Source organism: Pseudomonas sp. GM48 (assembly GCF_000282335.1).
In the GTDB taxonomy this organism is placed as follows: Bacteria; Pseudomonadota; Gammaproteobacteria; order Pseudomonadales; family Pseudomonadaceae; genus Aquipseudomonas.
Window position 1 is genome coordinate 1 of the sequence record NZ_AKJM01000035.1, and the last position, 55961, is coordinate 55961.

Genomic DNA, 55961 nt, shown 5'->3' on the forward strand with positions numbered 1-55961 from the left:
GCCGAACGCAGCCTCGCGGGCTCGGCAGCTGCTACAAAGGGTGGCGCGGCTGAAATTGCTTAACTGACTGGCATTAACCCATGCAGTCGCCTTTTTCATTGACGAATCAGTGCCTTGGAGAGCCCCGCGATTTCGCGGGAAGGCCCAACAACGCTTGAGCGAAATCCGTTGGGCGTTAACAATATGTAACTTCGTTTTGCAAATTGAGATTCATTCATGATTGCCCCCGCCCGTTTCCTGGCCTGGCTGTTGCTGCCGCTGTTCGCGGCGTGCAGCTTTCAACTGCTGGCCGCCTCCGCCGAAGGTGCGCCGCAGGCGCTGCACTTGCTCGATTACATCAGCGCGGATTACCCGGACACGGTGCAGGCGGGCAGCATCACGGACCAGGCCGGATTTCGTACGCAGCAAGAATCGGTCGAAACGCTGGGAAGTCTGATGGCGGCCATGCCAGCCAAACCGGAAACAGCCGCGCTGGAGCAAAGCCTGACCGCGCTGGAAGGTTCCATCAGCGCCCGTCAGGACGGTGTCGAAGTCACTCGCCAAGCCCGGCAACTGGGTGCGAAGCTGGCCGTGGCCTATGAAGTCAGTCAGGCCCCGGTCATTACGCCGGACCCGTCGCGTGGGGCGCCGCTGTACGCCCAGCATTGCTCGGTCTGCCATGGCGACACGGGGGCCGGCGATGGCCCGGCGGGTGTCGGTATGACGCCAGCGCCGTCCAACCTGCGCGATACCACGCGGCTGGATCGCCTGAGCCTCTACGCGATCTACAGCACTTTGGGCCTGGGCATTGAAGGGACTGACATGCCGGCCTTTGCCGACCAACTGGATGATCGCCAGCGCTGGGACCTGGCCACCTATATCGCCAGCTTCAGTGTCGACCTGGCGACGGCCAATGCAGACAAAACCTACAACATCGCCGACCTGGCCCGTCAGACCCCGGCCGAAGTACAGACCGCCGAAGGCCCACAAGCCGCTGCGACGTTCCGTGCCCAGCGGGCGCAACCGCCGCAGGTCAAGCGTGGCCCGGCACAACTGCTCGACTACACCGCGGCCACTCTGGACAAGAGCATCGCGGCGTATCGTGCCGGTGAGCATGATCAGGCTTATGACTTATCGGTAGCGGCGTATCTGGAAGGCTTCGAGCTGGTTGAAAGCTCGCTGGATAACATTGACGCCAACGTGCGTAAAGACACTGAAAAATCCCTGATGGCTTACCGTCAGTCGCTGCAGGACGGCCTGTCGGTGAGTGACGTCGAACAGCGCCTGGATGCGGCCAAGGCCCGGTTGAAAACCTCGGCCGGTCTGCTGGGCAACGACGGTTTGAGTTGGTCGCTGAGTTACATTTCCGGCCTGCTGATTCTGCTGCGCGAAGGTCTGGAAGCGATTCTGGTGCTGGCGGCGATCCTGGCTTTCCTGCGTAACACGGGTCAACAGACGGCGGTGCGCAGCGTCAACGTCGGTTGGGGCCTGGCGTTTGTAGCGGGGCTGGGTACCTGGGCGCTGGCAGCCTATGTCATTGATGTCAGCGGTTCACAGCGTGAATTGCTGGAAGGCGCGACGGCGTTGTTTGCCAGCGTCATGGTGTTGTGGCTGGGCGTGTGGATGCACGACCGTCGTCACGCGGCGGCCTGGCAGGATTACATCAAGACCAGCCTGGTGGGCGGCGGCGGGCGTTTCGGCTTTGCGACCCTGGCGTTTTTCTCGGTGTATCGCGAACTGTTCGAGGTGATTCTGTTCTACGAAACCCTGTGGTTGCAGGCGGGTCCCGCGGGACACAACGCAGTGCTGGCCGGCGGGGCCACGGCGCTGGTGTTGCTGGTCGGCCTGGCCTGGGTGATTTTGCGCGGTTCGGCGAAGCTGCCGCTGGCGCTGTTCTTCAGCATCAACGCGGGTCTACTGTGCGCCTTGTCGGTGGTGTTTGCCGGGCATGGCGTGAAAGCGCTGCAAGAAGCCGGGATCTTCGGCACGCGACCGGTACCGTTCTTTGACTTTGAATGGTTGGGAATCCATGCCGATGCGTATTCGCTGAGCGCTCAGGTTGTGGCGATCATTGCGATTGTCGTGTTGTACGGTCGTAGCCGGGTGGTCGAGAGGCAGCGGGTGCAGGTTTCTTAAACGGCATTCGCTTCGCTTACTTTCGCGGGCAAGCCATGCTCCCACAGGTTTAGCGTTAACCTGTGGGAGCGTGGCTTGCCCGTGATGCTTTTCAACAGAGGAAAAACCAATGCGTGTGTGGATCGATGCCGACGCCTGTCCGCGGGCAGCCAAGGACCTGGTGGTGAAGTTCGCCCTCAAGCGCCAGTTCGAAGTGGTGCTGGTGGCCGGACAGCCGCAGACCAAGCCGGAGCTGGCGCTGGTCAAGTTGATCGTGGTGCCGAGCGGCCCGGATGCGGCCGATGATTACCTGGTGGAACACGCGGTCCCCGGTGAACTGGTGATCTGCAGCGATGTGCCATTGGCCGACCGACTGGTGAAGAAGGGCGTGGCAGCGCTCGATCCACGGGGCAAGGAGTTTGATGCGCAGAACATGGGCGAGCGATTGGCCGTGCGCAACCTGTTCACCGATTTGCGCGAACAGGGGCAAATGGGTGGGGGGCCAGCGCCGTTCGGCGACCGTGAAAAGCAGGCGTTTGCCAATGCGCTGGACCGGATCCTCACCCGGCTGGCCCGCAAAACTTGAATGAGCCCGATCCTTGTGGCGAGGGAGCTTGCTCCCGTTGGGTTGCGAAGCAGCCCCAAAACCATTCACTTCGGTTTCAAGAGGCCCGGTCAGCCGGTACTACGGCTGCTGCGCAGCCGAACGGGAGCAAGCTCCCTCGCCACAAAAAACAGTCAACATTCAGGCGTCGTTTTCGTGGGTCAGTTCGAGCACGCGGTCGACCAGTTTGTTAATGCCGGAAGCCACCTCGCTGATGCTCTGCGCCAGCATATAAGCCGGGGTGCTCACCAGTTTGCGCGCCTTGTCCTCGACGATGTCGCCGACGGCGCAATCGGTATGAGTGGCACCCATCTTGTTCATCGCAGCAGCGGTGTCGGTGTCGTTGCCAATGGTGCAGGTCACGCCAGGGCCGTAGATCTTTGCCGCCAGGGCAGGGGAGATACACATCAACCCCACCGGTTTGCCGGCCTCGGCAAAAGCCTCCGTCAGTGCCAGGACATCCGGTTGAACGGTGCAGCCGGCGCCTTCGATGGCAAAGTTGGACAGGTTCTTGGCCGAGCCGAAGCCGCCGGGCACGATCAGCGCATCGAAGTCATCGACGTTCGCGTCACGGATATCCTTGATGTTGCCCCGGGCAATCCGCGCCGATTCCACCAGCACGTTGCGCGACTCGGGCATTTCTTTGCCCGTCAGGTGGTTGATCACATGCAACTGCGCGATGTTCGGTGCGAAACACTGCACCTGGGCGCCGCGCTGGTCCAGACGCAGCAGGGTGATGACGCTCTCGTGGAGCTCGGCGCCGTCGTACACGCCACAACCGGAAAGGATCACTGCAACTTTTTTGCTCATGGGCTTTTCTCCAGATTCATGGCGTTAAATGTCCACTAATTTGTCACTCGTTGCCATAGGGTTAATTCACGGCTACACATAGCATCTGTCCTCAAGATTCCGATCAGGGCGCGTCATGGACTTCATTCTGTATGCGGTGCCGTTTTTCTTTGTGCTGATCGCCGTCGAACTGCTGACCGACCGTTGGCGCGGGGTGAGCAACTATCGGGTGGCGGACGCGATCAACAGCATCAGCACCGGTGTGCTGTCGACCACCACGGGCCTTTTGACCAAGGGTGTGGGTCTGGTGACCTACGCTTTTGCCCTCCAGCATCTGGCGCTGTTTGAACTGTCGGCCGACAGCCTCTGGACCTGGGTGTTTGCCTTTGTCTTCTACGATTTCTGCTACTACTGGCTGCACCGCATGGGCCACGAGCGCAACATCCTCTGGGCCGCCCATTCGGTGCATCACCAGAGCGAGGACTACAACCTTTCCACGGCCTTGCGCCAGACCAGTACCGGTTTCTTGCTGAGCTGGATCTTCTATCTGCCGATGGCGGTGTTCGGCGTGCCGCTGCTGGTGTTCGTCAGCGTCGCGGCGCTGAACCTGCTGTACCAGTTCTGGGTGCACACCCGGCACATTCCCAAGCTTGGCTGGTTCGAATGGTTCTTCGTCACGCCGTCCAATCATCGGGCTCACCACGCACAGAACGCTCTCTACATGGATCGCAACTACGGCGGCGTGTTCATTATTTGGGACCGTCTGTTCGGCTCGTTCCAGGAAGAAGACGACAACGAGCCGGTGATCTTCGGCGTGACCACGCCGCTGGCGAGCTGGAATCCGGTATGGGCGAACGTGCAGTTCTACGCGCAGTTGTGGGCCGATGCCCGGCGTGCCGAAAACACCTGGGACAAGCTGCGGATCTGGTTCATGCGCACCGGCTGGCGCCCGGCGGACGTGGCGGCCAAGTACCCGATGAACAAGCCGGACCTGACCCGGTTCCGCAAGTTCGAGGTGCCGCTGGACGGGCGTCAGCAGCTCTACGTGCTGTTGCAGTTCTGCGTCTACATCGCGCTCGGCAGTTACTTGATGAATCTGGAGTCGCGCTTGCCGGCCGCCGCCCTGGTGTTGGGCTGGGGAGCGGTGGCGTTCGGTCTGTTTGTGCTGGGCGTGGCCCTGGAGAATCGCCCGTGGGCATTGAAGCTGGAGCTGGTGCGGCTGGCGTCGAATTTGCCATTGGTATGGCTGGCCCCGGTGCTGGGGCTGTGGCCGGCCAGTACGGTGGGCTGGGTCGGCCTGCTCAGTTACAGCCTGGTGAGCGGCATCGGTCTCTACTGTTGCAGAAACCGCATCACTCGGTTGGCGTCGTAGGGCCTTCGGTATTGGTCCGCGCAGTTTTCAGGGCTTGTTCGTCGGCGTAGACCTGCTTGGCCAGGCGGGCATTCTTGAAGCGCCGGCGCAGCCACAGTACGAAGCCCAGGACCAGCAGCGCACCGAGCACCCAGAGTTCGTACTTCTTCACACTGCCGAGCATGCCTTCGAGCACTGCGCCGAAATGGTACGCGGCCGCTGCCAGTGCGGCGGCCCAGATCGCCGCGCCAATGCCGTTGAGCAGCAGGTAACGACCCGGCGGATAGCCCGACAGCCCGATGGCCACCGGCATGACCGTACGTAAACCGTAAACGAAGCGGAAGCTCAGTACCCAGATGTCCGGATGCTTGCGAATGTGTTCCAGCGCCCGGTCACCCATCATTTGCCAGCGGGGTTTGCGCGCCAGCAGTTTGCGGCCGTGTTTGCGCCCCAGGAAATACCACAGCTGGTCGCCGGCATAACTGCCGAAGAAGGCCACGACCACCACCAGGTTGATGTCCATGTATCCACGGAACGCAAGGAAGCCCGCGAGTACCAGAATGGTTTCGCCTTCGAAGAACGTGCCTAGAAAGAGGGCAAAGTAGCCGAAGTCATGCAGAAATTGTTGGAGCATTGTCTGGGTGCTGGCGAAATGAACGCGCAGCCTAACCCTTCGGGCACATTCAGGAAAGTGTCCAAATGTGTCTCGACGTGAACATTTCCTACAAGGACAATGGAATGCGGCTACCTGTCGCAGCGCGCACATAACTGTCATGCGTTCGTCATAATGGCCGCTTATAACTGTCACGCTCGCCCGTAAGCGCGGGCTCAGGAGTCTGCCGTGAGCTTTACCCCCGCCAACCGTTTGTTCCCCGCAACCCGCCTGCGCCGCAACCGTCGTGACGACTTCTCGCGTCGTCTGGTCCGTGAAAATGTCCTGACCGTCGATGATCTGATCCTGCCGGTATTCGTGCTGGACGGTGAAAACCGTCGCGAAGCGGTGGCCTCGATGCCGGGCGTCGAACGCCTGACCATCGATCTGTTGCTGGAAGAGGCGGCCAAATGGGTTGAACTGGGGATTCCGGCGCTGGCGCTGTTCCCGGTGACGCCTGCGGAACTCAAGTCGCTGGACGCCGCCGAAGCGTGGAACCCGCAAGGTATCGCCCAACGCGCCACCCGCGCCCTGCGTGCGCAATTCCCTGAGCTGGGCGTGATCACCGACGTCGCCCTGGATCCGTTCACCACCCACGGCCAGGACGGCATTCTTGATGAAGAAGGCTACGTGCAGAACGACATCACTGTCGATGCACTGGTCAGGCAAGCCCTGTCCCACGCCGAAGCCGGCGCTCAGGTCGTGGCGCCATCGGACATGATGGACGGTCGCATCCAGGCGATCCGCGAAGCCCTCGAAGTGGCAGGTCACGTCAATGTACGGATCATGGCTTACTCGGCGAAATACGCCAGCGCCTATTACGGCCCGTTCCGCGATGCGGTCGGTTCGGCGCTGAACCTGGGCAAGGCCAACAAGGCCTCCTATCAGATGGACCCGGCCAACAGCAATGAAGCCCTGCACGAAGTGGCGGCGGACTTGTCAGAAGGTGCAGACATGGTCATGGTCAAGCCAGGCATGCCGTACCTGGACATCCTGTGTCGGGTAAAAGAAGAGTTCAAAGTGCCGACTTTTGTTTATCAAGTCAGCGGCGAATACGCCATGCACATGGCGGCGATCCAGAATGGCTGGTTGAGCGAAGGGGTTATCCTCGAATCCCTGACCGCTTTCAAACGTGCAGGCGCCGATGGCATCCTGACGTACTTTGCCGTTCGTGCCGCTCAATTGTTACGAGAGCAAAAATAGCCCTCCCAGGAACATTCGATGAATACCGAAGTACTCACTGAAGTTGCCGTAAAAGACGCTCAACCAGTGGTGGAGCAAGTCCACGAGACCCCGCCGGAGCTGGAGCCAGCTCCGCCCGCGGCGGTTGTCGAAACCGCTGCGCCAGTGCCGGCGGTGGCCATTCCCGGCCTGGATGACAGCAGCCTGTACATCCACCGCGAGCTCTCGCAACTGCAGTTCAACATCCGCGTGCTGGAGCAGGCGCTGGACGAGTCCTATCCGTTGCTGGAGCGGCTGAAGTTTCTGCTGATCTTCTCCAGCAACCTGGACGAGTTCTTCGAGATTCGCGTCGCCGGCCTCAAGAAGCAGATCACTTTCGCCCGTGAACAGGCCGGCGCCGATGGTCTGCAACCGCATCAGGCCCTGGCCCGCATCAGCGAACTGGTCCACGGTCACGTCGATCGCCAGTACGCGATCCTCAACGACATTCTGTTGCCGGAACTGGAAAAACATCAGGTCCGCTTCATCCGTCGCCGCTACTGGACGACCAAGCTGAAAACCTGGGTCCGCCGTTATTTCCGTGACGAGATCGCGCCGATCATCACCCCGATCGGCCTCGACCCGACGCACCCGTTCCCGTTGCTGGTGAACAAGAGCCTGAACTTCATCGTCGAACTCGAAGGCATCGATGCTTTCGGTCGCGACTCCGGTCTGGCGATCATTCCGGCACCGCGCCTGCTGCCGCGGGTGATCAAGGTTCCGGAAGAGGTCGGTGGCCCAGGTGACAACTACGTGTTCCTGTCGTCGATGATCCACGCCCACGCCGATGACTTGTTCCAGGGCATGAAGGTCAAGGGCTGCTACCAATTCCGCCTGACCCGTAACGCCGACCTGGCGCTGGACTCCGAGGACGTCGAAGACCTGGCCCGCGCCCTGCGCGGCGAACTGTTCTCCCGTCGCTACGGTGACGCGGTACGTCTTGAAGTCGCCGATACGTGCCCGAAACACCTGTCCGACTACCTGCTCAAGCAGTTCAACCTGAGCGAGAGCGAGTTGTATCAGGTCAACGGTCCGGTGAACCTGACGCGGCTGTTCAGCATCACTGGCCTGGACAGCCAGCGCGAGCTGCAATACCTGCCGTTCACCCCGCAGATTCCGAAACTGCTGCAGAACAGCGAGAACATTTTCAGCGTGATCAGCAAGCAGGACATCCTGCTGCTGCACCCGTTCGAGTCGTTCACCCCGGTGGTCGACCTGCTGCGCCAGGCTGCCAAGGATCCACACGTGCTGGCGGTGCGCCAGACCCTGTACCGTTCCGGCGCCAACTCGGAAATCGTCGATGCGCTGGTGGATGCAGCGCGTAACGGCAAGGAAGTCACGGCGGTGATCGAACTGCGTGCGCGGTTCGACGAAGAATCCAACCTGCAACTGGCCAGCCGCCTGCAAGCGGCCGGTGCGGTGGTGATTTACGGTGTGGTCGGCTTCAAGACCCACGCCAAGATGATGCTGATCCTGCGTCGCGAGGCTGGTGAAATCGTGCGTTACGCGCACCTCGGTACGGGTAACTACCACGCCGGCAACGCCCGCCTGTACACCGACTACAGCCTGCTGACCTCCGACGACGCCTTGTGCGAAGACGTTGGCAAACTGTTCAGTCAGTTGATCGGCATGGGTAAGACGTTGCGCATGAAGAAGTTACTGCACGCACCGTTTACCCTGAAAAAGGGCATGCTCGACATGATTGCCCGCGAAACCCAGTTCGCCCTCGACGGCAAACCGGCGCACATCATCGCCAAGTTCAACTCGCTGACCGATCCAAAGATCATCCGCGCGCTGTACAAGGCCAGCCAGTCGGGCGTGCGCATCGATCTGGTGGTGCGTGGCATGTGCTGCCTGCGGCCTGGCATTGCCGGGGTCTCGCATAACATCCACGTGCGTTCGATCATCGGCCGCTTCCTGGAACACACCCGGGTCTTCTACTTCCTCAACGGTGGCGACGAGCAGATGTTCCTCTCCAGTGCCGACTGGATGGAGCGCAACCTCGACAAGCGCGTCGAGACTTGCTTCCCGGTGGAAGGCAAGAAGCTGATCATGCGGGTCAAGAAAGAGCTGGAGTTGTATCTCACCGACAACACCCACAGCTGGAGCCTGCAGTCGGACGGCCGTTACATCCGTAACACGCCGACCGGTAACCAGAACCCGCGCAGCGCCCAGGCGACATTGCTGGAGCGTTTGGGCAGCCCGATCCTGGCAGTTCGTTAACACGGAACCTGTGGGAGCGGGCTTGCTCGCGAAGAGGCCATCACATCCAACATCAATGTTGGCTGTTCGGCCGCCTTCGCGAGCAAGCCCGCTCCCACATGGGTTGTGAACAAAAAAAGGCCTTCCGAAGAAGGCCTTTTTCAATTTCAGCGCACGCTCAGCACAATGTCGACCCGGGTCAGCCATTGCGCTTCAATTTCAAAGTCGGCCTGGGTCAGCTGGTTTTCGTCCAGCCAGTTTTCCGGGAATACCACTTCCAGGCTGTTGCCACTGGCGTTCAGTTCCACCTGAGGCATTTGCTGGGTGCCACGGATGTGGTGGAACAGGATCGCAAAGCGCAGCAGCACGCACAGGCGAATCAGCTTGGTGCCGTCGTCACCGAATTCGGCGAACTTGTCCTTGGGAATGTTGCGTCGGTGGCCGCGTACCAGCAGCGCGAGCATCAACTGATCTTCGCGGGAGAACCCGGCGAGGTCCGAGTGCTCGATCAGGTAGGCGCCGTGCTTGTGGTACTGGTAGTGAGCGATGTCCAGGCCCACTTCATGGACCTTGGCCGCCCAGCCGAGCAGTTCGCGCCAGACGCCGTCTTCCAGATCCCAGTCCTCGGCCACCTGATCGAACGCATGCAACGCCTTGCGCTCGACCCGTGCCGCCTGTTCCTGATCGACGTGGTAGCGCCCCATCAGCGAAGTGAGGGTGCGTTCGCGCACGTCTTCGTGATGATGGCGGCCCAGCAGGTCATAGAGCACGCCTTCGCGCAGGGCGCCTTCGCAGTGATCCATGCGTTGCAGTTCGAGGGAGTCGAATATCGCTTCGAGAATCGCCAGGCCGGCCGGGAAAATTGCCCGGCGATCCGGCTTGATACCTTCGAAATCGATTTTCTCGACGTCGCCCAGCTTGATCAGTTTGCGTTTGAGCCAGGCCAGGCCTTCGGCGTTGACCTCGCCGGTGCCGTGGCCGCCAGCCTTCAGTGCCAGGCCGATGGCGCGGATGGTGCCCGAGGAGCCGATGGCTTCATCCCAGGTCAGGCGGTGCAGGGCGTGCTCGATGCTCATGATCTCCAGACGCGCCGCGGTGTACGCCTGGGCGTAACGGGCCGGGGTGATCTTGCCGTCCTTGAAATAACGCTGGGTATAGCTGACGCAACCCATCTGCAGGCTTTCGCGCAGCAGCGGTTCGAAGCGCTGGCCAATGATGAATTCGGTACTGCCGCCGCCGATGTCCGTCACCAGGCGCTTGCCCGGGGTGTCGGCGAGGGTGTGGGACACGCCGAGGTAGATCAGGCGCGCTTCTTCACGGCCGGAAATGACTTCCACCGGGTGGCCGAGAATTTCTTCGGCACGATGGATGAATTCGGCGCGGTTGCGGGCTTCACGCAAGGCGTTGGTGCCAACGATGCGCACGGCGCCGGTCGGCATACCGCTGATCAGTTGGGCGAAGCGCTTGAGGCAATCGAGCCCGCGCTGCATGGATTCTTCGCTGAGGTGGCGTTCTTCGTCGATGCCGGCGGCCAGCTGAACCTTCTCCCCGAGACGCTCGAGTATACGGATTTCATCGTTCTGGGCCTTGGCCACGACCATGTGAAAGCTGTTGGAGCCCAGGTCGATTGCGGCGATCAGGGACAGATTCTTGGCTTGGGATTGCGGCATGGTCGGGGGTCTCGGTCGATAACCTCGACATCGTGCCACGATCAAAGGCTGCCGCCAACGCATAGGAGCTGCCGAAGGCTGCGATCTTCTGCCGCGGAAAGTTTTGTGGTGCTACGGATGGCCTCTTCGCGAGCAAGCCCGCTCCCACATTAACCAGTAACAACACGGTCAACTGTGGGAGCGGGCTTGCTCGCGAAGAGGGCCTTCCAGTCAACAAAAATCTATCAGCCCGCCGCCTCAACCGTCCCAATGAAATTCGCCAGCTCCGCCGTCTGCGGGTTGGCGAACAATACTTTCGGATCCCCCACCTCATGCACCTTGCCCTGGTGCATGAATACCAACTTGTCCCCAACTTCCCGGGCGAAGCGCATTTCGTGGGTGACCATGATCAGTGTCATGCCTTCCCTGGCCAGTTGCCGGACCACGCTCAACACCTCATTGACCAGTTCCGGGTCCAGGGCCGAGGTGATTTCGTCGCACAGCAACACTTTCGGCGACATCGCCAGTGCCCGGGCAATCGCCACCCGCTGTTGCTGCCCGCCGGACAGTCGATCAGGGAAGGCATCAAACTTTTCGCCCAGCCCGACCCGTTCCAGCATTTGCCGCGCCAGTTCGGCAGCCTTGGCTTTCGGAGCTTTTTGCACCACTTGCGGCGCAAGCATGACGTTCTCTCCCACGGTCAGGTGCGGGAACAGGTTGAATTGCTGGAACACCATGCCGACTTTCTGCCGCAGGCTGCGCAGATCAGCGCGCGCGGCATCGAGGTACTCGCCGTCGACTTCGATGACGCCGTCGTTGATCGATTCCAGACCGTTGAGGGTGCGCAGCAGGGTGGATTTACCCGAGCCGCTGCGACCGATGATCGCCACCACCTGGCCTTCCTCGATGCTCAGGTCGATGCCTTTGAGCACATGGTGATCGCCATAGTATTTATGCAGGGCGGAAATTCTAAGCAGAGGCATGCAGTCTCCTTTCCAGGTAGCGCGCACTGAGGGACAAGGGGTAGCAGAGCAGGAAATAACCGAGGGCCACGAGGCCGTAGACCATGAACGGTTCGAAGGTGGCGTTGGCAAGCATGCCACCGGTCTTGGTCAGCTCGGTGAAGCCGATGATCGAGGTGACGGCGGTGCCTTTGACAACTTGCACCGAGAAGCCCACGGTCGGCGCCACGGCTATACGCAGGGCTTGCGGTAAGATCACGTAGCGCAACTGCTCCAACGGGTTCAGCGCCAGGCTCGACGAAGCCTCCCATTGGCCGTTGGGAATCGAATCGACGCAGCCACGCCAGATCTCCGCCAGGTAAGCACTGGTGAACAGCGTCAATGCAATCGCAGCCGCCGCCCACGGCGAAATTTCCACGCCGGCCAGTGCCACGCCGAAGAACACCAGAAACAGCTGCATCAATAGTGGCGTGCCCTGGAACAGTTCGATGTAGGTGCGGGCGAAGCTGCGCGGCAGGGATTTGTCCGAGATGCGCATGACCATGATCAACAGGCCAATCAGCCCGCCGCCAATGAACGCCACCAGCGACAGCGCCAGCGTCCATTGCAGGCCGGTGAGCAGGTTGCGCACGATGTCCCAGAAGGTGAAATCGCTCATCGGCTGCTCCTTGCGATGAACCGTTGGCCGATCCAGTTCAGCAACTGACGGATCAGTAGTGCCATGCACAGGTACAGCAGCGTGGTCAGGGCGTAGGTTTCAAAGGCGCGGAAGTTACGCGATTGAATGAAATTGGCGGCGAAGCTCAGCTCCTCGGTGGCGATCTGCGAGCAGACTGCCGAACCGAGCATGACGATGATGATCTGGCTGCTAAGGGCCGGCCAGACTTTGCCCAGTGCCGGCAGCAGCACCACATGGCGGAATGCTTCGAGGCGCGTCATCGCCAGTGCCGCCGCGGCTTCCAGCTGACCCCGGGGGATCGCCTGGATGCCGGCGCGGATGATTTCGGTTGAATAGGCGCCGAGGTTGATGACCATCGCCAGCACCGCCGCCTGCCATTCGGAAATCTGCACGCCCAGAGACGGCAGGCCGAAGAAGATGAAAAACAACTGCACCAGAAATGGCGTGTTGCGGATCAACTCGACATAAACCGCGAAGATCCCCGCGAAAGGCCGGATGTTCCACGCCCGTACCAGCGCCCCGACAATGCCGAGGCCTACTCCCAATACTGCGCCGATGGCCGTCAGCTCAAGAGTGAACAGTGCACCGCGCAGCAACATGTCGGTGTTCTGCACCACCGGCAAGAAATCGAACTGATAAGCCATAAAGCGTCTCCTGCGCGCCGGATCAGAGGTCGGCCGGCAGCGGCTCTTTCAGCCAGGCCAGGGCGTTCTTTTCCAGTGCGCCGTCGCTCTTGGCGGTCACGAGGATCTGGTTGACCTTGTCCAGCAGCGCCGGCTCGTTCTTGTTCACGCCGACGTAGACCGGAGAATCCTTGAGCTTCACTTTCAGTGCGGGCACGCGTTTTGGGCTCTTCTCGCTGATGGCAACCATCACCACGTTGCCGCTGGCGATCAGGTCGACTTGCCCGGCCAGGTACGCGGCGATGGTCGAGTTGTTGTCTTCGAAACGCTTGATGGTCACGCCTTCGGGGGCGACCTTGGTCAGCTCGATGTCTTCGATGGCGCCACGGGTGACGCTGATGGTTTTGCCCTTGAGATCGTCCAGGCTTTTGATATCTGCGTCTGGCGGACCGAACACGGCGAGGTAGAACGGCGCATAAGCGCGGGAGAAGTCGATGACCTTCTCGCGCTCCGGGTTCTTGCCGAGGCTGGAGATCACCAGGTCGACCTTGCCGGTGGTGAGGAACGGGATGCGGTTGGTGCTGTTGACCGGCGTCAGTTCGAGTTTGACCTTGAGCTGGTCGGCCAGCAGTTTCGCGGTGTCGATATCGAGGCCGCGGGGTTTCATGTCCGGGCCAACCGAGCCGAACGGCGGGAAGTCCTGGGGCACGGCGACCTTGAGGACGCCGCGCTTGACCACATCCTCCAGGCCGTCGGCGTGGGCGGGCGCCTGGCTCAGCATCAGGCTGGCGAACAAGGCTGCGAGGAGGGCGCTGGAACGTTTCGTCATGGCAAATCTCCGGATCGGCAAGAGGTGATTTCTGCTGATCGACAGAGCACGGGCCATGCCAACATAGGGTTTGGGGGCCGCCAGAGCGCGGTTTTGCTGGCCTTTCACGGTCTTACTGGTCTGAACAGTCAGGTTGTTTTTCGCACCCCGATAGCGCATCCGTGAAAACCACCGAACTCCCTTGGGGCACGACTTGCCGAGCATCGCGAATAGCTTTACAACTGGGCGCACATTGGCCTGGTTCGTCTGGAAAACCATGAATTCGATCTCCCGCGCGGTACCTGAAGTGGCGCTGCAAGCCATCCGCAAACTGATTACCGAGCAGGGCTTCGGGCCGGGAGATGCGTTGCCCTCGCAACGGGACCTGGCGGTGCAGTTGGGGGTCAGTCGGGCGTCGTTGCGCGAGGCGTTGTCATCGCTGAGTGCGCTGGGGGTCATCAGCATCCAGCCGGGCAAAGGCGTGTTCGTGCAATCGCCGGTGGACCTGCCGCAAAGCGATGCGCCGCCGAGCTGGCCGTTCGCAGCGCAGGCTTCGCCGCTGGACATCTTCCAGTTGCGCTATGCACTGGAGGGTTTTGCGGCGGGGCTGGCGGCGGTGAATCTGGGCAGCGCCGACCTTGATGCGCTGGAGGAAAACGTCGCAGCCATGCGTGAGCATTTGCGTGCCGGCGAATTCGACGCAGCGTCGCGGCTGGATTTTGAGTTTCATCGGCGCATCCTGCTTGCCAGTGGCAATCAGGCGATGTTGAGCATCCTCACCGCCAGCGCCGATATCTTTCTTGAGAGTCAGAAACTACCGTTCATCCGGGCCGAACGGGCCATGGAAACCTGGCAGGAGCACCGCAAAATCCTTCGGGCACTGGCACGGGGGGCTGCTGGTGCGGCGCAAAAGGCCATGCATGAGCACGTACGCAATGCGGCGTTACGTACCGGAATCGCGTTCATCGCTCCCGCCACTTCATGACCTGAGCTATACCCAAATTCATGAATCACCATAGCGAGACTCAATCATCTGCACCTTCCTGAACGAGGGAAGGGCGGCTATGATGGGCCACGTTTTTTTGCTTACAACCTGGAGAATTCCATGAGCAGCGATCTTATCAAACACGTTAGCGACGCTAGCTTCGAGGCCGACGTACTCAAGGCCGAAGGCGCTGTACTGGTCGACTACTGGGCTGAATGGTGCGGCCCTTGCAAAATGATCGCTCCGGTTCTGGATGAAATTGCCGAGACTTACAAAGGCAAGCTGACCGTTGCCAAGCTGAACATCGACGAAAACCAGGAAACCCCGGCCAAGCACGGCGTGCGCGGTATCCCGACCCTGATGCTGTTCAAGAACGGCAACGTTGAAGCGACCAAGGTCGGCGCGCTGTCGAAGTCGCAACTGGCTGCTTTCCTCGACGCCAACATCTAAGCGTCGCTGCAAAGTGTCTTGAAAAAGCCCCGCAAATAGCGGGGCTTTTTGCGTATTCAGGGCTAGACGCTCCTAAACTCAGGTGGTACATTCGGCCCCGCACTGGTTTCTCCATTGCCCCCTGCTAGCCGTCGCCGACGCACTCCTTTTCGAATAAGTACGCGATCCTGTCGCCTTCTCTGCGGCGCGGCCTCATTAAGCCAAAAGCTTAATTTCCCCCCTCCATAAATGATTACGTCATTCCTATATGAATCTGACTGAACTCAAGCAAAAGCCGATTACCGAACTGCTCGAATTGGCCGAACAGATGGGCATAGAAAATATGGCCCGTTCGCGCAAGCAGGACGTGATTTTCTCCCTGCTCAAGAAGCACGCGAAAAGCGGTGAGGAAATCTCCGGTGATGGCGTGCTGGAGATTCTCCAGGACGGCTTCGGCTTCCTGCGCTCCGCTGACGCTTCCTATCTTGCCGGTCCAGACGATATCTACGTCTCGCCGAGCCAGATCCGTCGTTTCAACTTGCGCACCGGTGACACCATCGTTGGCAAGATCCGCCCTCCAAAGGAAGGCGAGCGTTATTTCGCGCTGCTCAAGGTCGACACCATCAACTTCGACCGTCCGGAAAACGCGAAAAACAAGATTCTCTTCGAGAACCTGACCCCACTGTTCCCGACCGTGCGCATGAAAATGGAAGCCGGTAACGGTTCCACCGAAGACCTGACCGGTCGTGTCATCGACCTGTGCGCCCCGATCGGCAAAGGCCAGCGCGGTCTGATCGTTGCTCCGCCGAAAGCGGGCAAGACGATCATGCTGCAGAACATTGCCGCGAACATCGCGCGTAACAACCCTGAAGTTCATCTGATCGTGCTGCTGATCGACGAACGTCCGGAAGAAGTAACCGAAATGCAGCGTACCGTGCGCGGCGAAGTGGTTGCCTCGACGTTCGACGAGCCGCCAACCCGCCACGTGCAGGTTGCCGAAATGGTGATCGAGAAGGCCAAGCGCCTGGTCGAACACAAGAAGGACGTGGTGATCCTGCTCGACTCCATCACCCGTCTGGCCCGTGCCTACAACACCGTGATCCCGAGCTCCGGCAAGGTATTGACCGGTGGTGTCGATGCCCACGCCCTGGAGAAACCGAAGCGTTTCTTCGGCGCCGCGCGAAACATCGAAGAAGGCGGCTCGCTGACCATCATCGCCACCGCGCTGGTTGAAACCGGCTCGAAGATGGACGAAGTGATCTACGAGGAATTCAAAGGCACCGGCAACATGGAACTGCCGCTGGATCGTCGTATCGCTGAAAAGCGTGTCTTCCCGGCCATCAACATCAACCGTTCCGGCACCCGCCGCGAAGAGTTGCTGACCGCCGACGACGAGTTGCAGCGCATGTGGATTCTGCGCAAGCTGCTGCACCCGATGGACGAAGTGGCTGCCATCGAGTTCCTGGTCGACAAGCTGAAAACGACCAAGACCAACGATGAGTTCTTCCTGTCGATGAAGCGCAAGTAAGTCGAACGTGCAAAGAGAGCCGGGGAAACCCGGCTTTTTGCTATCTGATTTTTGATCAAACGCCAGTTCGTGGTTCTGAACGGAGGGCTTCGGCGCTAAACTGCCAGCCCCCGAACGCCACGGCCAAAACGAGGCTCACGCATGCAGTATCGCGACTTGCGCGACTTTATCAGCGGCCTGGAACAGCGCGGTGAACTCAAGCGCATCCAGGTTCCGGTGTCCCCAGTGCTGGAAATGACCGAGGTTTGCGATCGCACCTTGCGCGCCAAAGGCCCGGCCCTGCTTTTCGAAAAGCCCACGGGTTATGACATTCCGGTGCTCGGCAACCTGTTCGGTACGCCTGAGCGCGTAGCACTGGGCATGGGCGCGGAAGCGGTCAGCGAACTGCGCGAGATTGGCAAATTGCTGGCGTTCCTCAAGGAACCCGAGCCGCCGAAGGGCCTGAAAGATGCCTGGTCCAAGCTGCCGATCTTCCGCAAGATCATTTCGATGGCGCCCAAGGTCGTCAAGGATGCCGTGTGCCAGGAAGTGGTCATCGAAGGCGACGACGTCGACCTGGCCATGCTGCCGGTACAGACCTGCTGGCCTGGCGACGTCGGTCCGCTGATCACCTGGGGTCTGACCGTCACCAAGGGCCCGAACAAGGATCGCCAGAACCTCGGTATCTATCGTCAGCAAGTGATCGGCCGCAACAAGGTCATCATGCGCTGGCTGAGCCATCGCGGCGGCGCGCTGGATTTTCGCGAGTGGTGCGAAAAACATCCCGGCCAACCGTTCCCGGTATCGGTCGCGCTGGGCGCTGACCCGGCGACCATCCTCGGTGCCGTGACGCCGGTGCCCGACAGCCTTTCCGAATACGCTTTCGCCGGTCTGCTGCGCGGTAACCGCACCGAACTGGTGAAATGCCGCGGCAACGACCTGCAAGTGCCGGCCACCGCCGAAATCATTCTCGAAGGCGTGATCCACCCGGGCGAGATGGCCGATGAAGGCCCGTACGGTGACCACACCGGTTACTACAACGAAGTCGACAGCTTCCCGGTATTCACCGTCGAGCGCATCACCCACCGGATCAAACCGATCTACCACAGCACCTACACCGGCCGTCCACCGGATGAGCCGGCGATCCTCGGCGTGGCGTTGAACGAAGTGTTCGTGCCGATCCTGCAGAAGCAGTTCCCTGAGATCACCGATTTCTACCTGCCGCCCGAAGGTTGCTCGTACCGCATGGCCATCGTGACCATGAAAAAATCGTACCCGGGCCACGCCAAGCGGGTAATGCTGGGTGTCTGGTCGTTTTTGCGACAGTTCATGTACACCAAGTTCGTTATTGTCACCGACGACGATATCAACGCCCGGGACTGGAACGACGTGATCTGGGCCATCACCACGCGCATGGACCCCAAGCGCGACACGGTGATGATCGACAACACGCCGATCGACTACCTGGACTTCGCTTCGCCGGTGTCCGGCCTGGGTTCGAAAATGGGCCTCGATGCCACGCATAAATGGCCGGGCGAAACCACCCGTGAGTGGGGGCGGGTCATCGTCAAGGACGATGCCGTGACCCAGCGGATCGATGCCATCTGGAATCAGTTAGGAATAGATTGATGCGTGTAACCTTGCAGCCCTCCGGAGCAGTGCTTGAGATATTGCCCGGCGAGCGGATTCTCGATGGCGCACGGCGTTTGGGCTACGAATGCCCGCAAAGCTGCCGCAATGGTAATTGCCACGTGTGCGCGGCGCTGCTGGTGGAAGGCCGGGTCGAGCAGGCCGGCAATGTGCGTGACCATGGCGAGTTCTACACTTGCATAGCGGAGCCGCTGGAAGACTGCATCGTGCTGTGGGATGGCGTGCTCGCCTTGGGAGAACTGCCGGTGCGCAGCGTGTCGTGTCAGGTCATTGAGTGCAAGGACGTGGGCGGCGATACCTGGCGCGTGCGTCTGCGGGCTCCGGCGGGCAAACCGCCGCGCTATCACGCCGGCCAGTACCTGATGATCGAACGCGAGAACGGCGAAAAGTCCGCCTTCTCCCTCGCCTCGGCACCGCATGCGGGGCGCGACCTGGAAATCCACATACTGGCGCGCGAATCCAGTGCGCTGAGCCTGATCGAGCAGCTCCAGCGCAACAGCATGGTGCGGGTCGAGTTGCCATTTGGCGATACCCACCTGGAGGAGTTGCCGGACGGTCCTCTCGTGCTGATCGCCGCCGGCACCGGCATGGGCCAGATTCACGGCCTGATCGAACATTGCCGGGCCACGGGTTTCAAGCATCCGGTGCATTTGTATTGGGGCGTGCGTCGTCCAGAAGACTTTTATCAAGTCGAACATTGGAACGAATGGCTGAAATTGCCCAACCTGTTCCTGCACAAGGTCGTCAGCGATCAGTGTGGCTGGGAGGGGCGTTGCGGCATGTTGCATGAAGCGGTCTGTGAAGATTTCCCTGATCTCAAGCCGCTGCACGTTTATGCCAGTGGTTCTCCGGCCATGGTCTACGGCACGCTGGATGCGCTGGTAGAGGCGGGAATGGACGCCCATCAGATGCGCGCCGACGTATTTGCCTACGCCCCCAGATCCTGATGCTGCCCCCCTCTGTAGGAGCGAGCTTGCTCGCGATGGAGGTCAACGATAACGCGTGCAGTCTGAATGAGCGCGATAGCCTTGACACCATCGCGAGCAAGCTCGCTCCTACAGGTATATAACTCTCTATATAGCCTATCGGTATTTATAAAAACATATAGATGCCGGTAGGTTATATTCCATTCAGGCAATTAATTAAGAACAGTGCCATGGCATTCAAATTGCCTTAAAACTTATGTGCCTTATTGTTACAGCGGTGCGTTCTATTAAGTAATTCTTCACCCGCGGGGAGCTGAACGCTATTCGCCATGAGCGCCATCGAATCTGCTTTTTTGAACCTGGCTTACCCTCCGCGGCTCGATCTGGGGCCGCAGCTCACACACGAACAATTGCTCAGCTCGATGCAATCGACCATGGCGCGCCACAAAGGTGGGCCGGTGTGGCTGTTCGCCTACGGCTCGCTGATCTGGCGGCCTGAATGCACGGCGGTCGAGCGGGTTCGCGGCCGGGTGCATGGCTACCATCGCGGGTTGTACCTGTGGTCCCACGAACATCGCGGCACCCCGGAAATGCCCGGCCTGGTATTCGGCCTGGATCGCGGCGGCTCTTGCAGCGGTTTCGCCTATCGCTTGCCCGAAGAGCAACTCGAAGCGTCGCTGTACGCACTTTGGCAACGCGAGATGCCATTTCCTTCCTACCGCCCGCACTGGCTTAACTGCCGACTCGAAGATGGCAGCCAGGTTCAGGCCTTGGGTTTTGTGCTGGAGCGACATCTGCCAAGCTATGCCGGCAACCTGCCGGACCACGTGCTGAGCCATGTGTTCGAAAACGCTTGCGGGCGTTACGGCACCACTCGCGATTATGTCGAGCAGACCGCGCACGCCCTGCGTAGCCACGCCATGCCAGACCGGAATCTGGAGGCGCGGCTCAAGCGCTGCAAATCAAAGGCCGACCAGGCAACTGCTTCACGGCCCTGACAGGCGACTTGGTTTGTGCCGCAGTGTTATTCGTCCGAGCTGAAATCTCTCTCGGCTCAGCGAACCTGCACCACCACTTTCCCGACCGCTTTACGCTGGCCAAGATCATTGATGGCCTGCGCCGCATTGCTCAATGGATACACCTGCGACACTAGCGGCTTCAGCTTGCCTTCAGCGAACCAGCCAAACAATTGCTGGAAGTTCGCGGCGTTGTCCTGCGGCTGGCGCTGGGCAAACGAGCCCCAGAACACGCCGAGTACTGCGGCGCCCTTGAGCAGCGCGAGGTTCACCGGCAGTTCGGGGATGCGGCCGCTGGCGAAGCCGACCACCAGCAGGCGGCCATTCCAGGCAATGGCGCGGATGGCCTGGTCGAACAGGTCGCCGCCGACCGGGTCGTAGATTACGTCGGCGCCCTGGCCGTCGGTCAGGCGTTTGATTTCGTCCTTGAGGCTGGTTTCGCTGTAGTTGATCAGTTCATCGGCACCGGCGGCCTTGGCCACGGCGAGTTTCTCCGCGCTGCTGGCCGCGGCGATGACCCGGGCACCCATGGCCTTGCCGATTTCCACCGCGGCCAGGCCGACACCGCCGGAGGCGCCGAGGACCAGCAGGGTTTCACCCGGTTGCAGGTTGCCGCGCTGCTTGAGGGCGTGCATCGAGGTGCCGTAGGTCATGCTGAAGGCGGCGGCGGTGTTGAAGTCCATGGACGGCGGGATCGGCAACACGTTGTAGCCCGGCACGGCGACCTGTTCGGCAAAACTGCCCCAGCCGGTCAGGGCCATGACCCGGTCACCGACTTTCAAGTGGCCGACCTTCTCGCCCACGGCGCTGACCACGCCGGCCGCTTCACCGCCCGGCGAAAACGGGAAGGGCGGCTTGAACTGGTATTTGCCCTCGATGATCAGCGTGTCGGGGAAATTCACCCCGGCGGCGTGCACCTCCAGCAGGATTTCATTTTTCTTCGCGACAGGACTGGCGACGTCTTCCAGCACCAGCGATTCGGCAGGGCCGAAGGCTTTGCACAGCACGGCTTTCATCAGGGCTATTCCTTTGGGAGTGATGGCCGATAAGTGTAGGTGTGTGGGTCGATGGGTCAACGAGCATGCCCGGCCCTGATAGCCAGCCATAAGCTTGTGCTTGCATGGCGGGTCGTTATGCTAGGCCGCAAACCGGATAAGGAGTGAATTGTGAAAGCGTGGATCATGTTGTTGCTGGCCCTGTCTCTGCCTGTGGCAGCAGTGGCCGAAGAAGCCAAAGAAGATGCAGCACCGAAGGTCAGCTACATCACCCTGAGCCCGCCGTTCGTGGGTAACTACGGGCTGGACGGCACGCCGAAACTCAAAGTCTACAAGGCTGATGTGGCATTGCGGGTGACCGGTGACGAAGCTGCCAAGGCAGTGAAGGCCAATGAGCCGTTGATTCGCAATCAACTGGTCGCGCTGTTCGCCCAGCAGACCACCGAGACGATGAACAACGTCGAGGCCAAGGAAAAGCTGCGTCAGGAAGCCCTGAAACAGACCCAGCAGGTGATGAACGATGAAACCGGCAAGCCGGTGATTGAGGATCTGTTGTTCAACAACCTGATTATTCAGTAAGTCTTCTAGCGCCTGTACCGGCCTCTTCGCGAGCAAGCCCGCTCCCACATTTGAAATGCATTCCAATGTGGGAGCGGGCTTGCTCGCGAAGAGGCCAGTCCAGGCGATAAATCACTCAAGTCTTTAAGGCGATCACCGTCGCCCACTGCTCCGGCGTCACCGGCATCACCGAAAGCCGCGAGCCTTTCTGCACCAGTGGCATCTCGGCCAGTGCAGTCTGCTGCTTCAGGTAATCCAGTTTCAGCACCCGGGCAAACGTTTCGACATGCGCGACATCGATCGCACTCCAGGCGTTTTTGTCCGGGGTGGCCTTCGGGTCAAAATAATGGCTCTGCGGCTCCAGTGCCGTCGGGTCCGGATACGCGGCTTCGACAATCCTGCCGACTCCGGCGATGCCCGGCTCAGGGCAGCTGGAATGATAGAAAAAGAACTCATCCCCCACTGCCATGGCCCGCAGGAAATTGCGTGCCTGATAGTTGCGAACCCCGTCCCAGCGCGCTTTGCCGAGCTTCTCCAGCCCCTTGATCGAGAGCTCGTCGGGCTCGGATTTCATCAGCCAATAGGCCATGTCTTTTGCTCCTTGCGTGGTGATTGAGCAGCTTATCGGCAATTTTATGACAAACCGACAGTCGGTTGACGTCAGCATTTGCGCAGCGGTTCACGTTGTCGCAAAATGCCGGCCTTTAAAGCTTGACGCTGCTGCACGGCCAACAAACGGAAACCGCTGCTGTCATCGTGTTGATATGCCTTTGGGGGGCAATCGATGAAACGCAAACCGGATTTACTATGGATTCTGGTCATTTTATTTGGCCTTGGCGTCGTGACCACTGGCTATGCCCAAAGCCTGTGGGCCAACAAGACCGATGCGCCGGTCGAGCTCGCGCAATTGCAGCAACAGTCGACAGCCTTCAAGCGCTGATCCTGTTGTTTCGGCGCCGCTGATCGAAGTGGCGCCTAGCCTGCGTAATACCAGGCCTTGTCCGTCACCGTTCCTTGCAGCGGCACATCCCAGCTCGCCTGAGCCAATCGCCCCACTTTCTGACATTCATGGGCCAGCCCCAATAGCGTCGGCTTGCGCCAGCCGTTTCGTCGCGCCAGGTAGGCCAGGCTCCGATCGTAGAAGCCACCCCCCATCCCCAGGCGTCCGCCAACATCGTCAAAACCCACCAATGGCAACAGCACCAGATCCAGCGCCCAAATCTTGCGCTGCCGTGCGATGTTTGCCCGTGGTTCAAGAATACGGAAGCGGTTGGGTTTGAGTTTCTCTCCGGGCCGGATGCGCTGGAACACCATTTTGGTTCGCGGCCAGGCACTCAGCACCGGTAGATAGGTGGCCTTGCCCCGGCGTTGCGCGGCACGCAGCAACAGGCGCGGATCGATTTCACCGTCGGTCGGCAGGTAGAGCGAGATGTGTCTGGCGCGGCGGAACAGCGGTTGCTGGGCCAATTGCTTGTACAGCCCGCGAGCAGCCCGGCGCTGCTGACTGGGTGTCAGTGCGCGGCGGGCCTTGCGCAGCATGCGTCGAAGTTGCGGGCGGGGAAGCAGCGCAGGTTCGGTCATGGATTCGGGCTTCGGCAGGGCAGGTACATAAATCGTACCCGTAAAAACGCCGATGCCGGTATTTAAACCGGCATCGGACTGGAATCAGGCTCCCCGAATGTGTCGCTGTCGACTTAGCCCTTGAACCCGAAAGTTCAAGGTGGAAGATGCAGTAAGCTTTAAGGCTTTCCGTCTAGCGGACATGCACACCAGCCCAACGTGCAACTTCCAGGGTATAGCAAATCGGCTCAGGGACATCGCCAACTGGCAAGCACCCCAGGGAGTGAAGGCAGTATACCGCAAGCGGCGACGTGAATCAGCCTTTGGTGACGTCCGGATCGGTGGCGAGCGCCAGATCGACGCGATCGAGCAGGTCGCGCACCTGTTCGCGGGTCGAGCCGCTGGCCTGGATATCCGGGCGCTCTTCCTTGTGCAGCAGGTCATGGGTGATGTTCAGCGCAGCCATCACGGCGATGCGGTCGGCGCCAATGACTTTGCCGCTGCTGCGGATCTCGCGCATCTTGCCGTCCAGATAACGGGCGGCGCTGACCAGATTGCTGCGCTCTTCCTGAGGACAGATGATCGAATACTCTTTGTCGAGGATCTGCACGGTGACGCTATTGCTTGAACTCATGAGTCTTGCTCCAGGGCCTTGAGGCGCGAAATCATCGATTCGACCTTACGCCGGGCGATTTCGTTTTTTTCAATGAGGTGCGCGCGTTCCTCGCGCCAGGTCTTTTCCTGAGCTAGTAAGAGTCCATTTTGACTCTTAAGTTGCTCGACTCGGGTAATCAGTAGTTCGAGTCTGGCCATCAGCGCTTGCAGATCGGTGTCTTCCATTGTGTTCACTGTCTGATGGGGGGCGGACTGTAGGAGCGAGCTTGCTCGCGATGAACCCGAGAACGCCGCGGAGTGTCAGGTACCCAGCGTTATCGTTGGCGACCATCGCGAGCAAGCTCGCTCCTACAGGGGTAGTCGATGTAGGATACAAGGCCTTCATTCTAGACATAGCGCCGTCTGGCGCCTAGCTGCCCATGACCATTCAGAATTCCCCGTACCAAGCCTTCGCCACCCTGCTGACTTCCAGTGGTCACAATGTCTCGCCTGCCGAACTGCACGGCCTGCTGCTCGGCCGCAGCTGCGCCGGCGCCGGTTTCGATGCCGAAGGCTGGCTGATCGACGCCGCCGAACTACTCGAAAGCGAGCCACAGGACAATGTTCGCAGCGCCCTGATCGGCCTGCAAGAGATGGTAAAAGGCGAGCTCACCGGCGATGACGTGACCGTCGTGCTGTTGCTGCCGACCGACGACGCGCCGCTGACTGATCGCGCCGCTGCGCTGGGCCAATGGTGCCAGGGTTTCCTCAGCGGTTTCGGCCTGAACTGCCGTGACAGCAGCGCCCTGAGCACCGAGGCCACCGAAGTGCTGCAGGACCTGGCGGCCATTTCCCAGGTGCAAGACGCGCTGGAAGAGTCCGACGACGGTGAAAACGACTACATGGAAGTCATGGAGTACCTGCGCGTCGCACCGCTGTTGCTGTTCTCCGAGACCAAAAAAGACGTGCCGGCCGCCGCCAAACCGTCGCTGCACTAATCGTTTGCCAGGGAACGCCATCTGCCCATGATCCATATCCCGAAATCGGAATACAGCCGTCGCCGCAAGGCCCTGATGGCGCAGATGGAACCCAACAGCATTGCCATCCTGCCCGCCGCCGCGGTGGCCATTCGTAACCGCGACGTCGAGCACGTTTACCGTCAGGACAGCGACTTCCAGTACCTCAGTGGTTTTCCCGAGCCCCAGGCTGTACTGGTGTTGATACCGGGCCGGGTGCATGGGGAATACATTCTGTTCTGCCGCGAGCGCAATGCCGAGCGCGAGCTGTGGGATGGCCTGCGTGCCGGGCAAGAAGGCGCGATCCGCGACTTCGGTGCTGACGACGCCTTTCCAATCACCGATATCGACGACATCCTGCCGGGTTTGATCGAAGGCCGTGACCGGGTGTATTCGGCCATGGGCAGCAACCCCGAATTCGACCGCCACCTGATGGAGTGGATCAACGTGATCCGCTCCAAGGCCAACCTCGGTGCCCAGCCGCCGAACGAATTCGTTGCCCTGGATCATCTGCTTCACGACATGCGCCTGTATAAATCGGCGGCAGAAGTGAAGGTGATGCGCGAGGCAGCACGGATTTCCGCCCGGGCGCATGTGCGGGCGATGCAAGCCTGTCGCGCCGGGTTGCACGAGTTCAGCCTGGAAGCCGAGCTCGATTACGAGTTCCGCAAGGGTGGGGCGAAGATGCCGGCCTACGGGTCGATCGTCGCGGCGGGGCGCAACAGCTGCATCCTGCATTACCAACAGAATGACGCGACGCTCAAGGACGGTGACCTGGTGCTGATCGACGCCGGTTGCGAGATCGACTGCTACGCCAGCGACATCACCCGGACCTTTCCGGTCAGCGGCAAGTATTCAGCGGAACAGAAAGCGATTTACGAATTGGTGCTGGCTTCCCAGGAGGCCGCCTTTGCCGAAATCGCCCCGAACAAAAACTGGAACCAGGCGCATGAAGCGACGGTCCGGGTCATAACGGCCGGGCTGGTCAAGCTCGGGCTGCTCCAGGGCGACGTTGACGAACTGATCGCCAGCGAAGCCTACAAAGCGTTTTACATGCACCGCGCCGGTCACTGGCTGGGCATGGATGTGCATGACGTCGGCGAGTACAAGGTCGGCGGCGAGTGGCGCGTGCTGGAAGTCGGCATGGCGCTGACCGTGGAGCCGGGGATCTACATCGCCCCGGACAACCAGAATGTGGCGAAGAAATGGCGCGGCATTGGCGTGCGCATCGAGGACGACGTAGTGGTCACCAAAACCGGCTGTGAAATATTGACGGGCGGCGTGCCGAAAACCGTCGCCGAGATCGAGGCCCTGATGGCCGCCGCGCGGACACAAGCGGCATGAGTCGAGTCAATCTGGCAATCATCGGTGGCGGCCTCGTTGGTGCGAGCCTGGCGCTGGCCTTGCAGGCCGGCGCCAAGGCCCGAGGCTGGAAGATCGTGCTGATCGAGCCGTTCGCCCCTGGCGATACGTATCAACCAAGTTACGATGCCCGCTCTTCGGCGTTGTCCTTTGGCTCGCGGCAGATTTATCAACGGCTAGGCGTCTGGCAGGAAGTCTCCCGTCGCGCCGAGCCGATCAAGCAGATTCATGTTTCCGACCGTGGGCGCTTCTCCACCGCCCGATTGTCGGCGATGGAAGAGGGTGTTCCAGCGCTGGGTTATGTCGTTGAAAACGCCTGGCTCGGCCAATGCCTGTGGCAAGGCCTGGACAAGGACGTGATCAGTTGGCGCTGTCCGGCGGAAGTCACCCGCATGGAGCCGCTGACCGATGGCTATCGCCTGACCCTAAACGATGAAACCACCCTGGAGTGCGATCTTGCGGTACTCGCCGATGGCGGTCGTTCCGGCCTGCGTGAGCAACTGGGGATCGGCATCCGCAAGCGTCCGTACAACCAGAGCGCACTGATCGCCAACATCACCCCAAGTGAGTCTCACAACGGCATGGCCTTCGAGCGTTTCACCGACGAAGGCCCGATGGCGTTGCTGCCGCTGCCGGAAAACCGCTGCGCGCTGGTCTGGACCCGCCTGGGCATGGACGCGCAACGCCTGGCGGCCCTCGATGAGCGCAACTTCCTCAGCGAGTTGCAGGGTGTGTTCGGCTATCGTCTCGGCACGTTGAAACAGGTCGGTGCGCGGCATCTGTATCCGCTGACGCTGGTCGAGGCCGAGGAGCAGGTACGTCCGCATCTGGCGGTCCTCGGCAACGCGGCACACAGCCTGCATCCGATCGCAGGCCAAGGGTTCAATCTGTCCCTGCGCGATGCCCAGGCCCTGGCCGATGCCTTGCTCGCCAGCGAAAAGCCCTTGGGCGACTTCGCCACGTTGCAAGCCTATCGCGAACGCCAGCGTCTCGATCAGAACCTCACCGTAGGCTTCTCCGATCGGGTCACGCGCCTGTTCGGCAGTACCCAGCCGCTGGTGTCCCTGGGGCGTAACATCGGCTTGCTCGGGCTCGATCTGTTGCCACCGGCCAAACGCTGGTTTGCCCGGCAGGCGATGGGCCTGGGTACCCGTCCAGATGCGTAACTGGTTGATCCTCCGGTTCGGCAAGGCGCGATTGATAAAAATACCTGCCGCAATTGCAGGTCGACATTCATGACGGCGCCGGCCACCCTGGCGCGGGTCGGGAAAACCCTTTACGTGCGGCTCAAGCCGCAAGAGAGACAGGCTTAAAGCATGGAAATGCGTGCAGATCTGCTGATTGTCGGAGCCGGAATGGTCGGCAGCGCCCTGGCGCTGGCGTTGCAGAACAGCGGGCTGGAAGTCCTGCTGCTGGACGGCAGCCCCATGAGTGTCAAACCCTTCAACGCTCAGGCCGCGTTTGAGCCTCGCGTGAGCGCCTTGTCGGCTGCCAGCCAGCGGATTCTCGAACGCCTTGGCGTCTGGGACGGCATCGCCGGGCGGCGCAGCAGCCCCTACACCGACATGCAGGTCTGGGATGGCAGCGGCACCGGGCAAATCCACTTCTCGGCGGCCAGCGTGCACGCCGAGGTGCTGGGGCATATCGTCGAAAACCGAGTGGTCCAGGATGCCTTGCTTGACCGCTTGCACGACTGTGACCTGGGGTTGCTGGCCAATGCACGGCTGGAACAGATGCGCCGCTCCGGCGATGACTGGCTGCTGACCCTGGCCGATGGCCGCACCCTGCGCGCACCGCTGGTGATCGCGGCGGATGGCGCCAACTCGGCAGTGCGGCGCCTGGCCGGGGTCGCGACCCGCGAATGGGATTATCTGCACCATGCCATCGTCACCAGCGTGCGTTGTGCCAAACCGCATCAGATGACAGCCTGGCAGCGCTTTACCGACAATGGTCCGTTGGCGTTTCTGCCACTTGAGCGCGACGGACAACAGGATTGGTGTTCGATCGTCTGGTCGACCACGCCCGGCGAAGCCGAACGTCTGATGGCGATGGATGAGCAAGGCTTCTGCAAGGAGCTGGAGCGGGCCTTCGAAGGTCGGCTCGGCGAAGTGCTGAGCGCCGACCCGCGCCTGTGTGTGCCCCTGCGCCAGCGGCATGCCAAGCGATATGTGGCTGAAGGCCTGGCATTGATCGGCGACGCCGCCCACACCATTCACCCGTTGGCCGGGCAGGGTGTGAATCTCGGATTCCTCGATGCCGCCGTACTGGCCGACGTGTTGCTGCAAGCGGCAACCCGTGGCGAACGCCTGGCGGATGTGAAAGTCCTCAGCCGTTACGAGCGTCGGCGCATGCCCCACAACCTGGCGCTGATGGCGGCGATGGAAGGCTTCGAGCGGTTGTTCCAGGCGGATCCGTTGCCGGTGCGCTGGTTGCGTAACACCGGGTTGAAAATGGTTGAGAAAATGCCCGAAGCCAAGGCGTTGTTCGTGCGTGAAGCGCTGGGGTTGACCGGGGATTTGCCGGCACTCGCCAAGCCCTGATTTCTGCGTTGAGGTTGCTGGCCTCTTCGCGGGCAAGCCCGCTCCCACAGGTTTTTTGGTGTACACAAAATTGATGTTTCACACCGGCCACTGTGGGAGCGGGCTTGCTCGCGAAGGCGTCAGCACGAGCACCGAAAATTCCAGGCGGCGCAACATCTGGTAACTCCTCCGCGAACGGGTTCGATTGAGAAGCTAAATGTGAGTCCTTATCATTTGCCCTCATTTTTCAATCGAGAGACCGCTCCCATGTTGGCACCGAAGCGTCTACTGACTGCACTGGCCCTGACCCTGATCGGCAGTACCGCCGCCCAGGCTGCTGACGAGGTGGTGGTCTACTCCTCGCGTATCGACGAACTGATCAAGCCAGTGTTCGATGCCTACACCGCCAAGACCGGCGTGAAGGTGAAGTTCATCACCGACAAGGAAGCGCCACTGATGCAGCGGCTCAAGGCCGAGGGCGCGAATACGCCGGCCGACCTGCTGCTCACCGTCGATGCCGGCAACCTCTGGCAAGCCGAGCAGATGGGCATCCTCCAGCCGTTCACCTCGAAAACCATCGACGCCAACATTCCGCTGCAATACCGGGCAGCCTCTCATGCCTGGACCGGCCTGAGCCTGCGGGCCCGGACCATCGCTTACTCCACTGATCGGGTGAAGCCAGGTGAGTTGACCACCTACGAAGCGCTGGCCGACAAGCAGTGGGAAGGCCGCCTGTGTCTGCGCACGGCGAAAAAGGTCTATAACCAGTCCCTGACCGCGACCATGATCGAAGTGCACGGCGCCGACAAAACCGAGGAAATCCTCAAGGGCTGGGTCAAGAACCTGTCCACTGACGTGTTCTCCGACGACACCGCCGTGCTGGAAGCGATCAATGCCGGCCAGTGCGACGTCGGTATCGTCAACACCTACTACTACGGCCGCCTGCACAAGCAGAAGCCAGACCTGCCGGTGAAGTTGTTCTGGCCGAACCAGGCTGACCGTGGCGTACACGTCAACCTGTCGGGTATCGGCCTGACCCAACACGCGCCACACCCGGAAGCGGCCAAGGCCCTGGTGGAGTGGATGACCACCCCTGAAGCGCAGAAAATCTTTGCCGACGTGAACCAGGAGTTCCCGGCCAACCCGGCGGTGGCGCCTTCCGAGGAAGTGGCGGCCTGGGGCAAATTCATTGCCGATACCTTGCCGGTGGAAATTGCCGGCAAGCGTCAGGCTGAGGCGATTCGCATGATGGATCGGGCGGGCTGGAACTGAGTCGATTTACTGTTGCTGGTAAGTCAGGGTTGAACACGATCCCTGTGGCGAGGGAGCTTGCTCCCGCTTGAGTGCACGGCACTCACAAAAATCTGCGCGGCTTGTCCGCGTTTTGGGGCTGCTACGCAGCCCAGCGGGAGCAAGCTCCCTCACCACAAACAGGGTGCGAACTGAATTTCTAGAGAACTCCCTTGGCCCATCCCGCCCAACGCCGTTGGTATCCAGTCGTCTTCGCCATCGCTGCGCTGGTCCTGTTGCCCCTGAGCGTCCTGCTGCTTTCCTGGCAAACCATCGACGCTCAAATCTGGTCCCACCTGTGGGGCACGCAAATGCCGCGTCTGCTGGGCAACACGTTGACGCTGGTACTCGGTGTCGGTGCGGGTGTCACCCTTTTGGGTGTCAGCCTCGCCTGGCTGACCAGTCTCTGTGAATTCCCCGGCAGGCGCTGGCTGGACTGGGCATTGATGCTGCCTTTCGCGATTCCGGCTTATGTGCTGGCGTTCGTGTTTGTCGGCCTGCTGGATTTCGCCGGGCCCGTGCAAACCCTGCTGCGCGAGTGGTTCGGTAGTGGTCTGCGGCTGCCGCGCGTGCGCTCCACGGGCGGGGTGATTCTGGTGCTGGTGCTGGTTTTCTATCCCTATGTGTACTTGTTGGCCCGTACGGCCTTCCTGGCCCAGGGCAAAGGCCTGATGGAAGCGGCGCGGGTCCTTGGTCAATCGCCCTGGCAAGCGTTCTGGCGGGTAGCTCTGCCCATGGCGCGGCCAGCCATTGGAGCGGGCGTGGCATTGGCGCTGATGGAAACCCTGGCGGATTTCGGCGCAGTGTCGGTGTTCAACTTCGATACCTTCACCACGGCCATCTACAAGACCTGGTACGGTTTTTTCAGCCTGTCCTCCGCTGCGCAACTGGCCAGCCTGTTACTGCTGGTGGTGATGCTTGTGCTGTACGGCGAGCGGCGTGCTCGCGGGGCCAACCGGGCGGGCAACGAGCGACCACGGGTCAAGGCGCTGTATCACCTGCGAGGCGTCAAGGCGCTGGCAGCCATGACATGGTGCGGGCTGGTGTTTGCCTGCGCCTTTGTCATTCCTATGCTGCAACTGATGGTGTGGTTCTGGCAGCGTGGGCGCTTCGATCTCGACGAACGTTACGCCGGGCTGATCGCCCATACCTTGTACCTGGGGGCGATGGCGGCGTTGATCACTGTAAGCGTTGCCTTGTTGCTGGCGTTTGCCCGACGACTGGCGCCCACCCGCGTCATTCGTTCCGGGGTCAGTCTGGCCAACCTCGGTTACGCCTTGCCGGGCTCGGTGCTGGCAGTGTCGATCATGCTGGCGTTCAGTTACCTGGATCGTGAACTGGTCATCCCGCTCTCGAGCTGGCTCGGGGGCACGGGCAAACCGCTACTGCTCGGTAGTCTGGCGGCGTTGCTGCTGGCGTATCTGGTGCGCTTCATTGCGGTGGCCTACGGGCCACTGGAAAACAGCCTGGCGCGTATACGGCCATCTTTGCCCGAAGCGGCACGTAGCCTGGGCGTCAGTGGGCCACGACTGTTTTTCAAAGTGTATCTACCATTGTTGTTGCCCGGCACGTTGAGCGCTGCGCTGCTGGTGTTCGTCGACGTGCTCAAGGAAATGCCCGCGACCCTGCTGATGCGCCCGTTTGGCTGGGACACGCTGGCGGTGCGGATCTTTGAAATGACCAGCGAAGGCGAATGGGCGAGGGCGTCTTTACCGGCATTGACCCTGGTGCTGGTCGGGCTGTTGCCGGTCATCGGATTGATCCGGCGCTCGGCACATCGAAACAGCTAGGTGTCAGTCCTACACCTTGCGGCTACAATGCGCGGCATTCGGTGCGGTCCGTCTGACAGACCAGGTAGCTGAAATCGGCTAAAGGCCCTTTGTTTCAAGGCCTTCAGTTCGTGCAGCGCTTGTCCGCACCTTCGCCACGCCCGGAAGGAGAAACCCATGGGACAGCGTACGCCTCTGTATGACCTTCATCTCGCACTCGGCGCGAAGATGGTCGATTTTGGCGGTTGGGACATGCCTCTGCATTATGGATCGCAGGTCGAGGAACACCACCAGGTGCGCCGCGATTGCGGTGTCTTTGATGTGTCCCACATGACCGTAATCGATGTCTGTGGCTCCCAGGCCAAAGCCTGGCTTCAGCATTTGCTGGCCAATGACGTCGAACGCCTGCACAGCCCTGGCCGTGCGTTGTACAGCGCCATGCTCAACGAGCAGGGCGGGATCGTCGACGACATGATCGTCTACCGCCTCGATGAGGGTTATCGCCTGGTGGTCAATGCCTCCACCCGCGATCAGGACATGGCCTGGATGCAAGCCCGTCTCGACGGTTTCGACGTGCAAATCAGCGAACGTTCCGAGTTGGCGATGCTGGCCATCCAGGGCCCTCAGGCCCGGCAAAAAATTGCCGAACTGGTAACCCAGTCCCGCAGCAACCTGATCCAGCTCCTCAAGCCCTTCGAAGGCCTGCCCGACGGTGACTGGTTCATCGCACGCACCGGTTATACCGGCGAAGACGGCCTGGAAATCATTCTGCCGGCCGATCAGGCGCCAGGCTTTTTCAACGATCTGGTCGGTGCCGGGATTTCTCCCATCGGCCTTGGCGCGCGGGATACCTTGCGGGTCGAAGCCGGCATGAACCTTTACGGCCAGGACATCCAGCAGGATGTTTCACCGTTGGCCTCCAACATGGCCTGGAGCATTGCCTGGGAACCTGCCACCCGGCAGTTCATCGGGCGCAAGGCGCTGGAAACCGAGCAGGCTGCCGGCGTACAGCACAAACTGGTCGGTCTGGTCCTTGAGGAGCGCGGGGTTTTGCGCGCTCATCAGGTGGTCCGCATCGCCGATGTTGGCGAAGGGGAGATCACCAGTGGTAGTTTCTCTCCTACGCTAAGCAAGTCGATTGCACTGGCGCGCGTGCCGATGGCAACTGCCGACCGCGCTGAAGTGGAAATCCGTGGCAAGTGGTACCCGGTTCGGGTGGTCAAACCGACCTTCGTACGCCACGGCAAAACCTTGATCTAATCTTTTCTGGCGGGAATGCCCGCCGACTATTTTCCTGAGGACACAGAACATGAGCGATATCCCTGCCGACCTGCGTTTTGCCGAAAGTCACGAATGGGCACGTCTGGAAGCCGATGGCACCGTCACCGTGGGCATCAGCGATCACGCGCAGGAAGCGCTGGGTGATGTGGTGTTCGTCGAATTGACTGAAGTCGGCAACGTGTTTGCCGCTGAAGATCAGGCCGGTGTCGTTGAATCGGTCAAAGCCGCTTCCGACATCTACTCCCCGATTGCCGGTGAAGTGATCGCGGTCAACGAAGACCTGAGCGCTTCGCCGGAACTGCTCAACAGCGACCCGTACGGCGCGTGGATCTTCAAGCTCAAGCCAAGCAACACCGCCGATCTGGAAAAACTGCTGGATGCCGCCGGCTACAAGGCTGCCATCGGCGAATAAGCCTGACGCAACATCCCAAAGCCCCGATCCGTCGGGTAATGCTGTTCACTTAAGGACGAACACTGAATCTGTGGCGAGGGAGCTTGCTCCCGCTGGGGCGCGAAGCGGCCCCTCCTTTTCTCTAAAGAGCAGGGGACTGCTGCGCAGTCCAGCGGGAGCAAGCTCCCTCGCCACAGGTTGTTTATTGTTCGCTCTATCTCTTAAGTGAGCAGCATTACCATCCGTCGGGGCTTTTTCATTGCAGGCTCAGGCGTCGCGCAAAACCGCTTTCACGGCAGCCACCGAACGCTCGACATCCGCTTTGCTCATCGCCGTGAACATCGGCAGCGAGACAATCAGCCGGCCGACCCGCTCGGCGATCGGGAACATGCCCTCCTTGAAACCGCGTTCGCGGTAAAGGCTCAACAGGTGAATCGGCGGGTAGTGATAGCCGATCCCGACACCCAGCGCCTGCATCTGCTCCATGAACGTCGCCCGTGCCGGTTTGCCATCTTTGCGTTCCGGTAGTACCAGCTGGAACAAATGCCAGTTGCTTTGGGTGAAATCCGCCGGAGGCAATTGCGCCCCGTACTGCGTTTCGAAATCCTCGCCAAAGCAGGCGAAGTAATGCCGTGCGAGGTCACGGCGATGAGCGGTGATGGCTTCGATATGAGCAAATTGCCCAAGGCCAATGGCCGCCGCGACGTCGGTCATGTTGAATTTGCCACCCAGCACGTCGACGTCCAGGCCATCGAAGCCGTTGCGGGTCACGCCCTGCAGCCGGTATTTCTCCGCCAGTCGTACCTCTTCGGCCGTATTCAACACCAGGCAACCGCCCTCGGATGAGGTGACGTTTTTGTTCGCCTGGAAACTGAAGGAGACGAAATCCCCCGTCGAGCCAATGCGCTGGCCGTTCCAGCTGGAACCCAATGCCTGGGCCGCATCTTCGACAATCCGCAGGCCGTGCTTTTTCGCCAGGGCGTACAAACGCGTCATGTCCACGGGCAGCCCGGCGAGGTACACCGGGATGATGGCTTTGGTGCGGGGGGTAATCGCCGCTTCCAGTTGATCCAGATCGATATTGCGCGTCACCGGGTCGATGTCGGCAAACACCGGGGTGGCGCCGACTTCCAGGATGACGTTGGCGGTGGCCACCCAGGAAATCGGCGTGGTGATCACTTCATCGCCCGGCCCGACCCCGGCAATACGCAAGGCGATTTCCATGGTGCAGGTGCCGGAATTGAAGGTACGCACCGGGCGCCCGCCAAAATACTCCGAGAGTTGCGCTTCGAAGGCCTGGACTTTTGGGCCGCTGGTAATCCAGCCCGAGCGTAATACGTCGCCAACGGCGGCGATCGTGGTTTCATCGATGGTGGGTTTGGAAAACGGCAGGAAAGGCAGTTGGCTCATGGATACAGTCACCCGATCAGCGGACATTTAGAGAGGCGCCGGACATGATGATCCGGATTGGTCGAGCGCGCCACGTCATCCATGCGGATATCGACTGCTATGCTGGTTTGACCGTGTTGCATCGACGCTGAGCGCCAGTCAAGAGAGAGCCCGTCATGTCCCAGTTGCCGTCCCTGAGCCAGTTACGCGACCCCAATGCCTTTCTTCGCCGCCACCTAGGACCCGATGCCGCCGAGCAACAGGCGATGCTCGATAGCCTCGGCCTCGGCAGCCGGGTCGAATTGATCGAGCAAACCGTGCCACCAGGCATTCGCCTCAACCGGGCGCTGGACCTGCCCCCGGCACTCGATGAAGAGGCCGCGCTAGCCAAGCTGCGTGGTTATGCCGAGCAGAATCAGGTCTGGACCAGCCTGATCGGCATGGGCTACCACGGCACCCTCACACCGGCCGTCATTTTGCGTAACGTGCTGGAAAATCCCGGTTGGTACACCGCGTACACACCCTATCAACCGGAGATCGCCCAAGGGCGGCTCGAAGCGCTGCTGAACTTCCAGCAACTGACCATCGACCTGACCGGCCTGGAACTGGCCAGTGCCTCGCTGCTCGATGAAGCCACCGCCGCGGCGGAAGCCATGGCCCTGGCCAAGCGGGTCGCCAAGTCCAAAAGCAACCTGTTCTTTGTCGACGAAAACTGCCACCCGCAAACCATTTCCGTGGTGCAGACCCGCGCCGAAGGTTTCGGCTTCGAGCTGATCGTCGACGCTGTGGATAACTTGAAGCAGCACCAGGTGTTCGGCGCGCTGCTGCAATACCCCGACACTCACGGCGAAATCCACGACCTGCGGCCGCTTATTGATCATCTGCACGCGCAACAGGCCCTGGCCTGTGTCGCCACGGATTTGCTGAGTCTGTTGTTGCTGACCCCGCCGGGTGAACTGGGCGCCGATGTGGTGTTCGGCTCGTCCCAGCGATTTGGCGTGCCCATGGGCTACGGCGGGCCTCACGCGGCATTTTTTGCCAGCCGCGATGAGTACAAGCGAGCGATTCCCGGGCGGATCATCGGTGTTTCGAAAGACGCGCGGGGCAACATCGCCCTGCGCATGGCCCTGCAAACCCGCGAGCAACATATCCGCCGGGAGAAGGCCAACTCCAACATCTGCACGGCCCAGGTGCTACTGGCCAATATCGCCAGTTTCTATGCGGTCTACCACGGCCCGGAAGGGCTCAAGCGGATCGCCCAGCGGGTTCATCGGTTGACCTGCATCCTTGCTGCCGGGCTTGAGCGCAACGGTATCACCCGGGTCAACCGGCACTTCTTCGACACCCTGACCCTGGAAGTCGGCGGAGCCCAGACCGCCATCATCGAAAGTGCCCGGGCCGCGCAGATCAACCTGCGCATTCTCGGGCGCGGACAACTGGGCTTGAGTCTCGACGAGGTCTGCGACGAAACCACGGTGGCGAAGCTGTTCGATGTGTTTCTGGGGGCCGATCACGGGCTCAGCATCGAGGACCTGGATGCCGAAGTCTTGCCTGGTGGAATTCCTGAAGGGCTGGCGCGAACTTCGCCTTATCTGCGCCATCCCGTGTTCAGCGCCCATCACAGCGAAACCGAGATGTTGCGCTACCTCAAGCAACTGGAAAACAAGGACCTGGCGCTCAATCAATCGATGATCCCGCTGGGCTCCTGCACCATGAAGCTCAACGCCACCAGCGAGATGATCCCGATTACCTGGCCGCAGTTCGCCAACCTGCATCCGTTCGCGCCCAGGGAACAGGCTGCCGGTTATGGGCTGATGATCGAAGAACTTGAGCGCTGGTTGTGTGCGATCACCGGTTTCGACGCGATCTGCATGCAACCCAACTCCGGTGCTCAGGGCGAATACGCCGGGCTGCTGGCGATCCGCAAATACCATGAGAGCCGGCAACAGGGCGGCCGCGATATTTGCCTGATTCCTTCGTCGGCTCACGGCACCAACCCCGCGTCGGCGCAAATGGCCGGGATGCGCGTGGTGATCGTCGAGTGTGACGAGGCGGGCAACGTCGACCTGGAGGACCTCAAGGAAAAAGCCGCGCAGGCCGCCGACAAACTCGCCTGCCTGATGGCGACATACCCTTCGACCCACGGGGTGTATGAAGAAGGCATCAGCGAAATCTGTGAGGTGATCCACCTGCACGGTGGTCAGGTGTACATGGATGGCGCCAACCTCAATGCCCAGGTCGGGCTGGCGCGGCCGGCGGATATTGGCGCCGATGTCTCGCACATGAACCTGCACAAGACCTTCTGCATTCCCCATGGTGGTGGTGGGCCGGGCATGGGGCCGATTGGTGTTCGGGCGCATCTGGCGCCGTTCGTGGCCAACCATCCGGTGGTGCCGATCGACGGGCCGCATCCGCAAAATGGCGCCGTCAGCGCAGCGCCCTGGGGCAGTGCAAGCATTTTGCCGATCAGCTGGATGTACATCGCGATGATGGGGCCGCAACTGGCGGACGCCAGCGAAGTGGCGATCCTCTCCGCGAATTACCTGGCGCGGCATTTGTCCGGTGCCTTCCCGGTGCTCTACACCGGGCGCAACGAGCGGGTGGCGCACGAATGCATCCTCGACCTGCGACCGCTCAAGGCGTTGACCGGCATTACCGAAGAGGACGTGGCCAAGCGCCTGATGGACTACGGCTTCCATGCCCCGACCATGTCGTTTCCCGTACCGGGGACGCTGATGGTCGAACCGACCGAAAGTGAATCGAAGGCCGAGCTGGACCGGTTCATCGGGGCGATGCTGAGCATCCGCGCGGAAATCAACGAGGTGCAAAACGGTAACTGGCCGGCTGAAGAAAACCCGCTGAAAGGTGCGCCGCATACGTTGGCCGATATCACCGGCGTGTGGGAGCGGCCGTACAGCATCGTTCAGGCGGTCACGCCGGATGCGCACACCAAGGCTCACAAATACTGGCCGGTGGTGAACCGGGTGGACAATGTGTATGGGGACCGGAACCTGTTTTGTGCATGTGTGCCGGTCGACGACTACCGCTGACATTTCCGGGTGTACATAACCCCTGTGGGAGCGGGCTTGCTCGCGAAGGCGTCGTGTCAGCCAGATTTATGCTGAATGACACACCGCTTTCGCGAGCAAGCCCGCTCCCACAGGGAGGTTCGGTGAACGTGGGATTTGTGTTCGCCGGGCAAAAAAATGCCGCTCATGTGAGCGGCATTTTTTATGCGGGGAATACTTAGTCAGAAGCTACGGCATTCTTGGCCAGGATCGCGTTCGCCAGTTCCATGTCCGTGGCCTGCAGGCCCGGGTTGTCGGTGCGGACTTTCTGCATGGCCGCTTCCAGGTACGGACCGCGGATCCCGCCGTCACTGGCGACGAAGCTGCTGGCGTCGTCCTGGGCCGCGACGATCAGCTTGTGATCCTTGGAAGTCAGATAGCTCGAACCGGTGGTTGCGCCGGACGTAAGAACGTTACGCCAAAAAGTATCGGCCATCGCTGAACCGACAGGCAGGGACAACAGGGCGACGGTAGCGACAGCAAGTTTGAAACGCATGAAAGGGTGACTCCACTGGGTTAACTACGCGGTTGGATTGCCAACCCCCAATCGAGTTCCGTGGTCGCCTATTCCGCCGTTTCGACCAGCAGGATCGCGCCTTGCTGGCCGACCACCCGCACGCGGCTGCCAGTGGCGGCGTCCGGCCCGCGGGCCATCCATACGCCGTCGGCCACCTTGATTTTGCCGCGACCGTCGACAATCGCTTCATACACCACGAAGGTTTTGCCGATCAGCTCCTGGCCGCGCAGATTCAGGTGTGGCTGATCGCTCGGGCGTACTGCCGTGCGCTGACGCCGCCACCAATACAACGCGGTAGTGATCGACAGCAGGCCGAACAACAGAAACTGCCATTCCCAGGACAGGCCCGGCAGGAAGAAGGTCAGGACGCCCACGGCTGCCGCCGCCATGCCGATCCACAACAGGTAGCCGCCGGCGCCGAACACTTCAAGAATCAACAGTACCGTGCCCAGCGCCAACCAGTCCCAGAACGAAAGATGCTGCAAAAATGCCCACATGGCGTGCCTCAGGCTTTTTTGTTATCGAAAGTGGCCTTGACGATTTCGCCAATGCCACCCACTGCGCCGATCATCGAGCTGGCCTCAAGCGGCATCAGGATCACTTTGCTGTTGTTGGCCGAAGACAACTTGCCCAGCGCATCGATGTATTTCTGCGCCACGAAGTAATTGACCGCTTGCACGTTGCCACTGGCGATGGCTTCGGACACCACTTTGGTGGCCTGGGCTTCTGCCTCGGCTTGCCGCTCGCGGGCCTCGGCCTCCAGGAATGCGGCCTGACGACTGCCTTCGGCTTCGAGGATCTGCGCCTGTTTCTTGCCTTCGGCGGTCAGGATCGCTGCGGCGCGCAGACCTTCGGCCTCAAGGATCTGTGCGCGCTTGATCCGTTCGGCTTTCATCTGCCCTGACATCGCCGCCATCAGGTCGGCGGGTGGGCTGATGTCCTTGATCTCGATCCGGGTGATCTTGATGCCCCACGGCGCGGTCGCTTCATCGACAGTGCGCAGCAGTTTTTCGTTGATCCCGTCACGCTGGCTGAGCATGGCGTCGAGCTCCATCGAGCCGAGTACCGTACGGATGTTGGTTTGCAGCAGGTTGCGAATGGCGTGTTCGAGGTTGTTGACCTCGTAGGCAGCCTGGGCCGTGTTGACCACCTGGAAGAAGCACACGGCGTCGATTTGCACCGTGGCGTTGTCGGCGGTGATGACTTCCTGTGGCGGAATATCCAGCACGCTTTCCATCACATTCATCTTGCGCCCGATGCGGTCCATGACCGGAATGATGACGTTCAGCCCCGGTTTGAGTGTGTTGGTGTAGCGCCCGAAACGCTCGACGGTCCATTCAAAGCCCTGGGGCACGACCTTGAAACCCATGAAAAGAATGGCGACCACCAGGCCGACAAAAAGCAAAAGCACGCTACCGATCTGCATAACGATTCCTTGTTGATGTGTGGAGTTGCATTCGCTGGAGTGTAGCGCTCCCGGGTAAGAACAGCGGGGGCTCAGTTCTGCTCGCTCTGGGGTGTCACTCGCAGAACCTCCTCGATGGTCGTCAGCCCGGCGGCGACTTTTTGCGCCCCGGACAGGCGCAGGCTGCGCATGCCTTCCTTGAATGCCTGGCGCCGCACGGCCAGCAGATCGGTGTCGGGACTGATCAACGCTTTGATGCCATCGCTCAGTTGCATGATTTCGTAGACCCCGGCGCGACCGTGATAACCGGTGTCGCGGCATTCCAGGCAGCCCATGGCGCGCTGGGCATTACCCGGCAAGGGTGCTTGCCAGGGCCGGGTCAGGGTTTGCCAGTCGCCTTCGCCCAGCGTCAGCGGCGCCTTGCAGTGCGGGCACAGGGTTCGCACCAGGCGCTGGGCCATGACGCCGAGCACCGTGGCCTTGATCAGGTAGTGCGGCACGCCGAGCTCCAGCAGGCGGCTGATGGCGCCAGGCGCATCGTTGGTGTGCAGGGTCGACAGCACCAGGTGCCCGGTGAGCGCAGCCTGGATTGCCATCTCCGCGGTTTCGAGGTCGCGGATCTCGCCGATCATGATGATGTCCGGATCTTGCCGCATCAGTGCGCGCACGCCGGCGGCGAAGGTCAGGTCGATGTTGTGCTGGACCTGCATCTGGTTGAACGCCGGCTCGACCATTTCAATCGGGTCTTCGATGGTGCAGAGGTTGACCTCCGGCGTCGCCAGTTTTTTCAGGGTGGTGTAGAGGGTGGTGGTCTTGCCCGAACCCGTCGGCCCGGTGACGAGGATGATGCCGTGGGGCTGGCGGGTCATGTCCTGCCAGCGGCGCAGGTCGTCGGCGGAAAACCCGAGCTGGTCGAAGTCCTTGAGCAGGACTTCCGGGTCGAAGATGCGCATGACCATTTTTTCGCCGAAGGCTGTCGGCAGTGTCGACAAACGCAGTTCGACTTCGCCTCCGTCCGGGGTCTTGGTTTTCACCCGGCCGTCCTGGGGTTTGCGTTTCTCCGCGACATTCATGCGCCCCAGGGTTTTCAGGCGGCTGACGATGGCCATGGTGACCTGGGGCGGGAATTGATAGACGTTGTGCAGCACGCCGTCGATGCGAAAGCGCACCGTGCCTTGCTCGCGCCGGGGTTCGATGTGGATGTCGCTGGCGCGTTGCTGGAACGCGTACTGGAACAACCAGTCTACGATGTTGACGATGTGTGCGTCGTTGGCGTCCGGCTCCTGGTCGCTGGCGCCGAGGTTGAGCAACTGTTCGAAGTTGCCCGGGGTACTGACCTGCGGGTCGGCGCTGTTCGCCCCGGTGACCGACTTGGCCAGGCGAAAGAACTCGACGCTGAAGCGCTGGATGTCCACGGGGTTGGCCACTACACGCTTGACTGGCAACTTGAGCACGTGGGTCAGGTCAGCCTCCCAGCCGCTGACATAGGGCTGGGCGCTGGCCACGGTCACCGCATCACGGTCGATCGATACCGCGAGGATTTTGTGGCGCTGGGCGAAGGCATAGGACATCAGCGGTGTTACGGCCGCGACGTTGATTTTCAGTGGATCGATGCGCAGGTAAGGCTGGCCGGCCTGCCGGGACAGCCACAGCGTCAGGCTTTCGAGGTCCAGCTGTTTGCCGGGACGGCTGAGGTCGTCCAGCTGTTGGCTGGCGATGAACTCCAGCGGATGCATCTGGCCATGGGCGGCGTTGCGGCGCCGGGCATTGAGCGCGTGTTCGGCCGAATCCTGGCTGAGAAAGCCCTGGGCGACCAGTTCGCGCAGCACATCATTGAGATCCAGCCAGCGGTCCTGAAGGGCGAGTTGTGCGGACATGCGGGCTCCTATTGAACGACAGTCCGCAAAGGATAGCCGTGGCCCGGCTGACCGTTGGGCCACTACTCGACGAAGCCGTTTCGGGGTTTTTCAGCCCAACGCTTGAGCCGCTTCGGCCCACGCAGAATCAGCCTCTTGCAGCTCCACCGAGCAGACGCTGATCAGGTTACGAAGTTTTTCCGCAATCACCTGCGCGCGGTGCCAGCTCAAACCGTCGATGACGATCTCGATGGTCAGCCAGTCTTCCTGGCGCTGCACGTTGACCTGTTCCGGCGTGAGCAATTGCAAGGCGAACAGGTTGAGGGCGCGACACAGCAGGTCGGGTTCTGCCTCGGCCAGCATTTGATAGCGAGCCCGGCAGTGGGCGTTGCTGATGTTCCAGACATCGGCGCGAGTGGGCGGGGTGTTCACGGCTTCGAGATACGGCATGGTCAGGCTCCAAAATCATTGGAGAAATATTTACATCCTGTACCGGGTATTTCTTCTCTATGATTGGAAAAATGACAGGAATGTAGAATCAATCAATTCGCGTATTGATCAATAAAAGGTTTTTTTATGCAGAGCGAACTGGACAGTTACGACCGCAAGATTCTCGCCTTGCTGCAAGAGGACGCTTCGCTCTCCAGCGCGCAGATCGCCGAGCAGGTGGGCCTTTCGCAATCGCCGTGCTGGCGGCGGATTCAGCGGATGAAAGAGGAGGGCATCATTCGTGGCCAGGTGACCTTGCTCGACCGCAAGAAGGTCGGCCTGAACACGCAGATTTTCGCGGAGGTGAAACTCAATGCCCACGGGCGTTCGAACTTCACCGAATTCACCGAGGCGATCCGTGGTTTTCCGCAAGTGCTGGAGTGTTATGTGCTGATGGGAGCGGTGGACTTCCTGTTGCGGATTGTCACGGCGGACATCGAGGCTTACGAGCGCTTCTTCTTCGAAAAGCTGTCGATGGTGCCGGGGATTCAGGAGGTCAATTCGATCGTGGCGTTGTCGGAGATCAAGTCGACCACCAGTTTACCGGTCTGAGATTTTACGGAGAGCTTGCGGGCCTCATCGCGAGCAGGCTCGCACACACGGGTTGCGGTGTACGCATAGCTCCTGTGGGCGCGAGCCCGCTCCCACAGGTTTAGGTGTTGTACTTCAGACCGCCATCGGCGCAGTCATTGGCGCGTGGTGTTCGTAGTCTTCCAGCGAAAAATCGCCCGGCTCCACCAGCTCCAGCCATTCCGGCTGGTACACGCCGGTCTTGGCAAACTCCGGCACACGGTCGGCAATCACCAGTTTCGGCATCGGGAACGGCTCGCGCTTGAGCTGTTCGTTGAGCATGTCCAGGTGGTTCTCGTAGACGTGCGCATCGCCGATGAAATAGGTGAACCAGCGCGGCGTGTAACCGGTCAGGCGCCCGATCAGGCTCAGCAGTGCAGCGCCTTCGGTCAGGTTGAACGGTGTGCCCAGGCCCAGGTCGTTGGAGCGGATGTAGAGGGTCAAGGAAATCTCTTTGGTCTCGACATTCGGGTGGAACTGGTACAGCAGGTGGCACGGCGGCAGGGCCATTTCATCAAGCTGCGCGCAGTTCCAGCCGTGGAACAGGATACGGCGGCTGCCCGGGTCCTTGATGATGGTGTCGACGCACTGGCGGACCTGGTCGATGGCCTTGTACAGCACCACGTAGGCCTGACCGTCTTCTTCACCTTCGGCGATCTGGCGGTATCCCTGTTTCAGGGTTTGCTCGATGGCGGCCTGGTTGCTGACCGGGATCTGCTTGTACGCCGGCCATTTGCGCCATTGCACGCCGTAGATCTCACCAAGGTCGTCTTCGCCCTGACGGAACGGGTTGGCCAGCCACTGGGCGTTTTCGTTGGCGTTCTGGTCCCAGACCTTGCAGCCCAACGCACGGAATTCGGCCGCGTTGTTCACGCCACGCAGGAACCCGCACATTTCGCCGATGGCCGATTTGAACGCCATCTTGCGCGTGGTGATCGCCGGGAAACCTTCCTGCAGGTCATAACGCAGCATCGCGCCGGGAAAACTGATGGTGTTCACGCCGGTACGGTTGGCCTGCTTGGTGCCGTTCTTGATGACGTGGGCGACCAGTTCGAGATATTGCTTCATGAGTTACCTGTGTCCTTGAACCCGCAGCCATCGCTGCGGGGTTCGAATTTTATACGGCTGCCGCTGGAGTTGCCGGGGCGCGGTGATATGCCAGCCAGATCAGGACCAGGCCGCCGACGATCATCGGCAGGCACAGCACCTGGCCCATGGTCAGCCAGTTCCAGGCCAGATAGCCCAATTGCGCGTCCGGCACACGGACAAACTCGACGATGAAACGGAAGATGCCGTAGAACAGCGCAAACATCCCGGAGACCGCCATGGTCGGCCGTGGCTTGCGCGAGAACAGCCAGAGGATCAGGAACAGCGCCACGCCTTCGAGGGCGAACTGGTACAGCTGCGATGGGTGACGCGGCAACTGCGCCGGGTCGCTGAACGGCGGGAAGATCATCGCCCACGGCACGTCGGTCGGCTTGCCCCACAGCTCGGCGTTGATGAAGTTGCCGATTCGTCCGGCACCCAGGCCAATCGGCACCATTGGCGCAACGAAATCCATCAACTGGAAGAACGACTTGTTGTTCTTTTTACCGAACCACAACGCCGCCAGCATCACGCCGATGAAACCGCCGTGGAACGACATGCCGCCCTTCCACACTTCGAAAATCAGCGTCGGGTTGGCGAGGTACGCGCTCAGATCGTAGAACAGCACATAACCCAGTCGCCCGCCGACGATCACCCCCATCGACATCCAGAACACCATGTCGGAGAGTTTTTCCTTGGTCCAGGTCGGGTCGAAACGGTTCAACCGGCGGGACGCCAGCAGCCAGGCGCCGCCGATGCCGATCAGGTACATCAGGCCGTACCAGTGGATTTTCAGCGGACCGATGGCCAGGGCCACCGGGTCGATCTGCGGGTAAGGCAGCATTGCGACTCCTCGTTAGAGTTCAAATCTTAAAAATTCCCGGGCGACGCTGCCACCTCAGGATTAAGCCAGGATTGCGTTGCCCGTCAGAGCAGATGCTTCAGACTAGAAAGTTCAGACCGACGCAGAACAGCAAAGCGGCAAACAGCCTTTTCAGCAACTTTGCCGACAATCTGTGGGCCAATCGCGCACCCAGGCGGGCGAACACCATGCTGGTCAAGGCAATGCCCAACAGCGCCGGCAAATAAATGAAACCCAGACTATGGGCCGGGAGCAACGGATCGTGCCAGCCCAAAATCATGAAACTTAATGCACTGGCCAGGGCAATCGGCAGACCGCAGGCCGATGAGGTAGCCACTGCCTGCTGCATCGGCACGCTGCGCCAGGTCAGGAACGGCACGGTCAGCGAACCGCCGCCAATGCCGAAAATCGCCGAAGCCCAGCCAATCACGCTGCCGGCCACGGTCAGACCGAGTTTACCCGGCACGGTTCGGCTGGCCCTGGGTTTGAGGTCCAGTGTCAATTGCGCGGCGATCACCAACGCGAACACGCCGATGATTTTCTGCAGGTTCGGCCCGGAAATCGCCTCGGCGGTCAGTGCGCCGAACCCGGCACCGATCAGAATGCCGACGGTCATCCATACGAAGATCGGCCAACGCACGGCGCCGCGGCGGTGATGCTCACGGACCGCGTTGACCGAGGTGAAGATAATCGTCGCCAGGGAGGTACCCACTGCCAGATGCGTGAGGATCGACGGATCGAACCCTTGCGCTTTGAAACTGAACACCAGCACCGGAACGATAATGATCCCGCCGCCTACCCCGAACAGCCCGGCCAGCACGCCTGCGCAGGCGCCGAGCGCCAGATAGAGCAGAAATTCCATGGTCGTTCCCGCTCGCCTCCCCAAAACCGGAGCGGCATGGTAACGGATGCATGGCCTCAAGCTCCACTGTGCAAGGCGATGGATCGATGAGCGATGTCTGCGTAGAGTGGGCAAAAAACACACAAGGACAGCCTTATGTGCCTGATTGTTTTTGCCTGGCGCCCGGGTCATGCCCAGCCGCTGGTCGTGGCAGCCAATCGCGATGAGTTCTACGCCCGCCCCAGCCTGCCGCTGGCGCAATGGCCCGAAGCACCCCAGGTGTACGCCGGACGCGACCTGGAGGCCGGTGGTACCTGGCTCGGTGTCGGTGCCAACGGACGCTTTGCCGCGCTGACCAACATTCGCGATCCCCACCAGCCACCGGGGCGCAAGTCTCGTGGAGAACTGGTGGCGCGGTTTCTCACCGGGGAACTACCGATTGACGATTATTTGAGCGATGTTGTCGCACGTTCGTCGGAATATGGCGGCTTTAACCTGCTGGTTGGCAATGCCAACGAACTCTGGCACTTCAATGCCAGGGAATCTGAGCCTGTGATGTTGCCTGCCGGGGTTCATGGGCTGTCGAACGCCGGGCTGGATACGCCCTGGCCGAAACTGCTCAAGGCCAAAGCGGCGTTGAGAGAGGTGCTGGACGATCCGCAGCCTCAAGCATTGCTGGCCTTGCTCAGTGATTCGCAGCCAGCGCCGGTTGCCGAGTTGCCGGATACGGGGGTCGGCCTGGCCACCGAGACACTGCTATCGAGTGTGTTTATCGCCAGTCAGAGTTACGGGACGCGGGCCAGTACGGCGTTGATCGTGCAGGCGGATGGGACGCGGCATCTGGTCGAACGGAGTTTCGGGCCGTTTGGCGGGCATCTTGGGGAGGTGGAGATCAGGCTTTAGGGATGTGTAGTCTGACCTGCCGTCTTCGCGAGCAAGCCCGCTCCCACATTGGATCTGCGTCGTACACACAATCTGTGTGCCCTGGAGATCCAATGTGGGAGCACCGCAGGTTTAGAGGGCCTTGATCGCCCCCGGATTGATCATCCGCGCCAGCCCGAGGTTCTTCAGTGCCAGTTGCAACGAGCTGTGGATCACTTGCGGGTTGTCGATGGTCATCAGCTCGGCCAGCAATTCCCTGGCCTTGCTCAGGTTGATCTGGCGCAGCATCCACTTCACTTTCGGCAAGTTGGTGGCGTTCATCGACAAGCTGTCGAAACCCATCGCCATCAACAGCACGGCCGCCGCCGGATCACCGGCCATTTCACCGCAGATGCTCACCGGCTTGCCTTCGGCATGGGCGTCACGCACGACGTTCTGCAATGCCTGAAGCACCGCCGGGTGCAGGTAGTCGTAAAGATCGGCGACCCGCGGGTTGTTGCGGTCCACGGCCAACAGGTATTGGGTCAGGTCGTTGGAACCGACCGATAGGAAGTCGACTTGCCGCGCCAGTTCCTTGGTCTGATAAACAGCGGCCGGAATCTCGATCATCACGCCAATCGGCGGCATCGGCACGTCGCAGCCTTCGTCGCGCACTTCGCCCCAGGCGCGGTGGATCAGGTGCAGCGCTTCTTCCAATTCATGAATGCCGGAGATCATCGGCAGCAGAATGCGCAGGTTGTTCAAGCCTTCGCTGGCCTTGAGCATGGCACGGGTCTGCACCAGGAAGATTTCCGGGTGGTCTAGAGTGACGCGAATGCCGCGCCAGCCGAGGAACGGGTTGTCTTCCTTGATCGGGAAGTACGACAGTGACTTGTCGCCACCGATGTCCAGGGTGCGCATGGTCACCGGTTGCGGGTGGAACGCGGCCAGTTGTTCGCGGTAGATCGCCAGTTGTTCCTTTTCGCTCGGGAAACGCTGGTTGATCATGAATGGCACTTCGGTGCGGTACAGGCCCACGCCTTCGGCACCGCGCTTCTGCGCTCGCGCCACGTCGGCCAGCAGGCCGGTGTTGACCCACAGCGGCATGCGATGGCCATCGACCGTCACACACGGCAGATCGCGCAGCGCATCCAGCCCGAGGGCCAGTTGCTTCTCTTCCTCGACCACTTCGGCGAACTGCTTGCGCAGCACGTCACTCGGGTTGGTGTAGACCTCGCCGTGGTAGCCGTCGACGATCATCTGGATGCCGTCGACCTTGGAGTACGGCAGGTCGACCAGGCCCATTACCGTCGGGATGCCCATGGCACGGGCGAGGATGGCGACGTGGGAGTTGCCGGAGCCGAGTACCGACACCAGACCGACCAGCTTGCCTTCCGGCACCTCGCCGAGCATCGCCGGCGTCAGTTCTTCGCTGACCAGAATGGTGTTGTCGGGGTAGACCAGGGTTTGCTGGCGTTCTTCCTGCAAATAAGCCAGCAAGCGCCGACCGAGGTCCTTGACGTCCGACGCACGCTCGCGCAGGTAAGCGTCGTCCATCAATTCGAAACGGTTGACGTGATCGGTGACCACCTGGCGCAACGCGCCCTGGGCCCACTGGCCGGTCTTGATCACGGTGGTGACTTCGCTGCCCAGCGCGGCATCGTCGAGCATCATCAGGTAGACGTCGAACAAGGCCCGCTCTTCCGGGCGCAATTGCGTGGCGAGCTTGGTGGACAACGCGCGCATGTCGGCGCGCACGCCTTCGATGGCGGTCTTGAACAGCCCGAGTTCGGCGTCGATGTCGGTGATGGTCTTGTCCGGCACCACGTCCAGATCGGCCGGTGGCAGCATGACCACTGCGGTACCGACCGCGGCACCCGGCGAACCCGGTACGCCGACGAACTTGGCCTCCTGGATGCCTTTGCCCTGACGACCGAGACCGCGGATCGAACCGGTGGCTTCGGCGTGGGCGATAACGCCGGCGAGCTGCGCGCTCATGGTCACGAGGAAGGCTTCTTCACCTTCATCGAACTGGCGACGTTCTTTTTGCTGGATGACCAACACGCCGACGACGCGGCGGTGGTGAATGATCGGCGCCCCGAGGAATGAGGCGAAGCGCTCTTCACCGGTTTCGGCGAAGTAGCGGTAGCGCGGGTGGTCCGCAGCGTTTTCGAGGTTCAGGGGTTCTTCGCGCGTACCGACCAGGCCAACCAGACCTTCGTTGGGTGCCATGCTGACTTTGCCGATCGAGCGCTTGTTCAAGCCCTCGGTGGCCATCAGCACGAAACGGTTGGTCTCGGGGTCAAGCAGGTAGACCGAGCAGACCTGGCTGCCCATGGCCTCTTTGACGCGCAACACAATAATCCCCAACGCCGCCTTGAGATCCTTGGCGGAGTTAACTTCCTGGACGATCTTGCGCAGCGTATTGAGCATGGCTCGGGGTCGAACTCCGTCGTCAGTCGCGCGCTAAAAGGCGCGGGGCAAGCTCTTTGAGAGCGCGTCGATACACCTCGCGCTTGAATGTCACCACCTGGCCTAACGGATACCAATAGCTGACCCAGCGCCAGCCATCGAATTCCGGTTTACCGGTCAAATCCATCCGCACCCGCTGCTCGTTGGAGATCAGGCGCAGGAGAAACCATTTCTGTTTCTGGCCGATGCACAGTGGTTGGCTGTGGGTACGTACCAGACGTTGCGGCAAACGATAGCGCAACCAGCCCCGGGTGCAGGCGAGAATTTCAACATCTTCGCGCTCCAGGCCTACTTCTTCGTTCAGCTCGCGGTACAAGGCGTCTTCCGGCGTCTCTTCGGGGTTGATTCCCCCTTGCGGAAACTGCCAGGCATCTTGATTGATTCGGCGAGCCCATAGCACCTGGCCGGCGTCATTCGTCAGAATGATCCCGACATTGGGGCGAAAACCATCGGGGTCGATCACGGCAACAACCTCGCAAACGCATGTCGCCGCATTGTTCCACAAAGGTTGTGAAGGCAGCAATGAAGGTTCCTACCTTATGTGCACTCTTGTGAAAAGACCGTATTCTTGTCGCCTTTTTACTGACTTTTCAGCGGGTAACTGCAATGCGCCTGGCTTTATTCGATTTGGACAACACCCTTCTGGGCGGTGACAGCGATCACGCTTGGGGCGATTACCTGTGCGAGCGCGGCTTTCTCGACGCCGTCGCCTACAAGGCACGCAACGATGAGTTCTACCAGGATTACCTGGCCGGCAAACTGGATAACGCCGCGTACCTGAACTTCTGCCTGGAAGTCCTTGGGCGCACCGAAATGGCCACGCTGGATCAGTGGCACAGCGACTACATGCGCGATTGCATCGAACCTATCGTGCTGCCCAAGGCTATTGAACTGCTGGCCAAGCACCGCGCCGCCGGCGACAAACTGGTGATCATCACCGCCACCAACCGCTTCGTCACCGGGCCGATTGCCGTGCGCCTGGGCGTCGAAACCCTGATCGCCACCGAATGCGAAATGGTCGATGGCCGCTACACCGGGCGCAGCACCGATGTGCCGTGTTTCCGTGAAGGCAAGGTGACGCGGTTGAATCGCTGGCTGGAGGAAACCGGGTATACGCTGGAAGACAGCTGCTTCTATAGCGATTCGATGAATGATTTGCCGTTGCTGGAGCTGGTGGCTAATCCGATCGCTGTCGATCCTGATTCGAAACTGCGGGTCGAGGCCGAGAAGCGCGGTTGGCCGGTAATTTCATTGCGCGATTGATTGCACTTGTAGCAGCTGCCGAGGCACGAGGCTGCGTTGGGCTGCGAAGCGGCCCCTAAGGGTGGTCCTGCGGACCACAACGCAGCCTCGTGCCTCGGCAGCTGCTACAGGTTTGCCTTAAATTGGCTTGGCGCCCATCAACCCGGCAATGGCAACAAAACAGACAAAACTGAACAATGCCAGGGCAAAGGTGAATTTCCCCACAGCACCCGGCGCCTTGCGCAGCTTGTTCAGCCGCACCAGCAACCAGAACCACGCCAGCGCCGCCACGGTGTACAGCACGCTGGACGCCAGTAGCCAGGTCTGACCCAACGGCCATCCCACCAGATGCACCATCCACCAGCCGGTGAACGGCATGCTCAGCAGCGCCAGCCCCATCAACAGCCAGATAAATACACGCGGCCGTTGCAGGGTGCGGCTTCCCGCCGTCGCATCACCCTTGCGCCGCGCTAGCAAAACCCAGGTTCCCAGGCCCAGCGCACAGGCCAGCAGTACAACAGTTGCCACCATGTGCGCCGCTTTCAGGGCTGTTAACGTTTCCATGGTTCGATTTCCTTATGCCTTGCCCATCAGCGTAGCCGTTCAGCCAAGAAACAGCTGATAGGCCGGGTTGTCGCTTTCGTCCCAGTACGGGTAACCGATTTCTTCCAGCGCCGCCGGCACCAGGTGGCGCTCGTCGTGTGGCACTTGCAGGCCCGCGACGACCCGGCCATCCGCCGCGCCATGGTTGCGGTAGTGGAACATCGAAATGTTCCAGCGCCCGCCGAGCTTGTTGAGGAAGTTGAACAACGCCCCCGGACGCTCCGGGAATTCGAAACGCAGAATCACTTCATCGACCACATGCGCCGCACGCCCGCCGACCATGTGGCGGATGTGCAGCTTGGCCAGCTCGTTGTCGGTCAGGTCCAGCACCGGGAAACCTTGCTCGCTCAGGCTGGCGATCAGTGCGCTGCGCGGATCGCTTTCCGGGTGCGTCTGCACGCCGACAAAGATGTGCGCTTCGCTGCCAGTGTTGTAGCGATAGTTGAATTCGGTGATCTGGCGCTTGCCGATGGCCTCGCAGAACGCCTTGAAGCTGCCCGGTTTCTCGGGAATGGTCACGGCGATGATCGCTTCGCGGCCCTCGCCCAGCTCCGCACGCTCGGCGACGTGGCGCAAGCGATCGAAGTTGACGTTGGCCCCGGAGTCGATGGCTACGAAGGTCTGGCCACTGACGCCGCGCTGCTCGACATACTTCTTGATCCCGGCCACGCCCAAGGCGCCGGCAGGTTCGGTGATCGAGCGGGTATCGTCGTAGATGTCCTTGATGGCGGCGCAGATTTCGTCGGTGCTGACGGTGATCACTTCATCGACATGATCCTTGCAGATATCGAAGGTGTGCTGACCGATCTGGGCCACCGCAACACCGTCGGCGAAGAGGCCCACAGTCGGCAACACCACACGCTCGCCCGCCGCCATGGCGGCTTGCAGGCAATTGGAGTCATCCGGTTCGACGCCAATGATCTTGATGTCCGGACGCAGGTACTTCACGTACGCCGCGATGCCGGCAATCAGGCCGCCGCCGCCCACTGGGACGAAAATCGCATCCAGTGGCTGCGGGTGCTGGCGCAGAATCTCCATGGCCACGGTGCCCTGCCCGGCAATGGTGTGGGGATCGTCGTAGGGGTGAATGTAGACGTAGCCTTTTTCATCGACCAGTTTCAGCGAGTAGGCCAGGGCTTCCGGGAACGAATCGCCATGCAGCACCACTTTGCCGCCACGGGAACGCACGCCTTCGACCTTGATTTCCGGAGTGGTCTTGGGCATGACGATGGTCGCTTTCACGCCCAACACCTTCGCCGCCAGGGCCAGGCCTTGGGCATGGTTGCCCGCCGACGCGGTGACGACACCACGAGCACGTTCTTCGTCGCTCAACTGCGTCAGCTTGTTGTAGGCGCCGCGAATCTTGAACGAGAACACCGGCTGCAAGTCTTCGCGCTTGAGCCAAATACTGTTGCCCAGCCGCTCGGAGAGCTGACGGGCAGTCTGCAATGGGGTTTCTACGGCAACGTCATAAACGCGCGAGGTGAGGATCTTTTTGACGTACTGTTCAAGCATCGGAAAGCATCACTGAGCGGGTTGGGCAGGACCAAGGAGTCTAACCCGGCTTTCGACCGCACGACCACACTAAACCGGTGGTTTTAAAGCGCCGAGAGAGTTCATTACCTGTAGGAGCGAGCTTGCTCGCGAAAAATCCAATGGCGCCGTTGGGTGTCTGGTTTCACGCGTTATCGTTCACGACCATCGCGAGCAAGCTCGCTCCTACAGTTGTCGGGGCAGCAGGTATACATATCCGACCCGCCAATCGGGCAATGACCTTCCCCGCCCCGAAGCCTATAATGCCGGCCTTTCGTTCTCTCCTCGGCACCTCGGAGCCCGCATGAACCAGGATCAACTCAAACAGGCAGTGGCTCAGGCCGCCGTCGACTTCATCCTGCCGAAACTCGACGACAAGAGCATCGTCGGGGTCGGCACCGGCTCCACCGCCAACTGCTTCATCGATGCCCTGGCCCGGCACAAGGGCGCATTCGATGGTGCCGTCGCCAGCTCCGAAGCCACCGCCGCGCGCCTCAAGGGCCACGGGATTCCGGTGTACGAACTGAACACCGTCAGCGACCTGGAGTTCTACGTCGACGGCGCCGATGAAAGCGATGAGCACCTGAACCTGATCAAGGGCGGCGGCGCTGCCCTGACCCGCGAGAAAATTGTCGCGGCCGTGGCCAAGACGTTCATCTGCATCGCCGACGCGAGCAAACTGGTACCGGTCCTCGGGACTTTCCCGCTGCCGGTGGAAGTCATCCCGATGGCCCGCAGCCACGTGGCCCGCGAGCTGGTGAAGCTTGGCGGCGACCCGGTGTACCGCGAAGGCGTGCTGACCGACAACGGCAACATCATCCTCGACGTGTTCAACATGCAGATCACCAACCCGGTGGAGCTGGAGACGCAGATCAATGCGATCGTCGGCGTGGTCACCAATGGTTTGTTCGCGGCGCGTCCGGCGGATTTGCTGTTGTTGGGTACCAGTGAAGGGGTAAAAACCCTGCGCGCCCAATAAGCCAGACTGCCCACCTGTTTGTGGGCAGATGAAATACCTGTGGGAGCGGCGGTGCGACGATTCGACTTGCTCGCGAATGCAGACTGTCAGTTGACATCTCTATCGACTGGCACGACCCCTTCGCGAGCAAGCCCGCTCCCACATTTGTTTTGTGGTGTTGGTTAGGGTTGCGTTGGTTTTTTGAAGACGTAAAACAGGTTCGGCTCACTGACGAGGTACATCGTACCGTCGTCATCCATGGCAATCCCTTCCGCTTGCGGCACGTTTTTTTGCAACCCCTGGTGCCACTTGCTCAGGGACATGGTGCTCAGCGGACGCCCGTCCACATCGAGCTCCAGAATCAGCCGCGATTCATCGGATAGCGCCAGCAAATGCCCGCTGCGCTCGTCGTATTGCAGGCTCGACAGGTCGCGCACAAACATCCCGGCATCACGCTTGGGGTTGTTGATCACGTGCACCGAGTAGGATTCTTCGGGATTGAAGCGCGGAAAACCATGCACTTCGTAGATCAGCATCGGGTCGCGCTCCTTGGCGACGAACAGGCGCTTGCCCCGCGAATCGTAAGCCAACCCCTCGAAGCCCTTGTTGGTGCCCATGTGTACGCCAATGGTCACCTGCTCCGCGTCTGCTGCGTCGACGAAGACGGTGTCCTGCTCCAGATGAATCTTGATCAGCCGTTGCTCGCTTTCATCAGCGACCACATAGGTGTCCGCGCTGATGAACTCCACCGCCTCCGGATCGCCGAAGCCGACCAGCGCCACACGGCGCAAAACCTTGCCGTCGAGGGACAACTCGATCAACTCGCTGTTTTTGTTGGTGACGGTGAACAGGCTTTTGCGCACCGGGTCGTAGGTCAACGCAGAAACGTCGTCAGCCAGGCCATCGATCACCTGCGCCTGGGTCACGACCTGGTATTGGTCCAACCCCATGGACCGGGAGTTCACCGGCTGCAACAGCGTGTGCACATTGAACCACGCACGCTCGAACAGGCGCTGGTACTGGGCGATCACGGTCAACGCGATCAGCAAGACTACCGACAGGATCAGAATCAGGAATTTTGGGCGGGCAAATCGATGCATTCGGGCGGGCTCGGGTTAAAACAGGCGGATGAAATATCACGCCTGTCTGAACTGAAGCTTAATGGCCGCTGGCCCGATCCTACAACCGAACACAGGCAATCCTGCAAATCGTAAACGTCAGTGCTGTTTTTCGAAGCGATAAAACAGGTTCGGCTCACTCACCACGTACAGCGTGCCCGCTTCATCCATGGCCACGCCTTCGGCACGGGGAATGGTATTTTTCAGGCCGTTGAAGCCACGCAGCAGGGTGATGAAACTGACCTGCTCACCCTGTTTGTCCAGCTCCAGCAACAGGTGCGATTCGGCGGACAGTACCAGCATGTGGCCGGTCCGCGGGTCGATGGCCAGTGCCGACAGGTTGCGCATGTCCAGTGCATGACTGGCCAGCTTCAGCTTGTCGCCGGTCAGAACCTTGCCGTCACCTTTCCAGGCAAACAATGCCGGCGGGCGCTCTTCGCCCAGCACCAGTTGCTGATTACGAGGATCCCAGGTGACCCCCTCGAAAGCCTTGTTCTGGTCTTTGGAGGGCCCGAGGTCGTATTTCGGGAAATCGGCGATGTTCAGTTCGCGAGTGTCGGCATCGACCTTGACGATGGCGATCAAATGCTCACGTTCATCGACAATGGCCAGGCGGCCATCACCCAGAACTGTGACGCCCTCAGGATTGCTCCAGCCGATCAATGGCATTTTGCGCAGCACATCGCCCTGCAGGTTCAATTCGACCAGGAACGGGTTCTTGCCCATGACCGAAAACAGGGTCTTGGTTTGAGGGTCGTACGACAGATCCGACGCTTCGTCCTTTTCCATGCCTGGCAACGGCTTGGCATCGATCACCGCCCGATAGTCCGGAAGCCAGATACTCGCCTGGCGCTCGGCCGGGCTTTTGAATTGCTCTTTTACCCAGAGCATGCCTCGCGCATCCCAGTGCATGGCGAATGCAACACCGTAGGCGACAACGGCCACCAAAAGCAGCCAGGTGTGCCAACGCAGGGCGAAGCGTGAGCGGCGGGCAGATTCAAGCGTGGAAAGCGGAGGAGGGGCCATCGGGGAATGTATTCCAGAAATTCAGGCTATGGGTAATAGCACAGTTTGGGGCCGGCTCAGAGGCCGAAGGCCCTGAAATTATCCAGACAGGATGTGAAAAAAACGGGAAATGACAGGGTGAGCCATCTACAGGCCACGACAAGACCAATGTGGGAGCGGGCTTGCTCGCGAAGGGGGAGTGTCAGTCGACATAAGTGTTGCCTGACACACCGCTTTCGCGAGCAAGCCCGCTCCCACAGGGTACAGCGGCGCCTGGGCTAGCGAACGCTGCTGGTAAACCGGCTGGCGCCCGGCAGTTCCAGGACGATCTCGTCACCGACATTCAGCGGCCCGACACCCACTGGCGTGCCGGTGAGGATCACATCCCCAGCCTGCAACGAGAAGCAGCCGGCCATGTGCTGGATCATCGGCACGATCGGGTTGAGCATTGCGCTACTGTTGCCATCCTGGCGCACTTCGCCGTTGATGGTCAGGCGGATGCCAATGTCGGTCAGGTCGGCAAAGGTGTCGCCAGACACGAACGGAGCAAGTACCGCGGCACCATCGAAGGACTTGGCGATTTCCCACGGCAAACCCTTGGATT

Annotated in this window: 54 protein-coding genes and 1 other RNA gene (1 of these 55 running past the window's edge); 26 read left to right on the top strand and 29 right to left on the bottom strand. The window is 60.7% G+C overall.

The window, feature by feature from the left end; translation table 11 throughout:
- Positions 1–216: 216 nt before the first annotated feature.
- Together PMI28_RS24485 and PMI28_RS24480 are read left to right on the top strand one after the other, a co-directional pair.
- Positions 217–2115 (top strand): cytochrome c/FTR1 family iron permease, encoded by a 1899-nt coding sequence (locus PMI28_RS24485; RefSeq protein ID WP_007982853.1) that lies wholly within the window; start codon positions 217–219, stop codon positions 2113–2115.
- A gap of 109 nt (positions 2116–2224) precedes the next feature.
- On the top strand, positions 2225–2680 hold the full coding sequence (locus PMI28_RS24480; protein ID WP_007982854.1) for a YaiI/YqxD family protein: 456 nt from the start codon (positions 2225–2227) through the stop codon (positions 2678–2680).
- Positions 2681–2839: 159 nt separating this feature from the next.
- Here the strand turns inward: PMI28_RS24480 and elbB are convergent, their stop codons facing one another.
- Complete coding sequence (gene elbB / locus PMI28_RS24475) at positions 2840–3508, bottom strand: isoprenoid biosynthesis glyoxalase ElbB (protein ID WP_007982857.1); 669 nt, start codon at positions 3506–3508, stop codon at positions 2840–2842.
- 115 nt (positions 3509–3623) lie between these two features.
- Between elbB and PMI28_RS24470 the strand changes: the two genes are divergently transcribed.
- Entirely contained in the window at positions 3624–4859 is a 1236-nt protein-coding gene (locus tag PMI28_RS24470) for a sterol desaturase family protein (RefSeq protein WP_007982859.1), read from the top strand.
- Here PMI28_RS24470 and PMI28_RS24465 read toward each other — a convergent pair.
- Positions 4840–5472, bottom strand: coding sequence for a DedA family protein (locus tag PMI28_RS24465; RefSeq protein ID WP_007982861.1), 633 nt, complete (start codon positions 5470–5472; stop codon positions 4840–4842). The genes PMI28_RS24470 and PMI28_RS24465 overlap by 20 nt on opposite strands.
- A gap of 207 nt (positions 5473–5679) precedes the next feature.
- Between PMI28_RS24465 and hemB the strand changes: the two genes are divergently transcribed.
- Both hemB and ppk1 read left to right on the top strand, forming a co-directional pair.
- A complete protein-coding gene (hemB, locus tag PMI28_RS24460; protein ID WP_007982864.1) occupies positions 5680–6693 on the top strand; it encodes a porphobilinogen synthase in 1014 nt (337 codons plus the stop codon).
- An 18-nt stretch (positions 6694–6711) separates the two neighbouring features.
- Complete coding sequence (gene ppk1 / locus PMI28_RS24455) at positions 6712–8934, top strand: polyphosphate kinase 1 (RefSeq protein WP_007982867.1); 2223 nt, start codon at positions 6712–6714, stop codon at positions 8932–8934.
- Positions 8935–9080: 146 nt separating this feature from the next.
- On the opposite strand, the gene ppx is transcribed toward ppk1, so the two are convergent.
- From ppx to PMI28_RS24430, 5 genes are all read right to left on the bottom strand, one after another.
- The gene (gene ppx / locus PMI28_RS24450; RefSeq protein ID WP_007982870.1) at positions 9081–10583 is read right to left on the bottom strand and encodes an exopolyphosphatase; all 1503 of its coding nucleotides are present in this window, start codon (positions 10581–10583) and stop codon (positions 9081–9083) included.
- Positions 10584–10807: 224 nt separating this feature from the next.
- Positions 10808–11545: an amino acid ABC transporter ATP-binding protein gene (locus PMI28_RS24445; protein ID WP_007982872.1), complete on the bottom strand. Its 738-nt coding sequence runs from the start codon at positions 11543–11545 to the stop codon at positions 10808–10810.
- Positions 11532–12182 carry an amino acid ABC transporter permease gene (locus PMI28_RS24440; RefSeq protein WP_007982874.1) on the bottom strand — a complete coding sequence of 217 codons (651 nt, stop codon included), beginning with the start codon at positions 12180–12182 and terminating at the stop codon, positions 11532–11534. Before PMI28_RS24440 ends, PMI28_RS24445 begins: the two co-directional genes overlap by 14 nt.
- A complete protein-coding gene (locus tag PMI28_RS24435) occupies positions 12179–12847 on the bottom strand; it encodes an amino acid ABC transporter permease (RefSeq protein ID WP_007982875.1) in 669 nt (222 codons plus the stop codon). The genes PMI28_RS24440 and PMI28_RS24435 overlap by 4 nt, the downstream gene beginning before the upstream one ends.
- 22 nt (positions 12848–12869) lie before the next feature.
- Complete coding sequence (locus PMI28_RS24430) at positions 12870–13655, bottom strand: transporter substrate-binding domain-containing protein (protein ID WP_033063110.1); 786 nt, start codon at positions 13653–13655, stop codon at positions 12870–12872.
- Positions 13656–13911: 256 nt separating this feature from the next.
- Between PMI28_RS24430 and PMI28_RS24425 the strand changes: the two genes are divergently transcribed.
- The 6 genes from PMI28_RS24425 to PMI28_RS24400 all read left to right on the top strand — a co-directional run bounded on the left by PMI28_RS24425 (position 13912) and on the right by PMI28_RS24400 (position 20129).
- A complete protein-coding gene (locus tag PMI28_RS24425; protein WP_007982877.1) occupies positions 13912–14619 on the top strand; it encodes a FadR/GntR family transcriptional regulator in 708 nt (235 codons plus the stop codon).
- A 120-nt stretch (positions 14620–14739) separates the two neighbouring features.
- Positions 14740–15069, top strand: coding sequence for a thioredoxin TrxA (gene trxA, locus PMI28_RS24420; protein ID WP_003206727.1), 330 nt, complete (start codon positions 14740–14742; stop codon positions 15067–15069).
- 247 nt (positions 15070–15316) lie between these two features.
- Positions 15317–16576, top strand: coding sequence for a transcription termination factor Rho (rho, locus tag PMI28_RS24415; protein ID WP_003206716.1), 1260 nt, complete (start codon positions 15317–15319; stop codon positions 16574–16576).
- 141 nt (positions 16577–16717) lie between these two features.
- Positions 16718–18184 (top strand): 4-hydroxy-3-polyprenylbenzoate decarboxylase, encoded by a 1467-nt coding sequence (gene ubiD / locus PMI28_RS24410; protein ID WP_007982883.1) that lies wholly within the window; start codon positions 16718–16720, stop codon positions 18182–18184.
- Complete coding sequence (locus PMI28_RS24405; RefSeq protein WP_007982888.1) at positions 18184–19152, top strand: CDP-6-deoxy-delta-3,4-glucoseen reductase; 969 nt, start codon at positions 18184–18186, stop codon at positions 19150–19152. Before ubiD ends, PMI28_RS24405 begins: the two co-directional genes overlap by 1 nt.
- 308 nt (positions 19153–19460) lie before the next feature.
- The gene (locus PMI28_RS24400) at positions 19461–20129 is read left to right on the top strand and encodes a gamma-glutamylcyclotransferase (RefSeq protein ID WP_007982890.1); all 669 of its coding nucleotides are present in this window, start codon (positions 19461–19463) and stop codon (positions 20127–20129) included.
- 56 nt (positions 20130–20185) lie between these two features.
- On the opposite strand, the gene PMI28_RS24395 is transcribed toward PMI28_RS24400, so the two are convergent.
- Positions 20186–21163 carry an NADPH:quinone oxidoreductase family protein gene (locus PMI28_RS24395; protein ID WP_007982892.1) on the bottom strand — a complete coding sequence of 326 codons (978 nt, stop codon included), beginning with the start codon at positions 21161–21163 and terminating at the stop codon, positions 20186–20188.
- 150 nt (positions 21164–21313) lie between these two features.
- Between PMI28_RS24395 and PMI28_RS24390 the strand changes: the two genes are divergently transcribed.
- Positions 21314–21721, top strand: coding sequence for a flagellar basal body-associated protein FliL (locus tag PMI28_RS24390; RefSeq protein ID WP_007982893.1), 408 nt, complete (start codon positions 21314–21316; stop codon positions 21719–21721).
- 115 nt (positions 21722–21836) lie between these two features.
- Here the strand turns inward: PMI28_RS24390 and PMI28_RS24385 are convergent, their stop codons facing one another.
- A complete protein-coding gene (locus PMI28_RS24385; RefSeq protein WP_007982894.1) occupies positions 21837–22289 on the bottom strand; it encodes an EVE domain-containing protein in 453 nt (150 codons plus the stop codon).
- A gap of 195 nt (positions 22290–22484) precedes the next feature.
- Here PMI28_RS24385 and PMI28_RS30725 point away from each other — a divergent pair, with 195 nt between their 5' ends.
- On the top strand, positions 22485–22640 hold the full coding sequence (locus PMI28_RS30725; protein WP_007982896.1) for a hypothetical protein: 156 nt from the start codon (positions 22485–22487) through the stop codon (positions 22638–22640).
- A 35-nt stretch (positions 22641–22675) separates the two neighbouring features.
- Here the strand turns inward: PMI28_RS30725 and PMI28_RS24380 are convergent, their stop codons facing one another.
- The 4 genes from PMI28_RS24380 to PMI28_RS24370 all read right to left on the bottom strand — a co-directional run bounded on the left by PMI28_RS24380 (position 22676) and on the right by PMI28_RS24370 (position 24100).
- Entirely contained in the window at positions 22676–23281 is a 606-nt protein-coding gene (locus PMI28_RS24380; RefSeq protein ID WP_007982898.1) for a 5-formyltetrahydrofolate cyclo-ligase, read from the bottom strand.
- Between the two features lie 86 nt (positions 23282–23367).
- Positions 23368–23546: non-coding RNA, 6S RNA (gene ssrS, locus PMI28_RS29335), on the bottom strand.
- A 30-nt stretch (positions 23547–23576) separates the two neighbouring features.
- Complete coding sequence (locus PMI28_RS24375; RefSeq protein ID WP_007982900.1) at positions 23577–23894, bottom strand: cell division protein ZapA; 318 nt, start codon at positions 23892–23894, stop codon at positions 23577–23579.
- Complete coding sequence (locus tag PMI28_RS24370) at positions 23891–24100, bottom strand: TIGR02449 family protein (RefSeq protein ID WP_007982902.1); 210 nt, start codon at positions 24098–24100, stop codon at positions 23891–23893. The genes PMI28_RS24375 and PMI28_RS24370 overlap by 4 nt, the downstream gene beginning before the upstream one ends.
- A 194-nt stretch (positions 24101–24294) precedes the next feature.
- On the opposite strand from PMI28_RS24370, the gene PMI28_RS24365 reads away from it, so the two are divergent.
- The 8 genes from PMI28_RS24365 to gcvH all read left to right on the top strand — a co-directional run bounded on the left by PMI28_RS24365 (position 24295) and on the right by gcvH (position 33503).
- Positions 24295–24852: a YecA/YgfB family protein gene (locus PMI28_RS24365; protein WP_007982905.1), complete on the top strand. Its 558-nt coding sequence runs from the start codon at positions 24295–24297 to the stop codon at positions 24850–24852.
- 27 nt (positions 24853–24879) lie between these two features.
- Positions 24880–26214 (top strand): Xaa-Pro aminopeptidase, encoded by a 1335-nt coding sequence (gene pepP, locus PMI28_RS24360; protein ID WP_007982913.1) that lies wholly within the window; start codon positions 24880–24882, stop codon positions 26212–26214.
- Entirely contained in the window at positions 26211–27398 is a 1188-nt protein-coding gene (ubiH, locus tag PMI28_RS24355; protein ID WP_007982915.1) for a 2-octaprenyl-6-methoxyphenyl hydroxylase, read from the top strand. The genes pepP and ubiH overlap by 4 nt, the downstream gene beginning before the upstream one ends.
- Positions 27399–27554: 156 nt before the next feature.
- The gene (locus tag PMI28_RS24350) at positions 27555–28772 is read left to right on the top strand and encodes a 2-octaprenyl-3-methyl-6-methoxy-1,4-benzoquinol hydroxylase (RefSeq protein ID WP_177318951.1); all 1218 of its coding nucleotides are present in this window, start codon (positions 27555–27557) and stop codon (positions 28770–28772) included.
- 246 nt (positions 28773–29018) lie between these two features.
- Positions 29019–30023 carry an extracellular solute-binding protein gene (locus PMI28_RS24345; protein ID WP_007982918.1) on the top strand — a complete coding sequence of 335 codons (1005 nt, stop codon included), beginning with the start codon at positions 29019–29021 and terminating at the stop codon, positions 30021–30023.
- 191 nt (positions 30024–30214) lie between these two features.
- A complete protein-coding gene (locus tag PMI28_RS24340; RefSeq protein WP_007982920.1) occupies positions 30215–31831 on the top strand; it encodes an ABC transporter permease in 1617 nt (538 codons plus the stop codon).
- A 156-nt stretch (positions 31832–31987) separates the two neighbouring features.
- Entirely contained in the window at positions 31988–33070 is a 1083-nt protein-coding gene (gcvT, locus tag PMI28_RS24335) for a glycine cleavage system aminomethyltransferase GcvT (RefSeq protein ID WP_007982922.1), read from the top strand.
- A 49-nt stretch (positions 33071–33119) separates the two neighbouring features.
- On the top strand, positions 33120–33503 hold the full coding sequence (gene gcvH / locus PMI28_RS24330; RefSeq protein ID WP_007982924.1) for a glycine cleavage system protein GcvH: 384 nt from the start codon (positions 33120–33122) through the stop codon (positions 33501–33503).
- A 246-nt stretch (positions 33504–33749) separates the two neighbouring features.
- Here gcvH and PMI28_RS24325 read toward each other — a convergent pair whose 3' ends face one another.
- On the bottom strand, positions 33750–34892 hold the full coding sequence (locus tag PMI28_RS24325; protein ID WP_007982925.1) for a DegT/DnrJ/EryC1/StrS family aminotransferase: 1143 nt from the start codon (positions 34890–34892) through the stop codon (positions 33750–33752).
- 155 nt (positions 34893–35047) lie between these two features.
- Between PMI28_RS24325 and gcvP the strand changes: the two genes are divergently transcribed.
- On the top strand, positions 35048–37921 hold the full coding sequence (gene gcvP / locus PMI28_RS24320; RefSeq protein ID WP_007982927.1) for an aminomethyl-transferring glycine dehydrogenase: 2874 nt from the start codon (positions 35048–35050) through the stop codon (positions 37919–37921).
- Positions 37922–38117: 196 nt separating this feature from the next.
- On the opposite strand, the gene PMI28_RS24315 is transcribed toward gcvP, so the two are convergent.
- The 5 genes from PMI28_RS24315 to PMI28_RS24295 all read right to left on the bottom strand — a co-directional run bounded on the left by PMI28_RS24315 (position 38118) and on the right by PMI28_RS24295 (position 42167).
- Positions 38118–38435 (bottom strand): DUF2388 domain-containing protein, encoded by a 318-nt coding sequence (locus PMI28_RS24315; RefSeq protein ID WP_007982929.1) that lies wholly within the window; start codon positions 38433–38435, stop codon positions 38118–38120.
- A gap of 68 nt (positions 38436–38503) precedes the next feature.
- Positions 38504–38953 (bottom strand): NfeD family protein, encoded by a 450-nt coding sequence (locus PMI28_RS24310; protein ID WP_007982930.1) that lies wholly within the window; start codon positions 38951–38953, stop codon positions 38504–38506.
- An 8-nt stretch (positions 38954–38961) separates the two neighbouring features.
- Positions 38962–39882: an SPFH domain-containing protein gene (locus tag PMI28_RS24305; RefSeq protein ID WP_007982937.1), complete on the bottom strand. Its 921-nt coding sequence runs from the start codon at positions 39880–39882 to the stop codon at positions 38962–38964.
- A 71-nt stretch (positions 39883–39953) separates the two neighbouring features.
- A complete protein-coding gene (locus tag PMI28_RS24300; RefSeq protein ID WP_007982939.1) occupies positions 39954–41738 on the bottom strand; it encodes a GspE/PulE family protein in 1785 nt (594 codons plus the stop codon).
- A 90-nt stretch (positions 41739–41828) separates the two neighbouring features.
- Positions 41829–42167, bottom strand: coding sequence for a hypothetical protein (locus PMI28_RS24295; RefSeq protein ID WP_007982940.1), 339 nt, complete (start codon positions 42165–42167; stop codon positions 41829–41831).
- Positions 42168–42293: 126 nt separating this feature from the next.
- On the opposite strand from PMI28_RS24295, the gene PMI28_RS24290 reads away from it, so the two are divergent.
- Complete coding sequence (locus PMI28_RS24290) at positions 42294–42758, top strand: Lrp/AsnC family transcriptional regulator (RefSeq protein WP_007982941.1); 465 nt, start codon at positions 42294–42296, stop codon at positions 42756–42758.
- Between the two features lie 114 nt (positions 42759–42872).
- Here the strand turns inward: PMI28_RS24290 and PMI28_RS24285 are convergent, their stop codons facing one another.
- The 3 genes from PMI28_RS24285 to PMI28_RS24275 all read right to left on the bottom strand — a co-directional run bounded on the left by PMI28_RS24285 (position 42873) and on the right by PMI28_RS24275 (position 45586).
- A complete protein-coding gene (locus PMI28_RS24285; RefSeq protein WP_007982942.1) occupies positions 42873–43844 on the bottom strand; it encodes a thymidylate synthase in 972 nt (323 codons plus the stop codon).
- A 49-nt stretch (positions 43845–43893) separates the two neighbouring features.
- Positions 43894–44706: a prolipoprotein diacylglyceryl transferase gene (gene lgt, locus PMI28_RS24280; protein ID WP_007976415.1), complete on the bottom strand. Its 813-nt coding sequence runs from the start codon at positions 44704–44706 to the stop codon at positions 43894–43896.
- Between the two features lie 97 nt (positions 44707–44803).
- Complete coding sequence (locus PMI28_RS24275) at positions 44804–45586, bottom strand: sulfite exporter TauE/SafE family protein (RefSeq protein WP_007982943.1); 783 nt, start codon at positions 45584–45586, stop codon at positions 44804–44806.
- 135 nt (positions 45587–45721) lie between these two features.
- Between PMI28_RS24275 and PMI28_RS24270 the strand changes: the two genes are divergently transcribed.
- Entirely contained in the window at positions 45722–46468 is a 747-nt protein-coding gene (locus PMI28_RS24270; RefSeq protein WP_007982944.1) for an NRDE family protein, read from the top strand.
- Between the two features lie 111 nt (positions 46469–46579).
- On the opposite strand, the gene ptsP is transcribed toward PMI28_RS24270, so the two are convergent.
- Positions 46580–48859 carry a phosphoenolpyruvate--protein phosphotransferase gene (gene ptsP / locus PMI28_RS24265; protein ID WP_007982946.1) on the bottom strand — a complete coding sequence of 760 codons (2280 nt, stop codon included), beginning with the start codon at positions 48857–48859 and terminating at the stop codon, positions 46580–46582.
- Between the two features lie 22 nt (positions 48860–48881).
- On the bottom strand, positions 48882–49361 hold the full coding sequence (locus PMI28_RS24260) for an RNA pyrophosphohydrolase (protein ID WP_003229203.1): 480 nt from the start codon (positions 49359–49361) through the stop codon (positions 48882–48884).
- Positions 49362–49504: 143 nt separating this feature from the next.
- On the opposite strand from PMI28_RS24260, the gene PMI28_RS24255 reads away from it, so the two are divergent.
- On the top strand, positions 49505–50161 hold the full coding sequence (locus PMI28_RS24255; protein ID WP_007982948.1) for an HAD family hydrolase: 657 nt from the start codon (positions 49505–49507) through the stop codon (positions 50159–50161).
- A 117-nt stretch (positions 50162–50278) separates the two neighbouring features.
- On the opposite strand, the gene PMI28_RS24250 is transcribed toward PMI28_RS24255, so the two are convergent.
- Both PMI28_RS24250 and ilvA read right to left on the bottom strand, forming a co-directional pair.
- Positions 50279–50704, bottom strand: a complete 426-nt coding sequence (locus PMI28_RS24250; protein WP_007982950.1) for a DUF2269 domain-containing protein — start codon at positions 50702–50704, stop codon at positions 50279–50281.
- 39 nt (positions 50705–50743) lie between these two features.
- Entirely contained in the window at positions 50744–52258 is a 1515-nt protein-coding gene (ilvA, locus tag PMI28_RS24245) for a threonine ammonia-lyase, biosynthetic (RefSeq protein ID WP_007982951.1), read from the bottom strand.
- 322 nt (positions 52259–52580) lie between these two features.
- Between ilvA and rpiA the strand changes: the two genes are divergently transcribed.
- Positions 52581–53255, top strand: coding sequence for a ribose-5-phosphate isomerase RpiA (gene rpiA, locus PMI28_RS24240; protein WP_007982953.1), 675 nt, complete (start codon positions 52581–52583; stop codon positions 53253–53255).
- A 161-nt stretch (positions 53256–53416) separates the two neighbouring features.
- On the opposite strand, the gene PMI28_RS24235 is transcribed toward rpiA, so the two are convergent.
- From PMI28_RS24235 to PMI28_RS24225, 3 genes are all read right to left on the bottom strand, one after another.
- Complete coding sequence (locus PMI28_RS24235) at positions 53417–54334, bottom strand: SdiA-regulated domain-containing protein (protein WP_007982955.1); 918 nt, start codon at positions 54332–54334, stop codon at positions 53417–53419.
- A 117-nt stretch (positions 54335–54451) separates the two neighbouring features.
- On the bottom strand, positions 54452–55378 hold the full coding sequence (locus tag PMI28_RS24230; RefSeq protein WP_007982957.1) for an SdiA-regulated domain-containing protein: 927 nt from the start codon (positions 55376–55378) through the stop codon (positions 54452–54454).
- Positions 55379–55635: 257 nt separating this feature from the next.
- Positions 55636–55961, bottom strand: partial view of a fumarylacetoacetate hydrolase family protein gene (locus PMI28_RS24225; RefSeq protein ID WP_007982959.1) — the 3' portion only. The gene runs 340 nt beyond the window's last position; only the last 326 of its 666 coding nucleotides appear in the window; the start codon falls outside the window, past its right edge — the gene reads right to left on this strand; the stop codon is at positions 55636–55638.

Bases quoted from the DNA above. Each gene is read 5' to 3' on its own strand.
- PMI28_RS30725 (WP_007982896.1), top strand. From the start codon at position 22,485: ATGAAACGCAAACCGGATTTACTATGGATTCTGGTCATTTTATTTGGC.
- PMI28_RS24295 (WP_007982940.1), bottom strand. From the start codon at position 42,167: ATGCCGTATCTCGAAGCCGTGAACACCCCGCCCACTCGCGCCGATGTC.
- PMI28_RS24305 (WP_007982937.1), bottom strand. From the start codon at position 39,882: ATGCAGATCGGTAGCGTGCTTTTGCTTTTTGTCGGCCTGGTGGTCGCC.
- lgt (WP_007976415.1), bottom strand. From the start codon at position 44,706: ATGCTGCCTTACCCGCAGATCGACCCGGTGGCCCTGGCCATCGGTCCG.
- rho (WP_003206716.1), top strand. From the start codon at position 15,317: ATGAATCTGACTGAACTCAAGCAAAAGCCGATTACCGAACTGCTCGAA.
- gcvH (WP_007982924.1), top strand. From the start codon at position 33,120: ATGAGCGATATCCCTGCCGACCTGCGTTTTGCCGAAAGTCACGAATGG.
- PMI28_RS24285 (WP_007982942.1), bottom strand. From the start codon at position 43,844: ATGAAGCAATATCTCGAACTGGTCGCCCACGTCATCAAGAACGGCACC.
- rpiA (WP_007982953.1), top strand. From the start codon at position 52,581: ATGAACCAGGATCAACTCAAACAGGCAGTGGCTCAGGCCGCCGTCGAC.
- PMI28_RS24255 (WP_007982948.1), top strand. From the start codon at position 49,505: ATGCGCCTGGCTTTATTCGATTTGGACAACACCCTTCTGGGCGGTGAC.
- trxA (WP_003206727.1), top strand. From the start codon at position 14,740: ATGAGCAGCGATCTTATCAAACACGTTAGCGACGCTAGCTTCGAGGCC.
- pepP (WP_007982913.1), top strand. From the start codon at position 24,880: ATGATCCATATCCCGAAATCGGAATACAGCCGTCGCCGCAAGGCCCTG.
- PMI28_RS24370 (WP_007982902.1), bottom strand. From the start codon at position 24,100: ATGGAAGACACCGATCTGCAAGCGCTGATGGCCAGACTCGAACTACTG.
- ubiD (WP_007982883.1), top strand. From the start codon at position 16,718: ATGCAGTATCGCGACTTGCGCGACTTTATCAGCGGCCTGGAACAGCGC.
- PMI28_RS24250 (WP_007982950.1), bottom strand. From the start codon at position 50,704: ATGGAAACGTTAACAGCCCTGAAAGCGGCGCACATGGTGGCAACTGTT.
- gcvT (WP_007982922.1), top strand. From the start codon at position 31,988: ATGGGACAGCGTACGCCTCTGTATGACCTTCATCTCGCACTCGGCGCG.
- gcvP (WP_007982927.1), top strand. From the start codon at position 35,048: ATGTCCCAGTTGCCGTCCCTGAGCCAGTTACGCGACCCCAATGCCTTT.
- PMI28_RS24300 (WP_007982939.1), bottom strand. From the start codon at position 41,738: ATGTCCGCACAACTCGCCCTTCAGGACCGCTGGCTGGATCTCAATGAT.
- PMI28_RS24325 (WP_007982925.1), bottom strand. From the start codon at position 34,892: ATGAGCCAACTGCCTTTCCTGCCGTTTTCCAAACCCACCATCGATGAA.
- ppx (WP_007982870.1), bottom strand. From the start codon at position 10,583: ATGCCGCAATCCCAAGCCAAGAATCTGTCCCTGATCGCCGCAATCGAC.
- PMI28_RS24310 (WP_007982930.1), bottom strand. From the start codon at position 38,953: ATGTGGGCATTTTTGCAGCATCTTTCGTTCTGGGACTGGTTGGCGCTG.
- PMI28_RS24345 (WP_007982918.1), top strand. From the start codon at position 29,019: ATGTTGGCACCGAAGCGTCTACTGACTGCACTGGCCCTGACCCTGATC.
- PMI28_RS24380 (WP_007982898.1), bottom strand. From the start codon at position 23,281: ATGACCGAACCTGCGCTGCTTCCCCGCCCGCAACTTCGACGCATGCTG.
- ilvA (WP_007982951.1), bottom strand. From the start codon at position 52,258: ATGCTTGAACAGTACGTCAAAAAGATCCTCACCTCGCGCGTTTATGAC.
- PMI28_RS24315 (WP_007982929.1), bottom strand. From the start codon at position 38,435: ATGCGTTTCAAACTTGCTGTCGCTACCGTCGCCCTGTTGTCCCTGCCT.
- PMI28_RS24485 (WP_007982853.1), top strand. From the start codon at position 217: ATGATTGCCCCCGCCCGTTTCCTGGCCTGGCTGTTGCTGCCGCTGTTC.
- PMI28_RS24445 (WP_007982872.1), bottom strand. From the start codon at position 11,545: ATGCCTCTGCTTAGAATTTCCGCCCTGCATAAATACTATGGCGATCAC.
- ppk1 (WP_007982867.1), top strand. From the start codon at position 6,712: ATGAATACCGAAGTACTCACTGAAGTTGCCGTAAAAGACGCTCAACCA.
- PMI28_RS24440 (WP_007982874.1), bottom strand. From the start codon at position 12,182: ATGAGCGATTTCACCTTCTGGGACATCGTGCGCAACCTGCTCACCGGC.
- PMI28_RS24275 (WP_007982943.1), bottom strand. From the start codon at position 45,586: ATGGAATTTCTGCTCTATCTGGCGCTCGGCGCCTGCGCAGGCGTGCTG.
- PMI28_RS24480 (WP_007982854.1), top strand. From the start codon at position 2,225: ATGCGTGTGTGGATCGATGCCGACGCCTGTCCGCGGGCAGCCAAGGAC.
- PMI28_RS24235 (WP_007982955.1), bottom strand. From the start codon at position 54,334: ATGCATCGATTTGCCCGCCCAAAATTCCTGATTCTGATCCTGTCGGTA.
- PMI28_RS24375 (WP_007982900.1), bottom strand. From the start codon at position 23,894: ATGAGTTCAAGCAATAGCGTCACCGTGCAGATCCTCGACAAAGAGTAT.
- PMI28_RS24435 (WP_007982875.1), bottom strand. From the start codon at position 12,847: ATGGCTTATCAGTTCGATTTCTTGCCGGTGGTGCAGAACACCGACATG.
- PMI28_RS24350 (WP_177318951.1), top strand. From the start codon at position 27,555: ATGCGTGCAGATCTGCTGATTGTCGGAGCCGGAATGGTCGGCAGCGCC.
- ptsP (WP_007982946.1), bottom strand. From the start codon at position 48,859: ATGCTCAATACGCTGCGCAAGATCGTCCAGGAAGTTAACTCCGCCAAG.
- PMI28_RS24405 (WP_007982888.1), top strand. From the start codon at position 18,184: ATGCGTGTAACCTTGCAGCCCTCCGGAGCAGTGCTTGAGATATTGCCC.
- elbB (WP_007982857.1), bottom strand. From the start codon at position 3,508: ATGAGCAAAAAAGTTGCAGTGATCCTTTCCGGTTGTGGCGTGTACGAC.
- PMI28_RS24230 (WP_007982957.1), bottom strand. From the start codon at position 55,378: ATGGCCCCTCCTCCGCTTTCCACGCTTGAATCTGCCCGCCGCTCACGC.
- PMI28_RS24425 (WP_007982877.1), top strand. From the start codon at position 13,912: ATGAATTCGATCTCCCGCGCGGTACCTGAAGTGGCGCTGCAAGCCATC.
- ubiH (WP_007982915.1), top strand. From the start codon at position 26,211: ATGAGTCGAGTCAATCTGGCAATCATCGGTGGCGGCCTCGTTGGTGCG.
- PMI28_RS24470 (WP_007982859.1), top strand. From the start codon at position 3,624: ATGGACTTCATTCTGTATGCGGTGCCGTTTTTCTTTGTGCTGATCGCC.
- PMI28_RS24385 (WP_007982894.1), bottom strand. From the start codon at position 22,289: ATGGCCTATTGGCTGATGAAATCCGAGCCCGACGAGCTCTCGATCAAG.
- PMI28_RS24395 (WP_007982892.1), bottom strand. From the start codon at position 21,163: ATGAAAGCCGTGCTGTGCAAAGCCTTCGGCCCTGCCGAATCGCTGGTG.
- PMI28_RS24400 (WP_007982890.1), top strand. From the start codon at position 19,461: ATGAGCGCCATCGAATCTGCTTTTTTGAACCTGGCTTACCCTCCGCGG.
- PMI28_RS24430 (WP_033063110.1), bottom strand. From the start codon at position 13,655: ATGACGAAACGTTCCAGCGCCCTCCTCGCAGCCTTGTTCGCCAGCCTG.
- PMI28_RS24270 (WP_007982944.1), top strand. From the start codon at position 45,722: ATGTGCCTGATTGTTTTTGCCTGGCGCCCGGGTCATGCCCAGCCGCTG.
- PMI28_RS24365 (WP_007982905.1), top strand. From the start codon at position 24,295: ATGACCATTCAGAATTCCCCGTACCAAGCCTTCGCCACCCTGCTGACT.
- PMI28_RS24465 (WP_007982861.1), bottom strand. From the start codon at position 5,472: ATGCTCCAACAATTTCTGCATGACTTCGGCTACTTTGCCCTCTTTCTA.
- PMI28_RS24290 (WP_007982941.1), top strand. From the start codon at position 42,294: ATGCAGAGCGAACTGGACAGTTACGACCGCAAGATTCTCGCCTTGCTG.